The sequence below is a fragment of the Dyadobacter sp. SRI_021 genome (genome assembly GCF_057586235.1).
The window spans coordinates 692,058-749,728 of record NZ_JBYCZM010000001.1; the positions used below are offsets into that span (position 1 = coordinate 692,058).

The 57,671-nt window shown below is 49.1% G+C and carries 55 protein-coding genes, 1 tRNA gene and 1 riboswitch (2 of these 57 cut by a window edge); of the genes, 29 read left to right on the forward strand and 27 right to left on the reverse strand.

What is annotated here, in order from left to right; all coding sequences use genetic code 11:
* From AC2YIT_RS02725 to nagA, 5 genes are all read left to right on the forward strand, one after another.
* Positions 1-165, forward strand: the 3' end of a protein-coding gene (locus AC2YIT_RS02725; RefSeq protein ID WP_430842684.1) for a hypothetical protein. Its footprint begins 1,182 nt before the window's first position; 165 of the gene's 1,347 nt are visible here — the last part of the coding sequence; the start codon falls outside the window, past its left edge; it ends in the stop codon at positions 163-165.
* Positions 166-216: 51 nt separating this feature from the next.
* Positions 217-1,266, forward strand: coding sequence for an acyltransferase family protein (locus AC2YIT_RS02730; protein WP_487278152.1), 1,050 nt, complete (start codon positions 217-219; stop codon positions 1,264-1,266).
* Positions 1,267-1,356: 90 nt separating this feature from the next.
* Positions 1,357-1,653: a thioredoxin gene (gene trxA / locus AC2YIT_RS02735; RefSeq protein ID WP_090375102.1), complete on the forward strand. Its 297-nt coding sequence runs from the start codon at positions 1,357-1,359 to the stop codon at positions 1,651-1,653.
* 15 nt (positions 1,654-1,668) lie between these two features.
* Entirely contained in the window at positions 1,669-2,232 is a 564-nt protein-coding gene (locus AC2YIT_RS02740) for a pentapeptide repeat-containing protein (protein WP_487278153.1), read from the forward strand.
* A 59-nt stretch (positions 2,233-2,291) separates the two neighbouring features.
* Positions 2,292-3,401 (forward strand): N-acetylglucosamine-6-phosphate deacetylase, encoded by a 1,110-nt coding sequence (gene nagA, locus AC2YIT_RS02745; protein ID WP_487278154.1) that lies wholly within the window; start codon positions 2,292-2,294, stop codon positions 3,399-3,401.
* Between the two features lie 3 nt (positions 3,402-3,404).
* On the opposite strand, the gene AC2YIT_RS02750 is transcribed toward nagA, so the two are convergent.
* Positions 3,405-5,603, reverse strand: a complete 2,199-nt coding sequence (locus AC2YIT_RS02750) for a B12-binding domain-containing radical SAM protein (protein ID WP_487278155.1) — start codon at positions 5,601-5,603, stop codon at positions 3,405-3,407.
* Between the two features lie 93 nt (positions 5,604-5,696).
* On the opposite strand from AC2YIT_RS02750, the gene AC2YIT_RS02755 reads away from it, so the two are divergent.
* Both AC2YIT_RS02755 and AC2YIT_RS02760 read left to right on the forward strand, forming a co-directional pair.
* Entirely contained in the window at positions 5,697-6,470 is a 774-nt protein-coding gene (locus AC2YIT_RS02755) for a Fic family protein (protein ID WP_430842673.1), read from the forward strand.
* Positions 6,471-6,514: 44 nt separating this feature from the next.
* Positions 6,515-6,664: a hypothetical protein gene (locus AC2YIT_RS02760; protein WP_430842671.1), complete on the forward strand. Its 150-nt coding sequence runs from the start codon at positions 6,515-6,517 to the stop codon at positions 6,662-6,664.
* Positions 6,665-6,695: 31 nt separating this feature from the next.
* Here the strand turns inward: AC2YIT_RS02760 and AC2YIT_RS02765 are convergent, their stop codons facing one another.
* Positions 6,696-7,946 (reverse strand): serine hydrolase domain-containing protein, encoded by a 1,251-nt coding sequence (locus tag AC2YIT_RS02765; RefSeq protein ID WP_430842670.1) that lies wholly within the window; start codon positions 7,944-7,946, stop codon positions 6,696-6,698.
* Positions 7,947-8,042: 96 nt separating this feature from the next.
* Here AC2YIT_RS02765 and AC2YIT_RS02770 point away from each other — a divergent pair, with 96 nt between their 5' ends.
* Positions 8,043-9,446 (forward strand): purple acid phosphatase family protein, encoded by a 1,404-nt coding sequence (locus AC2YIT_RS02770; RefSeq protein ID WP_487278156.1) that lies wholly within the window; start codon positions 8,043-8,045, stop codon positions 9,444-9,446.
* Positions 9,447-9,557: 111 nt separating this feature from the next.
* On the opposite strand, the gene AC2YIT_RS02775 is transcribed toward AC2YIT_RS02770, so the two are convergent.
* Genes AC2YIT_RS02775 through AC2YIT_RS02785 form a run of 3 tightly spaced genes read right to left on the reverse strand, consistent with a single transcriptional unit; the run spans position 9,558 to position 15,239 of the window.
* Positions 9,558-12,542, reverse strand: a complete 2,985-nt coding sequence (locus AC2YIT_RS02775; protein ID WP_487278157.1) for a glycosyl hydrolase family 28-related protein — start codon at positions 12,540-12,542, stop codon at positions 9,558-9,560.
* A gap of 6 nt (positions 12,543-12,548) precedes the next feature.
* Positions 12,549-13,325, reverse strand: a complete 777-nt coding sequence (locus AC2YIT_RS02780; protein ID WP_487278158.1) for a ThuA domain-containing protein — start codon at positions 13,323-13,325, stop codon at positions 12,549-12,551.
* 42 nt (positions 13,326-13,367) lie between these two features.
* The gene (locus tag AC2YIT_RS02785) at positions 13,368-15,239 is read right to left on the reverse strand and encodes a CocE/NonD family hydrolase (RefSeq protein ID WP_487278159.1); all 1,872 of its coding nucleotides are present in this window, start codon (positions 15,237-15,239) and stop codon (positions 13,368-13,370) included.
* A gap of 123 nt (positions 15,240-15,362) precedes the next feature.
* Here AC2YIT_RS02785 and AC2YIT_RS02790 point away from each other — a divergent pair, with 123 nt between their 5' ends.
* The gene (locus tag AC2YIT_RS02790; RefSeq protein WP_487278160.1) at positions 15,363-16,469 is read left to right on the forward strand and encodes an MBL fold metallo-hydrolase; all 1,107 of its coding nucleotides are present in this window, start codon (positions 15,363-15,365) and stop codon (positions 16,467-16,469) included.
* Between the two features lie 71 nt (positions 16,470-16,540).
* Positions 16,541-16,729 carry a hypothetical protein gene (locus tag AC2YIT_RS02795; protein ID WP_487278161.1) on the forward strand — a complete coding sequence of 63 codons (189 nt, stop codon included), beginning with the start codon at positions 16,541-16,543 and terminating at the stop codon, positions 16,727-16,729.
* Position 16,730: 1 nt separating this feature from the next.
* Here the strand turns inward: AC2YIT_RS02795 and AC2YIT_RS02800 are convergent, their stop codons facing one another.
* From AC2YIT_RS02800 to AC2YIT_RS02820, 5 genes are all read right to left on the reverse strand, one after another.
* Positions 16,731-17,030, reverse strand: coding sequence for a HigA family addiction module antitoxin (locus tag AC2YIT_RS02800; RefSeq protein ID WP_487278162.1), 300 nt, complete (start codon positions 17,028-17,030; stop codon positions 16,731-16,733).
* Between the two features lie 13 nt (positions 17,031-17,043).
* Positions 17,044-17,451, reverse strand: coding sequence for a hypothetical protein (locus AC2YIT_RS02805; RefSeq protein ID WP_487278163.1), 408 nt, complete (start codon positions 17,449-17,451; stop codon positions 17,044-17,046).
* Positions 17,452-17,457: 6 nt separating this feature from the next.
* Complete coding sequence (locus AC2YIT_RS02810) at positions 17,458-17,643, reverse strand: type II toxin-antitoxin system HicA family toxin (protein WP_487278164.1); 186 nt, start codon at positions 17,641-17,643, stop codon at positions 17,458-17,460.
* Between the two features lie 69 nt (positions 17,644-17,712).
* Positions 17,713-18,066 (reverse strand): hypothetical protein, encoded by a 354-nt coding sequence (locus tag AC2YIT_RS02815; RefSeq protein ID WP_487278165.1) that lies wholly within the window; start codon positions 18,064-18,066, stop codon positions 17,713-17,715.
* Between the two features lie 104 nt (positions 18,067-18,170).
* Entirely contained in the window at positions 18,171-18,506 is a 336-nt protein-coding gene (locus tag AC2YIT_RS02820) for a helix-turn-helix domain-containing protein (protein WP_487278166.1), read from the reverse strand.
* Between the two features lie 213 nt (positions 18,507-18,719).
* On the opposite strand from AC2YIT_RS02820, the gene AC2YIT_RS02825 reads away from it, so the two are divergent.
* A complete protein-coding gene (locus AC2YIT_RS02825; protein WP_430842652.1) occupies positions 18,720-18,875 on the forward strand; it encodes a hypothetical protein in 156 nt (51 codons plus the stop codon).
* A gap of 69 nt (positions 18,876-18,944) precedes the next feature.
* On the opposite strand, the gene AC2YIT_RS02830 is transcribed toward AC2YIT_RS02825, so the two are convergent.
* A complete protein-coding gene (locus AC2YIT_RS02830; protein WP_487278167.1) occupies positions 18,945-21,125 on the reverse strand; it encodes a T9SS type A sorting domain-containing protein in 2,181 nt (726 codons plus the stop codon).
* Positions 21,126-21,657: 532 nt separating this feature from the next.
* A tRNA-Glu gene (locus AC2YIT_RS02835) sits at positions 21,658-21,729 on the reverse strand.
* Between the two features lie 253 nt (positions 21,730-21,982).
* On the opposite strand from AC2YIT_RS02835, the gene AC2YIT_RS02840 reads away from it, so the two are divergent.
* The gene (locus tag AC2YIT_RS02840; RefSeq protein ID WP_487278168.1) at positions 21,983-24,469 is read left to right on the forward strand and encodes a M14 family zinc carboxypeptidase; all 2,487 of its coding nucleotides are present in this window, start codon (positions 21,983-21,985) and stop codon (positions 24,467-24,469) included.
* A gap of 186 nt (positions 24,470-24,655) precedes the next feature.
* Here the strand turns inward: AC2YIT_RS02840 and aroQ are convergent, their stop codons facing one another.
* Entirely contained in the window at positions 24,656-25,072 is a 417-nt protein-coding gene (aroQ, locus tag AC2YIT_RS02845; RefSeq protein WP_487278169.1) for a type II 3-dehydroquinate dehydratase, read from the reverse strand.
* A 34-nt stretch (positions 25,073-25,106) separates the two neighbouring features.
* On the opposite strand from aroQ, the gene xerD reads away from it, so the two are divergent.
* Positions 25,107-26,003 (forward strand): site-specific tyrosine recombinase XerD, encoded by an 897-nt coding sequence (gene xerD, locus AC2YIT_RS02850; protein ID WP_430842644.1) that lies wholly within the window; start codon positions 25,107-25,109, stop codon positions 26,001-26,003.
* A 4-nt stretch (positions 26,004-26,007) separates the two neighbouring features.
* Here the strand turns inward: xerD and AC2YIT_RS02855 are convergent, their stop codons facing one another.
* Both AC2YIT_RS02855 and AC2YIT_RS02860 read right to left on the reverse strand, forming a co-directional pair.
* A complete protein-coding gene (locus AC2YIT_RS02855; protein ID WP_487278170.1) occupies positions 26,008-26,214 on the reverse strand; it encodes a hypothetical protein in 207 nt (68 codons plus the stop codon).
* Positions 26,215-26,724 (reverse strand): SixA phosphatase family protein, encoded by a 510-nt coding sequence (locus tag AC2YIT_RS02860; RefSeq protein ID WP_487278171.1) that lies wholly within the window; start codon positions 26,722-26,724, stop codon positions 26,215-26,217.
* Positions 26,725-26,924: 200 nt separating this feature from the next.
* Between AC2YIT_RS02860 and sppA the strand changes: the two genes are divergently transcribed.
* Positions 26,925-28,691 carry a signal peptide peptidase SppA gene (sppA, locus tag AC2YIT_RS02865; RefSeq protein ID WP_487278172.1) on the forward strand — a complete coding sequence of 589 codons (1,767 nt, stop codon included), beginning with the start codon at positions 26,925-26,927 and terminating at the stop codon, positions 28,689-28,691.
* A 69-nt stretch (positions 28,692-28,760) separates the two neighbouring features.
* Here sppA and AC2YIT_RS02870 read toward each other — a convergent pair whose 3' ends face one another.
* The 4 genes from AC2YIT_RS02870 to metH form a co-directional block, all read right to left on the reverse strand.
* Positions 28,761-29,687 carry a YihY/virulence factor BrkB family protein gene (locus AC2YIT_RS02870; protein WP_487278173.1) on the reverse strand — a complete coding sequence of 309 codons (927 nt, stop codon included), beginning with the start codon at positions 29,685-29,687 and terminating at the stop codon, positions 28,761-28,763.
* A 157-nt stretch (positions 29,688-29,844) separates the two neighbouring features.
* Positions 29,845-31,083 (reverse strand): NupC/NupG family nucleoside CNT transporter, encoded by a 1,239-nt coding sequence (locus AC2YIT_RS02875; RefSeq protein ID WP_430842634.1) that lies wholly within the window; start codon positions 31,081-31,083, stop codon positions 29,845-29,847.
* 95 nt (positions 31,084-31,178) lie between these two features.
* Positions 31,179-31,661: a nuclear transport factor 2 family protein gene (locus tag AC2YIT_RS02880; protein WP_487278174.1), complete on the reverse strand. Its 483-nt coding sequence runs from the start codon at positions 31,659-31,661 to the stop codon at positions 31,179-31,181.
* Positions 31,662-31,926: 265 nt separating this feature from the next.
* Positions 31,927-35,751, reverse strand: a complete 3,825-nt coding sequence (gene metH, locus AC2YIT_RS02885; protein WP_487278175.1) for a methionine synthase — start codon at positions 35,749-35,751, stop codon at positions 31,927-31,929.
* A gap of 189 nt (positions 35,752-35,940) precedes the next feature.
* Between metH and AC2YIT_RS02890 the strand changes: the two genes are divergently transcribed.
* Positions 35,941-36,417 (forward strand): Lrp/AsnC family transcriptional regulator, encoded by a 477-nt coding sequence (locus tag AC2YIT_RS02890; protein WP_106597110.1) that lies wholly within the window; start codon positions 35,941-35,943, stop codon positions 36,415-36,417.
* A gap of 75 nt (positions 36,418-36,492) precedes the next feature.
* Here AC2YIT_RS02890 and AC2YIT_RS02895 read toward each other — a convergent pair whose 3' ends face one another.
* A complete protein-coding gene (locus tag AC2YIT_RS02895) occupies positions 36,493-37,110 on the reverse strand; it encodes a PepSY-like domain-containing protein (protein ID WP_487278176.1) in 618 nt (205 codons plus the stop codon).
* Positions 37,111-37,331: 221 nt separating this feature from the next.
* Here AC2YIT_RS02895 and AC2YIT_RS02900 point away from each other — a divergent pair, with 221 nt between their 5' ends.
* The 3 genes from AC2YIT_RS02900 to AC2YIT_RS02910 all read left to right on the forward strand — a co-directional run bounded on the left by AC2YIT_RS02900 (position 37,332) and on the right by AC2YIT_RS02910 (position 40,415).
* Positions 37,332-37,946: an RNA polymerase sigma factor gene (locus AC2YIT_RS02900; protein ID WP_430842625.1), complete on the forward strand. Its 615-nt coding sequence runs from the start codon at positions 37,332-37,334 to the stop codon at positions 37,944-37,946.
* Positions 37,947-38,019: 73 nt separating this feature from the next.
* The gene (locus AC2YIT_RS02905; RefSeq protein ID WP_487278177.1) at positions 38,020-39,438 is read left to right on the forward strand and encodes a hypothetical protein; all 1,419 of its coding nucleotides are present in this window, start codon (positions 38,020-38,022) and stop codon (positions 39,436-39,438) included.
* 92 nt (positions 39,439-39,530) lie between these two features.
* Positions 39,531-40,415 carry a Ppx/GppA phosphatase family protein gene (locus AC2YIT_RS02910; protein ID WP_223403925.1) on the forward strand — a complete coding sequence of 295 codons (885 nt, stop codon included), beginning with the start codon at positions 39,531-39,533 and terminating at the stop codon, positions 40,413-40,415.
* A 39-nt stretch (positions 40,416-40,454) separates the two neighbouring features.
* Here the strand turns inward: AC2YIT_RS02910 and AC2YIT_RS02915 are convergent, their stop codons facing one another.
* The 7 genes from AC2YIT_RS02915 to AC2YIT_RS02945 all read right to left on the reverse strand — a co-directional run bounded on the left by AC2YIT_RS02915 (position 40,455) and on the right by AC2YIT_RS02945 (position 48,852).
* Positions 40,455-40,823 carry an SxtJ family membrane protein gene (locus tag AC2YIT_RS02915; RefSeq protein WP_430842621.1) on the reverse strand — a complete coding sequence of 123 codons (369 nt, stop codon included), beginning with the start codon at positions 40,821-40,823 and terminating at the stop codon, positions 40,455-40,457.
* Between the two features lie 100 nt (positions 40,824-40,923).
* Complete coding sequence (locus tag AC2YIT_RS02920) at positions 40,924-41,073, reverse strand: DUF5989 family protein (RefSeq protein WP_015812275.1); 150 nt, start codon at positions 41,071-41,073, stop codon at positions 40,924-40,926.
* A 73-nt stretch (positions 41,074-41,146) separates the two neighbouring features.
* Positions 41,147-42,268, reverse strand: coding sequence for an SGNH/GDSL hydrolase family protein (locus AC2YIT_RS02925; RefSeq protein ID WP_487278178.1), 1,122 nt, complete (start codon positions 42,266-42,268; stop codon positions 41,147-41,149).
* Positions 42,269-42,294: 26 nt separating this feature from the next.
* A complete protein-coding gene (locus tag AC2YIT_RS02930) occupies positions 42,295-44,160 on the reverse strand; it encodes a carbamoyltransferase family protein (protein ID WP_430842616.1) in 1,866 nt (621 codons plus the stop codon).
* Between the two features lie 320 nt (positions 44,161-44,480).
* A complete protein-coding gene (locus AC2YIT_RS02935; RefSeq protein WP_487278179.1) occupies positions 44,481-44,864 on the reverse strand; it encodes an acyl-CoA thioesterase in 384 nt (127 codons plus the stop codon).
* Between the two features lie 332 nt (positions 44,865-45,196).
* The gene (gene metE, locus AC2YIT_RS02940) at positions 45,197-47,518 is read right to left on the reverse strand and encodes a 5-methyltetrahydropteroyltriglutamate--homocysteine S-methyltransferase (protein ID WP_487278180.1); all 2,322 of its coding nucleotides are present in this window, start codon (positions 47,516-47,518) and stop codon (positions 45,197-45,199) included.
* 221 nt (positions 47,519-47,739) lie between these two features.
* A riboswitch (cobalamin riboswitch) is annotated at positions 47,740-47,965 on the reverse strand.
* A 155-nt stretch (positions 47,966-48,120) separates the two neighbouring features.
* On the reverse strand, positions 48,121-48,852 hold the full coding sequence (locus AC2YIT_RS02945) for a 6-phosphogluconolactonase (protein ID WP_487278181.1): 732 nt from the start codon (positions 48,850-48,852) through the stop codon (positions 48,121-48,123).
* A 147-nt stretch (positions 48,853-48,999) separates the two neighbouring features.
* Here AC2YIT_RS02945 and fumC point away from each other — a divergent pair, with 147 nt between their 5' ends.
* The 11 genes from fumC to AC2YIT_RS03000 all read left to right on the forward strand — a co-directional run.
* Complete coding sequence (gene fumC, locus AC2YIT_RS02950; protein WP_487278182.1) at positions 49,000-50,400, forward strand: class II fumarate hydratase; 1,401 nt, start codon at positions 49,000-49,002, stop codon at positions 50,398-50,400.
* Positions 50,401-50,477: 77 nt separating this feature from the next.
* Positions 50,478-50,993 (forward strand): hypothetical protein, encoded by a 516-nt coding sequence (locus AC2YIT_RS02955; protein ID WP_487278183.1) that lies wholly within the window; start codon positions 50,478-50,480, stop codon positions 50,991-50,993.
* A gap of 101 nt (positions 50,994-51,094) precedes the next feature.
* Positions 51,095-52,036, forward strand: coding sequence for a D-2-hydroxyacid dehydrogenase (locus tag AC2YIT_RS02960; RefSeq protein ID WP_487278184.1), 942 nt, complete (start codon positions 51,095-51,097; stop codon positions 52,034-52,036).
* A gap of 16 nt (positions 52,037-52,052) precedes the next feature.
* A complete protein-coding gene (locus AC2YIT_RS02965; protein ID WP_487278185.1) occupies positions 52,053-53,240 on the forward strand; it encodes a galactokinase in 1,188 nt (395 codons plus the stop codon).
* A gap of 34 nt (positions 53,241-53,274) precedes the next feature.
* Positions 53,275-54,417: an aldose epimerase family protein gene (locus tag AC2YIT_RS02970; RefSeq protein ID WP_487278186.1), complete on the forward strand. Its 1,143-nt coding sequence runs from the start codon at positions 53,275-53,277 to the stop codon at positions 54,415-54,417.
* A 138-nt stretch (positions 54,418-54,555) separates the two neighbouring features.
* Positions 54,556-54,831 carry a DUF4160 domain-containing protein gene (locus AC2YIT_RS02975; protein ID WP_487278486.1) on the forward strand — a complete coding sequence of 92 codons (276 nt, stop codon included), beginning with the start codon at positions 54,556-54,558 and terminating at the stop codon, positions 54,829-54,831.
* Positions 54,828-55,073, forward strand: coding sequence for a DUF2442 domain-containing protein (locus AC2YIT_RS02980; protein WP_430842596.1), 246 nt, complete (start codon positions 54,828-54,830; stop codon positions 55,071-55,073). Before AC2YIT_RS02975 ends, AC2YIT_RS02980 begins: the two co-directional genes overlap by 4 nt.
* Positions 55,074-55,109: 36 nt before the next feature.
* Positions 55,110-55,772, forward strand: a complete 663-nt coding sequence (locus tag AC2YIT_RS02985; protein ID WP_430842594.1) for a hypothetical protein — start codon at positions 55,110-55,112, stop codon at positions 55,770-55,772.
* 138 nt (positions 55,773-55,910) lie between these two features.
* Positions 55,911-56,534, forward strand: coding sequence for a PspC domain-containing protein (locus tag AC2YIT_RS02990; RefSeq protein WP_430842592.1), 624 nt, complete (start codon positions 55,911-55,913; stop codon positions 56,532-56,534).
* Positions 56,535-56,566: 32 nt separating this feature from the next.
* Positions 56,567-56,752, forward strand: a complete 186-nt coding sequence (locus AC2YIT_RS02995; protein ID WP_430842590.1) for a LiaI-LiaF-like domain-containing protein — start codon at positions 56,567-56,569, stop codon at positions 56,750-56,752.
* 4 nt (positions 56,753-56,756) lie between these two features.
* On the forward strand, positions 56,757-57,671 hold the 5' portion of the coding sequence (locus AC2YIT_RS03000) for a toast rack family protein (protein ID WP_487278187.1). Its footprint extends 114 nt past the window's final position; 915 of the gene's 1,029 nt are visible here — the first part of the coding sequence; the start codon lies at positions 56,757-56,759; the stop codon falls past the right edge of the window.

Consider the following 57,671-nt stretch of genomic DNA (forward strand, 5'->3'; position numbering starts at 1 on the left):
ATGATGGTGCTTCTGTTCACCGGTGGCCGTCCCTACGATATTGCATTCTGGTTTCCGTATTCGGTTATGATCCGTTTCCTGGGTATCAAATACCTGGACGCTATCCCGAGATTTAGAAAGGTTTCAAGGCCCCGCCCGCAACCCGTAAGCACCGTAACCACCTGATACGCTCCCCCGAGCCGTGGGAGCTTCTGAGAGGTTCCCTGCATTCCGCGCATGAAGAACAGAGTTGAACAACTGGATGGGTTAAGGGGCATATTCGCCGTCCTGGTCATTGCCCATCACCACAACGCATTCAAAGAGTCGATCCTTTACAACAACTTTTTCGTGATCAACGCGAGCCTGTTTGTCGACTTTTTCTTCGTGCTGAGCGGCTTCGTCATTGCACTCAACTATGTCGACCGCATTCACAGCACCGGCGACTTCCTGACTTTCCTGAAAAAGCGTTTCATCAGATTATACCCGCTACTGTTTTACACCGAAGTCGTTTTTGTAGCAGCCAACCTGCTCGGCGAGCACAGCGCCTTGAAAAATGTGGCCGGAATGGGTCTGAGTTATTATTTGTACACATCTCTCGACGCCCTGACATTCATGGGTTCCAGCACGGTGTTCGGCGGGTGGATCAGCAATAACTATCCCTCATGGTCGATTTCGGCTGAAATGATTTCCTATGTGGTATTCGGACTGGTGGTTTTGATATTACCCCGGTTTAAATACGCAGCGTTTGCGCTCATAGGACTATTGTCGGGCATTTTCATCTATTCCCGGGGCGAATACCTGCTTGCCTACGACTACGGTTATGTCCGCGGGCTTCTCTGCTTCTCGCTGGGCATATTCACACACCGGCTGTTAAGGCAAAAAACATTTCAGCTTTCTGCGTTCGAAATACCTTTCCTGCTATTCATGATCGCGGCCATGTATTTTGTACACCATTGGGAACTGAACCTGTGGAAGCTCGTTTTCCCATTCATTTTCTCGCTCGGCATCGTCATTTTTGCGAGCTCTACCGGCATCGTTACGCAAATGCTGAGCAGCAAGCCCTTCCAGTATCTGGGCAAAATCTCCTACTCTATTTACCTGAACCACGCGATCGTGCTGATATTTGTCAACATCATTTTGTTCAGGTTTTTAAAATTACCCGAAAACGAGGGAATGTTCGCGATTTCCCTGCTCAGTTCCATCGGGTTAACTATCCTGTATTCGCATTTCACCTACGAATGGGTGGAGAAACGTGTGGGTAAATTCCTGAGAGACAACTGGAATTAATGGCATGATCTTTACTCCAGCTTTTCTGTGGCTCTGACTAAACCTTTCGGGGCCGGGATGGGTTATCATTAAAGACAAAACAGTAGTGTTATGGCAACATTCTCAGAATTGATCAACAGCGATAAACCAGTTTTGGTGGATTTCTCGGCCGAATGGTGCGGCCCATGTAAAATGATGAAGCCGATCCTCGAAAAAGTAAAAGCCGATTTGGGTGACTCGGCGACGATCATTAAAGTCGATGTGGATAAAAACCAGTCGGCGGCGCAGGCGTACCGCATCCAGGGCGTTCCTACGCTGATCGTCTTCAAAAACGGCAAGCCGCTCTGGCGCCAATCGGGCGTAGTACAGGCCGATCAGCTCAAATCCGTTATCAAGCAATACATTTAATGTTTCCCTGGTTCAATGCGTAATACCCGCGGCTTCGACACGATTGAAAATAAAGATTTTAGCATTGAGCCATTGCTGGAAAGCAGCTACGAGCAGGTCCGGTTTGTGCATTGCAGCATCCCGGACCTGGCCGGCATCGACTTCATCGACTGCGTATTCGAGGAATGCAACCTGAGCAATGCATCGGTTAAGAATTGTAAGATTTCCGATATTGAATTCGTCCACTGCAAACTTACCGGCGTCAACTTTTCGGAGGCCAAAGACTTTGCATTCGCTGCCGTTTTCGAAAACTGCATTCTCGATTACGCGATCTTCGAGCGGAAAAAGCTGAACAAAACCGTTTTCAGCAACAGCAAAATCCACAATGCCGATTTTACCCAAACCGACCTATCGAAATGCAAAGTGCATAACTGCGACTTCTGGGACGCGGTTTTCGACGGTACCAACCTCGGCGGCGTCGATTTTTCAACCAGTAAAAACTTCACAATCGACCCAACAGCCAACAATATCCGCAAGGCGAAGTTTCTCTCATCGGACCTTGCAGGCCTTTTAACCAAGTTTGACATAATTATCAAATAGTGCTTTGAACCGCTCCGCGTTTTTTGTTTCTTGGGCGCTTCTAAACCAAGCCTTTGATTATGTCCACCCAGTTTTTCGCAGAGAGAGTTTTTACAGGGAAAGAAATCCTATTTAACCAGATTATCATTGCCGAAAACGGTCGTATCCGAAGCGTAGAAAGCGGTACACCCAAAACCGGCATGCCCCAGGTGACCAACCTCGCTCCCGGGCTGTTCGATAGCCATATTAACGGAGGCGAGCAGTTCTACTTCACCGAGCGCGCCGACGAGGAGACGATCGACGACATTTACCAGGCGAGCGTACGAACCGGTACCGCCTATGTACTCCCTACCCTCATTACCTCTCCGCACGACAATATCCTGAAAGGCATCGAGGCCACACGCAGCTACATGGCCAAAAATCCGGATTCCGGCGTTTTGGGAATGCATTTGGAAGGCCCGTTCCTGAATCCGATCAAACGTGGTGCGCATTTGGCGTCGTTTGTCCGCAAACCCACCAATCCAGAGCTGGAAGAGATCATCCATTACGGCAAAGACGTGATCCGCCTGATCACCATCGCCCCGGAAATGTTCACCGAAGACCAGCTGCAAATGCTGCTCGAATCGGGCATTACTGTTTCGGCGGGACATTCCAATGCTACCTACGCAGAGGCTATGACCGCATTCGACCAGGGGATTCAGCTGGTGACGCATCTGTACAATGCCATGTCGGCATTCGGCCATCGCGCTCCCGGGCTGGTAGGCGCTACTTTCGACACCGATTCCGTTTACGCACCGATCATTATCGACGGTACCCACTGCGATTTTGGTGCTGCCAGCGTGGCCTACAAAATCAAGCGCGACAAGCTCTTCCTGATTTCGGACGCATTATTTTTAGGACAAAAAGTTACCCAGTTTAAATGGGGAGAATTTGATGCAAGCCTGAAAGACGGGAAATACATCAATTCGGATGGCAACCTCGCGGGCGCTACCATTTCGCTTGGCGACGCCGTACGGAATGCCGTTGAGATCGTTGGAATACCCGCTCAGGAAGCGATAGAAATGGCAACCATTCGTCCGGCAACCGCCTTGGGTGTCCAGGACAAGATCGGTAGCATTGCACCAGGCTACCCGGCTGTTTTCACCACATTCGACGATAATCTCGAAACCTTCGAAGTGCTGCGCTGCTAGGCGCTACAACACCAGCATACCGCCATTTTTCAGCTCCTGCCAAGTGCGGGAGTTGAGAAATGCTTCAAAAGAGCCTATCCCGGCTGTTTCAAAATCGCTTTTAAACTGCTCAAAAGCATATGGCTCCCGATTAACGATCAGCAGTTTGGGAAGTATTGTGGTGAGCCACTCTCCTACTTCCACTTCGGCTTCCACGGCCCACTCCTTTTTTTTGTTATAAAAAACGAGTTCCGCTATTTCTCGCACCTTTTTAGCTCTTTTCTCTTCAAAAACAGCCATTTCCGGCAAACTTCCCGTCCAGACGATCACTGCGTTCGGCCGTGCGGCGAGTTCCCCGGGCTCGTGAATACTCTTTTCAAGGTAATTCGGCGGAATGGAAGTCGGCGGCGTTTTGAACTCAAACCATTTGGATAGCGGAAAATCGAGGCACACACCATGCATATAGTTGAAAAGCGACTTGCGCAAGCCTTCTGCAAACCGATCGTGATCGGTTCCCAGCGGATCGTCGTGTTCTAGATCATTATTGGCGAACTTACCCGTATCAGGCCCGAGCCGCATGACGTCGAATTCCTCGGGATGTAGGCCCACCGGGCTATGCGCCGTCATCGCAAACCGGTGCCAGAAGCCCGACTGCACTATACCTAACTGAAACATTTGCCGCACCATTTCCAACGAATCGATCGTTTCCTGTGCGGTTTGGGTCGGGAACCCGTACATCAGGTACGCGTGCACCATAATGCCCGCCTGCGTAAACGCATCCGCCACGCGCGCTACCTGTGCGACGGTGACGCCTTTTTTCATACGGTCGAGCAGACGATCGGAGGCCACTTCGAGACCGCCGGAAATGGCGATGCAGCCCGAGGCTTTCAGTAGCAAGCACAAGTCGTGCGTGAAATTCTTCTCGAAGCGGATATTAGTCCACCATACAACAGTTAGCTTCCGCCGGATAATTTCCAGCGCCAGGTCGCGCAACAAGGCCGGCGGCGCGGCTTCATCCACAAAATGGAAGCCATTCTGCTGCGTCTGCCCGATTATTTCTTCAATGCGGTCGCAAAGCAACGAGGCAGTCATCGGCTCGTAGCGGCGGATATAATCCAGCGAAATGTCGCAAAACGAGCACTTCCCCCAGTAACAGCCGTGTGCAAGTGTCAGCTTGTTCCAGCGGCCATCGCTCCATAAACGGTGCATAGGGTTCACGATCTCGATCACCGAGAGATAATCGTGCAAAGGTAAATCGCTGTAATCCGGCGTACCCGTTTCGCGCTGCGGGACGTCCTTTTCCTTTGCGCCATTATGGTATACCACTTTTCCATCGACCCGCGAATATACGCGTTTCAGGCTGGCCAGCTCGCGCCCGCCATCCAGGTACTCCAAAAGTGATTGCAGCGGCGCCTCACCGTCGTCGAGGCACACAAAATCGATGTAATTGAAAACTCTCGGCTCTTCGAGCGAACGCAATTCCGTATTGGGAAAGCCCCCGCCCATTACGATTTTGATATGCGGGTAATGCGTTTTCAGATACTGTCCGCATTTGAAACCACCATACAAATTACCCGGGAAGGGCACCGAAATGCATACTATATCGGGCTGGAACAACTTCACTTTTTGTTCCAGAACGTCCTTCAAAGTCTGCGAAAGCAAGGTATCCGGCGCTTCGAGTGCAGCTTCCATTTCATCGAAACTCGTTGCCGAACGGCCGAGGCGCTCGGCATACCGACTGAAACCGAAATGCGGGTCGATTGCTTCCTGGATCAGATCGCCGAGGTCTTCAAGATACAATGTGGCCAGATGCCGGGCTTTGTCATGAATGCCCATGGTACCGAATGCCCAGTCGAGGTCTTCAAGCTGCTGAAAACGGCTTGCTTCCGGCAAATAGCTGCGGTCGCAAATGCTATGGGCTAGCGTGGGATTACTGTTTTTAAGAAAGCGTATCACCGGATCGATCGTCGAAATGTACTCGTCCCGAAGCGCATAAATGCGGAAACTATTGTCCGTCAGCTCGATATCCGACGCTTCGAGCATCGCAAAAAGCTTTTTAAGCCCTTTGGACGAAAACAGTTCCAGGATCACGTCAATCCCCAGATCAGCCTGATAGGATTCCCTTTCCAAAGTGTTCAGAAACCCTTTGAGGTAAGCAGTAGCAGGATAAGGCGTGTTGAGTTGGGTAAATGGTGGGGTAACCAGGAGTGTCTTCTTTTTCACGGATGCACGTTTTCTACCATGCAAAGGTAGGGGTTTTGGATTTGAAAGAATACTGGTAACTTGGCTGGTTGCCGAACATGCGTCGTTTTGCCCATGAAGATCCTGTCCGATGCCTTACTGGAAAGTTACCGGAACCAACCCGGGATCGACATTCAAACCGCGTTACAGCAATTGGATGAAACATTTGTCAGGTCGGACTCCTTTAACTTCTATACCTCTATTGCCGTCATCACTTCTTCCAAAATCGAAGGCGAACCAATGGAGGTCGACAGTTATATCAAACACAAAATCCAGCAGATAGAATATCTGCCGGAGCTTACCCAAAAGCCCAACGATCTTTTCCAGGCCTACATTTATGCAAAAGAAAACCGTCTTACCAAAGAGCATTTCTCGCAAGCCCATCAGATACTCACCGAGCATCTTTTACCCGAACATTGGCGGGGCATTTACCGGCAAAATGCAATGGTAGTCATGGAGCACAATACCGGCCGCATTCAATTCGAAGCGGCACCCGCCCATTTGGTACAAGGGGAAATGGACAAGTTATGGGACGACATTGACAAGCTCCTGCGGTGTGATCTCTCAGTGGAAGAAACCTTCTATTATGCCTCGTTCATCCATTTGATATTTGTGTGCATCCACCCATTCAACGACGGTAACGGCCGGGCCGGGCGATTGCTAGAAAAGTGGTTTCTCTCCGATAAGCTGGGCACGATGGCGTGGTACATTCAATCGGAGCGGCATTATTACCAGCATGTCGATGCCTACTATCGAAATCTCAACAGGCTGGGCATATTTTACGAGCAGCTGGATTTCACCAAAGCCGAGCCGTTTTTGAAAATGCTGCCGAGGGCGTTGGATAATTGAAATGTGATTTCAACATTGAAACTTCCGACATTCATCGTGAACTCATGAAAACGAAAGAACGTAAAGTAAAGGAATTTGATACCGTGAAGACTTTTCGCAAAATCAAAACCAAGATTTCTAAGGAAATCAAGGATATGAATTTGGAGCAATTGCAAAAGTACTTTGAAGAGCACAGGCTCAGACCCAAGGCTTAAAGATAATTTGACTGCAAGGGCGCACGGTTAATCAATGCGGCTCCGGATGTTCCAGGTACCCATGGAAATCAACCTGCCGCATGCGCTTGCCTTTGGCCGGGTCCTTATATTTGGAAAATGCCCAAAGTACGTAGGAGGTGATGTCCTGATAAAAATCCGAGCGGATCGGAAACAGGCCGTCGCCGTTGCGTAATGCATTGGTAAACAGGACGACGGTAATATCCTCAGGGCAATGCATCCACACGCTCCTGAAACCCTTCGGATTGGCGATTCCAAGCCCAGAATACCACCAGCCGTCATGATAGCTGAATTTTCCCTCCGGCATTACGGCACTGTAACTACCCAAACCATTGTTCACAATTTCGTCTCGGATATCCTGTGTGATGACAGCATTATTGTCGGGTGAGAAAAGTGCGGCGTATAACTTCACACCCTGGTTAGCCGTAAGATAGATACCATAGCCGCCGGTAGTCGAGCTGAAATCGCCCGGATCGAAACCGTATTCTCCCGAGTACGGAAAGTCATAGCCAAATGTAGGCACGGGCAAGCCGTTTGAAAAAGGTGTTTCCACCACTACTCCCGCCTTTTCAAAAATGTTTTTCCGGATAAATTCCTCGTATCCGTTCAATGCGGAAACGGCATCATTGTTGTCATTACCCGTAAATTCCAACCCGTTGATCGCTGGTATCAATACCCTGAAAAGCCCGAAGTTGGCATTCTGGTAACAGCTCGACCCGTGGTTTTCTTTTTTAATACCATTTTCAATGAGCAATTTCAATCCATACCAGACATTCTCGGTGAATGCACCATTCCTACAACTTTCGGTCATGCCCACAATCCCGCTCGTGTGCGTGAGCAGGTCTTTGAACGTAATGAGCTCGATGTTGGGACCTTTTACCCAGGTTTCAGGCAGGTAGCCGATGATTTTATCGGTGGTTTTGATCCCCTTTTGTTTGGCCAATATCAGGAAAGCGGCCGAAGTAATAGTCTTCGTCATGCTGGCAATCTGCATCTTGGTATCCGGAGTTACAGCCTTATCCTCTTGTATTTCTGTCTTTCTGGCATAAAAACCACCAACTCCGGTACCGATCAACTGATCCTTTTTGTACACTGCAAAACTGTAACCGAACCCTTTTCCTTTCAGCGAGTCATCAAGGATTTCAACAAACTTCTTCGCCGGCTCCTCCTCGACAACCGGATCCGGGTTTTTATCCTTTTTACAGGCCAGAATAGTCGCAATGAAAAGGCAGAAGGTATAAATCAGTCGTAAATGTCGGTTCATAGTTCGCAATATTATGAAAATGTAAAATGAAGATAGCAACTAGTCCGATTGCTTTCCAAACGGGTATTATTGTGACCAAAATCGCCACAGTTCAACATGCAATCTTTCAATCATTTATACTCCAAATTCCTCCTTATGGGAATTCTACTAAGTGCCAGTTTCGCAACGGGCTATGCACAGCAAAACAAAACCTACCCACCTTCATCCTTCCCGGACCGGGTCATATTGGGTTATAAGGGAAATCCGGCTGTATCCCAGGCTGTCAACTGGCGCACAGACTCGACCGTGACAACTGCCATTGCGGCGATCCACGAAGCAGACCCCTCGCCCGACTTCCCGTCCAAGGCACGCACCGTGCAAGCGGCCACGCACCAGGTAGTGATCGACGGCAAGACGATCCATTATCACGAGGCGAATTTCGGGGATCTGAAACCCTCCACACAATATGTGTACCGCGTCGGCGACGGTAAGGCGTGGAGTGAATGGTTCCATTTCAAAACGGCGTCCGACAAGCCGGAGCCGGTTTCGTTCCTCTACTTTGGCGATGCGCAAAATGATATTCGTTCGTTATGGTCCCGGGCGGTGCGCGGAGCATTCGCGAATATGCCCAAAGCCAATCTGATGATCCACGCGGGTGACCTGATCAACAACTCCAATGCGGATTACCAATGGGGTGAATGGTTTGAGGCAGGCGGCTGGATCAACGGCATGGTACCCAACCTCGCTACGCCCGGCAACCACGAGTATTATCGCGATGAAAAGCGTAACCTCTTCGTTTCGAAACACTGGAAACCGCAGTTTGCATTGCCGGAAAACGGCCCGGAAGGCCTTTCGGAAACCGCATATTATGTCGATTACCAGGGCGTCCGCTTTATTTCACTGGATTCCCAGGCTGCGATCCTCGATTCGACCACCATGAAAAAGCAGGCTGCCTGGTTCGAGCAGGTTACCACCAATAATCCGAATCGCTGGACGATCGTAGTGCATCACCACCCCATTTATTCCACCAAAAATGGGCGCGACAACGACGAGTGGCGAAATACCATGGAGCCATTGTACAAAAAGCATAAGGTGGACATCGTGCTGCAAGGCCACGACCACACTTACGGACGAGGGCTGAACATTCCGATAGGGCAGAGCCGCAAAAAGCCCGACGGACCCATTTACGTAGTATCAGTAAGCGGTCCGAAGATGTATGACATCGGCTTGCAGAACTGGATGGACCGTGCCGCTTCGAATACGCAATTGTATCAGGCCATTACCGTTGACCAGAACAAACTTGCCTTCAAGGCATTTACCGTCAGTGGCGACTTGTACGACGCATTTGATCTGAATAAAGATAAAAACGGCGTCAATACCCTGGTGGAGCTTTCGAATACTCTAAAAATGCAGGAGCGGCTCGATCTGCCTGAGCATTACATGAAAACTTTCAAGGAAGAAGAGTTGAAAGAATATAACCAACGCTATCAGGAATATAAAAAACGCAAAGGCATTAAGTAGTCCCAAAAAGAGCCGAATCGCATTAATTGTCACGCTGAGCGTAGACGAAGCGTTACAGTAATGCGCTTCGACCACGCTCAGCGTGACGTTTTAATTATATTCGATACATTCTTATTTCAGTTTAACCGCATACAACGCATTACGACCGGTCATGAAAAGCGTATCACCTGCCACGATCACGGTGGAAGGTCTTTCCGGCGTTTCAATCATATTAATTTCCTTCCCGGAAGAATCGAATACATACACCTGTCCATCCGCAATATAAACGTTACCTTCACGGTCCACCGCAGAACTGAATTCCCCTTTTTCAGCAAATAATCGAGGCTCCATCAAATGCCCCTGCGGGCCTACTTTGAACCGAACCGTCCTTTTCAAATACTCGTCGGTACCGTACAGTACGTTTCCGGGATGTCCCTCCACCAGCGCATTCGAACGCGCCAGGTCATACACCGCCGGCACGATCGTCACACCATCCGGTGCAAGCCAGCATTCCTTGAACGGGTTGGTACTTACCTTCAAAAAATCGCCCGAATCGCGGCGACGGTTGGAAGGATTAAGTGTTTTGACAATGCCCGTCACACTTTCGATAGCTACTTTTCGAAGCAAGTGTATTGATTCTTCCGGCTGATTGGGATTAATAGCATACACCAATGTGCCAAAGCCGCTGTTACCCCAACCGCTGAAAGAGGTGCCTGCTGCATCGGGCGGATTGGGGAACGTTTCAGGTTTACCATCGATCAGGTAACCGGGTTTGGGAACATATTTGAATACCACTATCAGATTATCCTTCGTATCGACGCCCAGTGAAAGCGGCTCCCAGGGAAAGTCGGCCACAAGGCTTAATGCATTCGTGCTGGCCGACCATTTATAGATCCTCCGCGCCCGCGATTCGCTGAAATACACATTCCCCTGGCTGTCATGACAAATACCATCTGCAAACTCGAAACCCTTTGCCAGTTGCACAGCTTTCTCAACCTGTAAATCACTCACGCGGGGCTTAGGGTTATCAATTACCAGCCGGTTAAACTCCCACGGACGTACTTCTATGCCCGAATTAACATCATATAGGGGCACTGTCGACGGGTACTTGGTCTGACTATAATTATGCACATTCAAAAATTCCAGCTTGCGATTGTTCCAGGAGCGGATTGAATGCGGAAAGGGTGTATTTACGCGGATAACCCGAAACATATACAGGTTCGCAAACAGCATATTATCACACGATTCGATTTCCAGCGGCTGGCACCCCGAACTTTCCTTACTCTCCTCTTCGAGCTGCAATGCGTAAACTTTCCAGTTGGATACATTCTTAAATCGCACCTCATTCCGCACATGATGCTCTACCGACATCGCATATACGCGCCCGGGTGTAGATGTATTCGACACGTATGTGCCCGCAGATGCGAAGGTATTCGCGGTCCAGATGTTCTTAAATGTGCCACCGCCGCCATTAGTTATCCAAAGGCTCCAATACTGCGTGTCCCAATGCTGCTCATTGCCCACATGCGAGGCATTGTCCAGCCCCTCCTGCCCCGGGCGTTTCCGGGTGATGTTACCGTGGCCGCCCAGAAATTTCACATCATTCACATAGGAATTGGCATCCGCCATCCATTTCAGACCCACGGCCCGTGTATTGCTCGCTGCGGTCGAAATGCCAATGCCGGTGACGATATTGCTCCCGCCCAGCGACGACTCCACCATCGGTTTCGGCGGCCCGAAACTTCCGAATGCATGAGTGTTGTCCTGTAAAATGAATTGCGTAGAAACGGGGTTTAGGCCTATTAATACTGTCCTTTCTTTCAATTTCAAGGTTTCGGTAATGCGGTACCAGCCTTGCGGAACGTAGATCGCCCCGTACTGGTCAATGGCCGCCTGAATGGCTCTGGTATCATCCGTAACGCCGTCGCCCTTGGCGCCCAGTGTTTTGAGATTTACCCAGGTACTGACCTCAGGGAAAATTGGAATGTCCTTCGCGACAAACGCGGGTTCAGCTTTAAGCATTTCGATTTCATGTGTGGTAGTATGCACCGGCTTTGCATCGATAGCGGCCATTTGCAAGCCGTGGTTCAGGCTCTTCACCCGATACATTTCGCCTTGTCCCGCAATCTGCTTTCCGCTGACACGAAAATGGGCTAGCACCGGCACTTTTTTGCATGCTATATTCCGCAAACTGACCTGGGTATACGCATTATTTTCATTGCTGATTATCAATGCCGGCCCGCTCACGTTTTCGAAGCGACTGTCTTCTATAAACAACTTTTCATAGAAGTTGGGATTGATTTCCAAAACTGTCGGCACATTTTTCACTGTCATTCGTACGATTGTCAGCCCCGATTCCTGTGATCGTATTGCTGCTTTCCGCTGTCCTTCAAACCAGGTATCGACCATCATAAACTGCCAACCCGGCGATGGTTTGAAAGTATAAATACCATATTCTCCTCCGAAAAAGCGTACGTCTTCCATTTCATTCCCCACGTCGAACATCCCCGCCTTACCCGTACCTGCGTGAATATCCACGTGCGAAATGAAACTATGCTGCGCAAAATGTGTCCGCAAGGCCACCGCCGACGGGTTACCCGCGCCAATTCGCAAATCCACGTTCGACATGGCGCTGTAAAACGTACTGGCTCCGGCATCCGGCACTGGTTGTCCCTCCTTCGGAATAGAAGATGTGAACCAGAACATATATTTCGCATTACCTTTGTCCTGCGGGTATTCCTCCTGAAAACCCGGTGCATTGTCGGCGAGAACGATCAGCGGCCTTTTTTTTCCATAACCGATCACACGCACGGCGGTGGGAATATAAATCGTCTTACTGATCTTGTACGTGCCCTCGGGAATGAACACGATCCCAAAATTGTAATTGGTTTTCACCTCATTGATAGCGCGCTGCAATTCGTCTGAGACGTCGGTTTTCCCGTCATTGGTGATTTTGAAATTTTCAGAGGTGAAATAAACCGCGTCTTCGTCATTCAGCCGCGCCTGGTAAAACGATTTGCTTTCAGGTACCGCATTCATCTTCGGCTTTTTCTTTTGCGCAAAGCCGGTTTGCTGCACCAAAAGCATCAGTGCAAGCATTAAAATTCTATTCAGCATATCCGTCTATTTTTGCGATGCCCAGAGAATGGCGTTTTTGAAAATGGTTTTGTACACGGCACTTTCGAACAGTACCGGCGAATGGCCCATGAAAATGTACACATTCTTCGCCTTCTTCCTGGGGTTAGACCATATGACCGGGTGATCACCCATTTTGACCTTTGAATCGGGCTGATAGGTCGATTCGTCGACGCTCGCGATCACATCCACATTGGGCCGCGGGCTTTTATCATAGATATACCATTCCTCTTTTTGCACCGGAAACGATGCCAGTACGCCCTTCATGACGGGATGCTTGCCATTTTCCACTTTCACTGTCGCCGCCGCAAAATCGGCGATGTAGTTCTGATAGCGGATACCGCCCATAAAATCCGAAAACCAGGGCCAGATTTTATAGCCGTCAAATTCACCCAGCAAGGTAGCATGGTGAAAACCGATCCAGCCCCCCCTGCCTTCGTCGATATATTGTTCAAACGCCGCAATTGCCTCGGGTTTCCAGGCATAAGGCACATAATCTAACTGGATAATGAGTTGATATTGGCTCAAAAAAGTCTCGTTAACCGAATCCGTTTTATCAATATAGTCGATGCTGAAATGCTCTTTGGCAGCCAGTGAATCCAGCCATGGGCGCGCTGCTTTGGAATACGCAATGTGATGGCCGCCGGGCTCGGCCATCGCCAGAACGCGAAACCTGAGCTTGGGTTGTGCCCAGGCGACCGTCGTGCCGGTGACAAGCCACAGCACGACGCAACAAACCGGGATTTTCCGGAATACATTTTTCATTGATTTAGGATTTAGGGATTTAGGATTTAAAGACATTATTTTTCAGCGCATTACCGGCAAAGTAATGCTACTGGGGTGATCTGCATCGTGATGAATCGAAATCCGCGATTTCTGAAAATCCGATTCGGATGCTTCGAAAATATTCATGAATTTCTGCGGGTTACGGTCTACCAGCGGGAACCAGCTGCTTTGTATTTGAACCATCACGCGGTGGCCTTTTTTGAATGTATGCGCCACTTCGTTCAGCTTCACAGTTACCTTTTCGATTTTGTCTTTTACAAAAGGCTCCGGCTTCGAGAAGCTGTTCCGGAATTTCCCCCGCAGCACTTCCGCACGCACCATTTGCTGGTAACCATCCATTATTACAGGTTTGCCACCTTCTTGCGCAGCAGGTAAGGTCGAGCCGGCAGGCCAGACGTCTATTACTTTTACGATGAAATCCGCATCCGAGCCGGTCATGGAAACCATCAGATTGGCTACGATTTCACCGGTTAATGTCAAATCCTCTGTTAAAGTGTCCGTTTGGAAACTGACCACATCAGGGCGGCGCGATGCAAACCGCTGGTCTTCGGCCATGTACTCGTTGTTGCGGTGTCCGCTGATCACGTTGGTGTACGGCACTGGCTTGGCAGGGTCACTTTCATAGGTAGTCGAACTAGGCTCCGATAGCAGTTTTGCCACAGCCATTCCTCCATTTTTAGCGAAATAATAAGTCGTAGGTTGACTGTTTTTCGGCGGCCACACTTCATAGTTCCGCCATTGATTGGAGCCGGTTTCAAAAACAGTTACTTCCGACTGCTCGAATGCACCTTTTCCTTTGAGATAAAAGTTGAAAAACTTAGTCTCGATCTCCTCCTGGTAATATTTGTTCACATCGGCACCAAACTGGTATTGCGCGAAGCTTTTCCAGGCCGGCGCTGCCCAGCCTCCATGCGTCCAGGGACCCATTACCAGCCGGTTGTTATTCCCCGGACTCTGCTTTTCGATCGCCGCGTAGGTCTTTAATGCGCCGTACAAATCCTCGGCGTCAAACCAGCCCCCTACGACGAGTACCGCCGGTTTAATGTTTTTCAAATGTTTTTTGATATTTCGCGACTGCCAAAACTCGTCATACACAGGATGCGCCGTCGTCTGCCGCCAAATGCTGTTCGGATCGGCGAAATAGGGGGCCGCATTGCTCTTTTTCAATGGCCCGAAATCAAGGAAATACTTGTAAGCATCATTGTATTCCGCGTTGAAATGACTCTGGTAATTGGTGCCGTCCTTGCTTTTGGGACCGTCAAAACCGCTGTAAAAGCCAAAGTTATCCATCAGAAAGAATGCGCCGTTGTGGTAGCAATCGTCGCCGATAAACTCATCGGACATGGGTGCCTGCGGTGAAACAGCGGCCATGGCAGGGTGCGCATTCGGCAATCCCGCGGAAGAATAATAGCCAGGAAACGAAATGCCCCATTGCCCTACTTTTCCATTATTTTTAGTGTTTTTTAAAAGCCATTCGACCGTGTCGTAAGTGTCGCTCGATTCGTCCACATCTTTATTACTCTTCTTGTTTTCAATCGCCGGTGTCATCTCCCGGAAGTTGCCTTCGCTTTTGTAGCGGCCTCGCGCATCCTGGTACACAAAAATGTATTTCTCGCGCATCAAATGCACATTAGGCCCAAGCGTGCGACGGTAGTTATTCTCTCCATAGGGCCGCACCGAATACGGCGTACGCTGCATAATGATCGGGTAGGTCTGCGAATCGTCTTTGGGAGTGTAAATGGCGGTGAAGAGTTTTACCCCATCCCGCATGGTAATGTATTGCTCGGTTTTGGTGTAGTTGGCTTTGACCCAGCTCGTATCCGGGGCTGATTGCTGGGCGACGGCTACCCACGATAAAAAGCATAATAAATACAGCAATACATTTCTCTTCATGACCGTTTGGTTTTGTTTGGATTAGTAAATTCAAAAATACGTAAGAAACCGTACATTCGTCCAGTTTAAACTTTCACCACTCCTCCACATGCTATGCGTAAACGGGTCATTAAATTTTCTTTCATGATATTCTTCATCTTTCTGGCGGTGATCGCCATTGGCGTGTATGTTTTCATGCAGCAGCCATTATTCGGAAGACATCCTTCGGGCGCACGGCTCGAAAGAATCCAAAAATCGCCACACTACCGCGACGGGCAGTTTCAAAACGAGAGTTTCACCCCCGATCTCACCGAAGGCAACAGCTATTTAAAGGTTTTCACGAAGTTTTTTTTCGGCAAAAGCAAATACAATATTCCTGGCGCATTGATCCCCTCTCAAAAGACAGACCTACTGCATTTAAAACCCGAAGAGAATGTACTGGTTTGGTTCGGGCATTCGTCCTATTTCATGCAGGTCGACGGCAAAACCATCCTCGTCGACCCGGTTTTCAGCGGCAGCGCGTCGCCCCTCAAATTCACGACACCGAGCTTTAAGGGTAGTGATATCTATCAAGTGGAAGATTTGCCAGCCATCGACTACCTCTTCATTTCACACGACCACTGGGACCACCTCGACTACGAAACCATCCTGAAACTCAAAACGAAGGTTGGAAAGGTCATAACCGGCCTCGGTACGGGCGAACACCTGGAATATTGGGGTTACGACGTGGCCAACATCATCGAAAAAGACTGGAACGAAAGCGCCGACCTCGGCGATGGCTTTAAGGTGAATGTAACGCCCGGGAGGCATTTTTCCGGCCGCGATTTCAAGCGGAACCGCGCATTGTGGGTATCATTCGTTTTGCAGACGCCGACATTAAGAATCTTCATCGGCGGGGATTCGGGCTATGACAATCATTTCAAAAGGATCGGTGCCCAATTTGGCCCATTCGACCTCGCATTGCTGGAATGCGGCCAGTATAACGAAGCTTGGAAATACATCCACATGATGCCCGAAGAAACCGTCACCGCCGCCCGCGAACTCGGTGCCAAAAAGCTGATGCCCGTTCACTGGGCCAAATTCGCCCTCTCTATCCACGACTGGAACGAACCCATCCTCCGCGCCAGCACCGAAGCCCAAAAGCAAGGCATGCCGCTCGTAACCCCGCTCATCGGGCAAAAGGTAGAATTGAAAGGGAATCAAACATTTACGCAATGGTGGAAAGAAGCGCGGTTGCAGCCGGAGGGGTAGGAAAAGCGCCGGGAATTTTTGAACTTTGAGTATCTGACAACCGGGAGGTACTCCCTAAACACACTACGAAAATGACACAGGAACTGGTTGACAAAGTGCGGGCTTATGTGGCCGAGCGCAGGAAAGAGATCAATGGGTCAGGAGATCCACGTCAGGCTTCGATTGATCATTTGAAGGAGGTCGGCTATTTGGATAGGAATGGCAAGGTGACCGAGCGATATCGGGGCGGCACAACGGATGATCAGCATAAATCCGTCTAGGTCACTGCTTTGATTTATCATCGCGATTGACCTTATTCTCAGCCTCCCATAAATCATAATTCCGCTGTAAATTCAGCCACAAGTCGGCGCTTGTATTAAATGCTTCGGAAAGTTTGACTGCCATTTCTGCATTGATGGCCAACTTTTGATCTAATATGGAAGAAAGCGTTTCGCTGCTTACCGTGAGGCCGAGAGCGATTTCGGTAGTAGAATAATTCTTTCCCGTTTCTTCTCGCAATCCTTCAATAATTCCTGCCAATATTGCTCCCGGATGACTCGGGCGCATTCCTTTATTTGTCATAACAAATCGAATACTAAGCCAGAACAACTTCCCTTAACTTTTCTCCCAATTCATGGATCGCCGCTTCCAGGCGTTTGGCTTGCTGCGGTGAGGGGTATTTTGTTCCAGCAACGTAATGCCGCACCAACGAAGGGTTAATGCCTGCCCGGCGTGCTATCCCAGCGACTTTTACATCGTCGAAAACTTCGAAGAATGCGCTTAGATCGTAAACATGATCGAACTGCACATCCGAGGATTTTAATGATTTCCACTCAATGTAAGCGCTGCCTTCATTTTCTATATAATCGTCTAGCAATTCACGCAAATTCTGTTCGACCTCCTCGATTGTTGCCCCAGATGTCACAGGCAGGTAATCAGGCACATTTTCGATGCGCCCCCAAAGTTCCCCTTCGTTTTTTTCAACAATTATAGTCAGTTTCATACGATTCTATTTTAAACCCGCTGCTTTCAAAATTTTGCTCAGAGTTCCTGGTGGAATATCCTTACTTCCATGAAACGCCACAGGGATTGTGTGCGACATTTCCGGATGCTTGAAGATTCGGTGACTACCACGGCATCTCGCTTCATACCAGCCATTGCATTCAAGCAGCTTGATCAACTCCTTTGCATTCATATTAATATAGTGTGTAACAAAAACAAAGGTCGCAAAATTGCGACCTTTGTGCAAATATCAAGTACTATTTTACTTCCTCCCCAACTCCCGCTCCAACGCCGCTATCCGATCGTCCTGGTTTTGTAAGGCCTTTCGCTGCAAATCAATGTATTCATTTTTGGATAAAGTTACGGTCTCCTCAGAGGTGAGGGATTCGCTGTTAACATTACCTTCTTTCAGCATTGCCCCAGCGCCCGCTACTAACCATTCAAGGTTCACTTTTGGATATTCATTGAAAATTTTCTCCAATACTTCTACCCCAACTGTTTTCCCATTCTTGATAGGCTTCGCCAGCGCATCTTTTGAAACACCGATTTTTGCTTCAAATGCAGTTATTGAAGTACCAAGGTGGTCAATAAAAGCCTTTAAACGGTTTGAAAACATTGTTGGATAAAATTTTCTCTACCAATTCCCCTATGCTTCTCCTGAGACATTGTGTAATAAATGAAAGTCGCAAACTTGCGACCTTTTTGCAATATCAAATGCTGTTACTTCCTCCCCAACTCCCGCTCCAACACCGCTATCCGATCATCCTGGTTTTGCAAGGCCTTCCGCTGCAAATCAATGTATTCATTTTTAGTTATGGTGATAACTTCGGAATTGTTGACAAACTCAGGGTCCTTACCGCCTTGCCCCAAGAGCAACCAGTATGGATTGACATCAAACAGTTTGACAATTTCACTGATCGCTTCCGCCGTCAAACTTGCCGCGCCTTTTTCAAATCTGTGATAGGTACTTTGAGCAACACCTATCTTCTTAGCAAATTGGGTTTCACTAAGTTGCAAATGCTCGCGAAGTCTTCGAACTCTTTGATAGTCAAACATTATTAAAAAGAGTCACAATTTTTAATTCATTTTGAATTGATTTCAATTTCAAATGAATTAAATTTGGTAAAACACAATCTGTTAACCGCAAATTACACATTATGCACATCGAAACAAGTTTGACCGATCCGGCGATGATGCCGATCAAGCAGCGGCCTTTACAGCGGTTCGCGAAAGCCAAGGAAATGGCCTAAATGGCGGGAAAAACTGGCGATGAACGACCCCTTTTTCGATACCCTCACGGGCGAGGCGTACATGCGCTCGGTCGCGCAGGCGTTTTCCGACCCGAGCCGCGGGCAAGTCGACCGCATTGAGCAGGTCACGTTGGCGCTGGAAAGAATGGCCGGGATCAGATCCCATCCTATTTAAAACAGGTGCACAAAAAACGGCCGGGCTTGAACAACCCGGCCGTTTGGCATATGAATGCTATCTGATGGATCAATCAGCCTTAATAAAGCGCAGCTTCGTAGCTTCGCCGCCATGGTTGATCTTCATAAAGTAATGTCCGCCGCCCAGTTTCTTCACATTCAAGCGATGGCTGTTTTTGCCTTCCGTGATGCGAATCGATGCATTGCTCACCGGCTGGCCGGCCAGGTTGTAGATCGTTACATCCGAAGTTCCGGCCGTGCGGGATGAGAACTGAATGTTCACATAATCCTGGGCAGGGTTTGGCGCGATAACCGTGCCTGAGATAAGACCCGGATTGACCGCAACGATTTTACTTTTGGTGAAAGTACCGTCGATATCGATCTGCTTCAATTGGTAGTAGTTTGTACCCAACAGCGGATTTTCATCCAGGAAGCTGTATTTACCGATCCGCTGATCTGTAAGTGCTACTTTACCAAGTACTTCTTCGTTCGACATACGGCTGTCGAAACGCAGCACTTCAAACTCTTTTCCGTCTTGCTCTGCAACCACATTCCAGGTCAGCTCTACACCTTTCTCAACGGCTTCGCCTTCAAAATTTGAAATGTAGATGGGAAGCGGAACGTTCACACCAAATGCGATAGTTGAAGGCGTAGATTTACAGTTTCCACCCTGAATTTCGAGGGTATATGCACCGGTTGCCAATGTATTGTAGCTGATACTCGGTGTATTGCTCGTTGGCGCAACGCTGTTCTGGCGAAGAAGAACGCCGTCTTTTTTGATCTTCCAGTCGATGGCAAATACGTTATCCCCATCAAAAAGGAATTGCAGGCCGGTTTCACCAGAGGATACGATCTGCTGCAAACTAGGTCCCCGTGTACAGGCAGTGCGCGTGTCGGTTGCTGAAATACTGAAACTTTTTGTAACCACCGATGCCGCTTTACAATCCTCGGCCTTCAACTCGAAAGTATAAGTTCCATTTTGCAGATAGCTGAATTTCAGGTTGGCTGTGTTGGATGTAAGTGTACCCGTTTTACCGCTTCCGACTGCGAAATTGCTGCCGTCCAGGATTCTCCAAGAGAACACATGCAAGTTGGTACCGCCGTAGTTGATCGTCGCGCTGCTTGGCGTGATAGACGTAATGCTGGTTACCGACGGTCCGTTCTGGCAGTCGGGGATAGTTACCACAGGTTCGTTGATTGTGAATGCGCGGCTGCTTACTGCCGAAGCGCAGTTGTTTCCTTCGATTTCCAACGTATAATTACCCGGGGCCAGCGAAGAGTACGATATGTTCGTCGAAGTAGCGGTGCCGAAATCGTTTGTCGTGCCCGATCTCACTGCAGTGCCACCCGATTTGATCCGCCATTTCAGGCTGGTTACGCCGGAACCGGTAAAAGAAACCGTCAAAGCCGTTTGGCTGATGTTGCTTACGTTGCTAATGGCCGGGCCAGATGCGCAGTTATTATCAGGTAGCGGTGTAGCGGTTTTAGGCGCGTTAGGCCAAAAACAGCCTGTAACCATTGCCGTAGTCAGTACACCTCTCCATTGTGGATCGAGGTAGCTTCCATTGTTCCCGGTAACCGTCTCGGAAAGCAATCCCATGTAATAGTTGTCCTCACGGGTATCGTTCTCTCCCTGCTTGATCTTTACGCGTAACAGGCCATCTACATACTTAATAAACTGGTATGTATTACCCGTGCTTCCTACAAACACACCCAGACGGTCGCCATCCGGCATCGTGACGCCATTACAGGTAATCTGCCCGCTGCCGTTGGTACCCAGCATATTCACGGGTGCTGTGCTCGGGTCAACCGGGTTGATACAGCCGAGAATCAATGCATCATTCTCGGCACTTGGCTGGAAAGTGCCCTCTTGCAGGTGGTAAAGAATAAACAGGTTGTCCGCAATGGTCCCGGCCCAGTTGAGGTATATCCGGTTTTCCTTAAGGAGAATATTCACTGCCTTGCCATCACCTGTTCTTCCGAGGTATTCCCCGTCGGTCCAGGTACGACCACCGCACGAAACGCGGGAAGCCAAAGGTGCAGCCGTTTTGGCCGCGATGGTGAAAGATTCGTCTGCAGACTTTGCGTAAGGATTCTTGATCTCGTAAGAACCGTTCAGGTCATTTGCAATACTGCTTTCCAGATTTAAGCCGTCCACAGGCGTACCTGTGCTCCCGGCGTCGTTGTTTGGAGCCGCTGCCACCGAGCTTATCACTCCTCCCGCAAAAACAAGTTTCAGTAAAAATTTCATAGAGCGTAAAAAATAAGTGGGCGATGCGAACGAAATAATCGAATGTTATACAATTTGAAACCAGCGCTTTCGTTCGTTCCAAATATACTACAAAGACCTAGAAAAGATTTTATACTTGTAGAATAATATTGCTTACTGAATTATTGAAACGATCCGTTCGGTAAGCAACAGATCGACAAAATCGCCCCTGGTGTATTGCCAGACACAATTTTTGTGACAAGCTTCGCTAAAATTTAATGAGAAAAATAAAAGTTAAAAAAATGCAAAAATTCATAAACAACTGAGTCTAAGCGACAACTAGCTCGCTAACGGAGTGAATTAGTTGGCAGATTCAGGTCGAACGGGAAGTAGATCTTATGCGCTCCACAAGTTTTGGCATTGAGCCCAAGTTTCGAGATTGATCCGTTTTCGGACTGATCCGCCCTGATCCCTCGATCCACGAGTAATCCGAATACAAGAAAAAAAGCCAGTCAGATTATTACATCCAACTGGCTTCCAAAGTGTTAGCTGAAAGTGCTACTGCACGGTTTTGTGACCCATAGGGGAATCGAACCCCTGTTTCAACCGTGAAAGGGTCGTGTCCTAACCGCTAGACGAATGGGCCGACTGGTCTCCTACTTCGTGCGTTTTTGTTTCACTTTCTTTCACTTTTCGTTTCCCTGTTCCGAAAACGTGGTGCAAAGATGCAGGACTGGATTTTAAAAAGCAATACCTGACCGCAAATAAAAATCAATTAATTTTTAGTTAACTCATTCTCAACACCATTTAATACAAACTTTTTTTATCACTTTTCCAGTGGTTGTAATTCCGGTAACTTTTTAACTTTGGGTTTACCCACTTACGCCGTTTCACTCCCTATGACCAAACTGATCCGCTTCCTTTTCATTTTGCTTTCGATTCAAACTGCATTTGCACAAACTCAGACACCGGATCAATTCCTGGGCTTCCCGCTTGGTTCCAGATTTGCGTACCACCATCTGATCGTCGATTATTTCAAATCCGTTCAGTCCCAAAATACGGACAGGATGAAACTCGTCCAGTATGGTACCACCAACGAAGGGCGACCATTGATGCTCGCATTCGTTTCTTCGCCGGAAAACATCGCGAAACTCGAAATGATCCGCACTAATCACCTGAAAAGTATCGGCCTGCTCTCAGGCAAGGCCGATGCTGCCGTCCCTCCGATCGTTTGGCTGAGCTACAATGTGCACGGGAATGAATCAGTGTCGGCCAATACGAGCATGAAAGTGCTGTACGAACTGCTCAACAAAGGCAATGCCCTCACACAGGATTTTCTCAAAAATATGGTGATCCTCATCGACCCGTGTATTAATCCCGACGGTTACGAGCGCTACACGCAGTGGTACAACCGCGTACAGAATGTCACGCCGGACATTACGCCATTTGCACTCGAACACGACGAACCCTGGCCCGGCGGACGTTTCAACCACTATCTTTTCGATCTCAACCGCGACTGGGCCTGGCAAACGCAGAAGGAAACGCAGGAGCGCATCGCACTATACAACCAATGGATGCCGCATTTCCATGCTGATTTTCATGAAATGGGCGCTGCAAGAAGCTACTACTTCCCGCCGGCCGCTAAGCCCTACAACAAGGACGTAACGGCCTGGCAACGGCAGTTCAACGAGCTCGTGGGCGAATATTGCCGCAAGTATTTCGACAAAAACAACTGGGCATATTTCACCCGGAACGACTACGACCTCTTTTACCCCAGCTACGGCGACACCTGGCCCACCGCCAATGGCGCCATCGGCGTCACGTACGAGCAAGGCGGGGGCGGGCGGGCGGGGCTCGCGCTCGAACGTGTGAACGAACACGATACGCTTACCCTCAACAACCGTATTGCGCACCATTATGCCACCAGTCTGGCCACTTTGGAAGCCGTAATGTCACAAAAAGAGAAAGTGGTAACCGAGTTTATCCGGTTTCATCAGGACGCCGCCAATACCCCGGCAGGAAATTTCAAAACTTATGTTGTCAAAGCAGGCGGCAGTGAAAATACGCTGGCATTCAGCAAATGGCTCGACCGCCAGGGATTCAATTACGGTATCGCAAGTAAATCGTCTTCTGCCAAAGGCACGGAGCTTACTACTCTAACCGAGCAGACAGTTAAAATAGACGGTAACGACCTCCTGATCAGCGCCTATCAACCCAAATCCAATTTGTTGCGTATCCTGTTTGATCCTAAGCCGGCGCTCGAAGATTCTGTGACGTACGACGTTACCAGCTGGGGCCTCGCATATATTTTCGGGTTGAAGGCCTACGGTTTGAAAGAAAAACTGACTCCTGCTGCCATTCAGGCAGTTGCACCTGAAAATACGATTCCAGTCTCTGCACCGTATGCATATCTAGCCGGTTGGTCGAATGCCGGAGATGCCGCATTCCTGGCCGAGCTTTTGAAGGGCGGCGTGCTGGTCAAAACCTCCAATACGTCGTTTGAAATGGACAAAAACAGCTACCCGGCCGGCACATTGATCATCACCAGAAATGGCAATGAACGTATTTCGTTTGATAACCTGGTCACGTCGCTTGCCAACAAACACGGCGTGAAGCTCACGCCTGTCAAAACCGGCTTCGTGAGCACAGGTCCCGATTTCGGAAATGACAATGTCGTTGCGCTCAAAGCGCCGAAGGTGGTCGCCATTGCTGGCGAAGGCGTTTCTGCAACCGCATTTGGCGCCGTCTGGCATTATTTCGAACAGCAGATCAAATACCCGGTAACGATTGTCAATGCTGCTAAACTAGCCGCCCTGCCCTGGAACGAAATCGACGTCCTGATCCTGCCGGATGGCCGCTATGGCGACATCATCCAGGACAAGCAACTCGAAGCGCTTCAAAGCTGGATTAAAAACGGGGGCAAACTGATAGCTATGGAGCATGCGACCGATGCGTTCGTCAATAAAATGGGCTTTGGTTTAACCAAGAAATCCTCAGAAAAAAGAAAGGATGACGGTACTTTCAAAAAATACGGCGAACAGCAGCGTGAAGACGCGAGCGACTCCTCGCCGGGCAGTATGTTCCAGATCACGATGGATCGCACTCACCCACTTGCTTTCGGATGCGGCGATGCCTATTTCACGATCGTCCGCGACGCCTACGAGCGTGACTACCTCAGAGACGGCTGGAATGTGGGCTATTTAAAAGAGGATAATTACAAAGCCGGATTTGTCGGCACCAAAATGGCCGGCAAGCTGAAAAATACGCTCATTATCGGGTCACAGGAAATGGGTCGCGGCCAGGTGATCTACCTAATGGACGACCCGGTTTTCCGTGCGATGTTGGAGAAGGGCAAAGTGCTGTTCGGCAATGCGGTGTTTAGGTAATTTTGAATGAGTAAATGAGTAAATGAGTAAATGAGTGAATGATTGAATGATTGAATAAATAGTCAAGTATTGTCAGATGTGGCCAGGTATTGTTTTGAATATCTAATCAATTTAATCAGACAACTCCTGACCACGAATGACTTCCTGACTAATTCCATTCACTCATTCAGTCATTCACTCATTCAATCATTGAAAATACCGCACCGCCAACTCATATCCTCTAAGCCCCAAGCCCGCTATAATGCCTTTACAACGCGACGTCAGATAACTGTGGTGGCGGAACGACTCCCGTGCGTGGATATTTGAAATATGCACCTCAACGGCCGGCGTGGGAACGGACGACAGCGCATCCGCGAGGGCGATGGAAGTATGCGTATAACCGCCTGCATTGATTACGATCCCATCAAATGAGAAACCTACTTCATGTATTTTATCGATCAGCGCACCCTCGTGGTTCGATTGGAAATAATGCAGCTCCACATCAGAAAAAACCGCTTTCAATGTTTCAAAATAATCGTCGAATGACTGATTTCCGTATACACCAGGCTCTCTTTTGCCCAAAAGATTCAGGTTCGGGCCGTTCAGGATCAATATCTTTTTCATTTGCTTTGTAGCATTCATAAATTCTTTTTTCGCTATGTGGCAAAGCTACATCAAACATTTTAAAAATTATCTCCGCCTCGAACGCTCCCTTTCCGGCAACTCGGTAGAAGCGTACGTGCGGGATGTTGAAAAGCTGGAAGAGTTTCTGGAACTGAGTAAAATCGACCTTGCACCTGCCCGCGTACAGGAAGAACACCTTTCGGCATTCCTTAAATACATTGCCGAGCTTGGGCTCGCCGCGCATTCGCAGGCACGCATGCTCTCGGGAATCAAAGCATTTTTCAAATATCTGTTGCTGGAAAACGAGATCACGGAAGACCCGACCGAACTGCTCGAATCCCCCCGCCTGCCACGTAAACTGCCCGATGTGCTTTCCTATGAAGAGATTGAGACCATGCTCAACGCGATCGACCATTCTACGCCCGAAGGCACACGGAACCGCGCAATTATGGAGGTATTGTATAGTTCGGGATTACGCGTTTCGGAGCTCACGGACCTCCAACTGACCAACTGCCATTTCGATATCGGCTTCCTGCGCGTTATCGGAAAAGGCGACAAAATGCGGCTGGTGCCCATTGGCCGGGAGGCCATTAAATACACGCAAATCTACCTCGACCACGTACGGGGCGATATTGCGCCTCAAAAAGGCAGCGAAGACATTGTGTTTCTGAACCGCCGCGGCGGCCAGCTTTCACGGGTGATGATTTTCCTGATGATCAAAGATACCGCGGAAAAGGCCGGGATCGATAAAAACGTGAGCCCGCATACGTTCCGGCATTCGTTCGCGACGCACCTCATCGAAGGAGGAGCGAGCTTGCGTGCCGTGCAGGAAATGCTGGGGCACGAGTCGATTACCACTACCGAGATTTACACCCACCTCGACCGGGATTACCTCCGACAGATCATTACCGAGTTTCACCCCAGAAGCTGAGCGGCTAGTCTTCGACTTCTTTCAGCAGCGAATCCAGTTTCAGAGAATCGGAGTCGGGTGTGGCACCCGGTAATGCCCGTTTCAGCTGCTTGGGTTTATTCCATGGCGCTGTGGTACGGCTCGACATATCGTATGAAATGTAGGCAAACAGCGCTACGAATGCGATAAAGACGAAAATGAATATTTTCCTGTTACGATTTGGCTGTTCCATTTACTCTTCCTCTTCTCTTACCTGCTTGGGCGTCTTATAAAGCATCAGATCACCGGTTTTGGCAGATATTTCTTCCCATTTCTGATTTTTAAACTCAATAAACGCGGCACTTCCCTTCTTCATGGAACCGATACTCGCTCCAGACAGGTATTCCGCGAAATAGGTAATGTCGGGATTGTGACCGAATAACATCAGCGTCGAGTACTGTTCTGAAGTACTGTTCACTGCTTGCAAGTATGCCCTGGGGCCTCCGTCGTAGATCCCTTCCTGTTTCTGGATCTCGTCAACAGACACTTTGAACTGCCCTGCGATGATCTCGGCCGTCTTGAATGCGCGTGACGCCGGGCTCGATACAAAAACATCGGGCTTCACCCCTTCCTGAACCAGCCATTTCCCCATCGCAAGCGACTCCGACAAACCCTTACTGTTCAGATTTCTGTCAAAGTCCTTGATTCTGAAACTCTGGTCTTCTGCGGTCGCGTGCCGGACTAAAATGAGGGTCTTTTTCATGTGCTGGTTTTTTCTCCAAAAGTAAATAATCTGCTTTTGTAAAACTGCCGGTTCAGGCCGAAAAATTGGAACGGTTATTTTCAACCACTTAATATGGATAAACTACCTTTTGACATTATTTCATCCACAAACCGCGACAATTAATATGTAATTTTGTTCCTTGATCAACTTATAGAGAAGAAATCCATTTGCAATAGATTATGTTACAGTTCCTTAAATATGTCCTGGCTACTTTCGTGGGCATTATCCTCTTCGTGTTCCTCTCCTTTGTGATCCTGGGCAGCATCGGTGCGATGTTCTCTTCGGACGAAAAAGTGACGATTTCAGAAAAATCCGTACTCAAACTCGATCTGAACCAGCCCATCAGGGAAGTAGGTGTCGACAACCCGTTGTCGGAATTTGGGCTCCCCTTCACCGGAGAAGAAACCGTGGTGGGATTAAAGGACATCCTCGAAGCATTGAAAAGCGCTCAGAACGATGACAAAATCAAAGGAATTTACCTGAAAACAGAAGGTCCCGAAGCCGGTTGGGCGACATTGGAGGAAATCCGGAACCAGCTTTTGGAATTCAAAAAATCGAAGAAATTCATCGTAACCTACGGCGAAAGCTATTCGGAAAAAGGTTACTACATCGCTTCCGTAGCCGACAAGATCTACCTCAACCCGGCGGGCGGCATTGAATGGAACGGACTCTCGGCGGAATACAGTTTCTTCAAAGGCACATTTGATAAGCTTGAAATCAAGCCATTGGTATTCAGGGTAGGCGAATTCAAAAGTGCCATTGAAATGTTCTCGCGGCAGGATATGAGCGAGGCGAGCAAAAAACAGTCTATTGAACTGATTGGCGCCATTAATAACAACTTCCTGAAAAACATTTCGGCCTCCCGAGGCGTCCCGGCGGATCAGCTCAAAAACCTCGCCGATTCCCTGGCCGTCGAAAACCCGAAATCTGCATTGAAATACAAATTTGTTACCCACCTTGGCTACCAGGATGAGCTGGAAACGGCGTTGAAGAAGGAATTGAAAGTCGATGCGGATAAACCTATTTCGTACCTCGGCGTGAGCAAGTACCTCGACGGCGCCAGTACACCGGAGAAAGGTGATTTCAACAAACGTATCGGCGTATTGGTAGCCGAGGGTGAAATTACCAGCGGCGACGGTGGTGATGAGAATATCGGCTCCGACAAGTTCATCAAAGAACTGAAAGAAATCCGCGAAAACGACAAAATCAAAGCGGTTGTGATCCGCATTAACTCGCCTGGCGGCAGCGCATTGGCTTCGGACGTCATGTGGCGCGAGATTCAGATTACGGCTAAAAAGAAACCGGTCATTGCATCGATGTCCGACGTCGCCGCTTCCGGCGGTTACTATATGGCCATGGGTTGCGATACCATTGTGGCCCAGCCTAATACGATTACCGGGTCCATCGGTATTTTCGGGTTGATCTTCAATGTAACCGACTTTATGAACAACAAGCTTGGTATTACCTTCGATGGCGTCGGTACCAGCCCGCATGCCGACTGGCCGACCGCTACCCGCGAAATGACCGAGTTCGAAAAGTCGATGATTCAGAAAAGCGTGAATGAAGGCTACGAAACATTCACACGCAAAGCAGCCGAAGGCCGTAAGATGCCGGTTGAAAAGCTGAAAAGCCTCGCACAGGGCCGGGTATGGTCGGGTGTAGAGGCGAAACAGAATGGCCTTGTAGACGTGTTGGGCGGTGTGGACGATGCGATCAAAATTGCCGCGAAAGCTGCCAAACTGAACGAAGGTGACTACCGTGTACGCTACTATCCTGAGAAAAAACGCCCATTGGACGAAATGATCGACAAGTTCCTGGGCAGCAATGAGGAAAAAGCGACGAACAAGGCATTAGGAGACCTCGCTCCGTATGTTAAAATGTATCAAAAACTGATGAATATGGGCGGTATGCAAACCCGCATGCCCTTCGAACTGGTGATCCGCTAAACTGTGCCGTTTTATATTATCTGGCCTCCCTCGGCCCGCATTAAATGTGGGCCGAGGGAGGCCAACCTTTTAGTCTGTGATCTTGACTCCTGTTTTTCGATCCAATTCCTGTCGTACGATTAGCACCGCATGTTTGTTAGGCGCGATTGCCACGCCATCGAGCCGCGCGTAAACCTTCGTAAACTCTGCCCCGAAATAGAGTATGATCGACGAGTAGTAAATCCAGGTCAGGAGGATCACGATCGATGCAGATGTGCCATAAGCCGCTCCGAGGTCGGATTGCCCGAGGTAAAAACTAATGACGAATTTCCCGATCAGGAATAAAACGGCCGTAAATGCAGCCCCGACGAGGCATTCCTTCCAACGCAGGTCTCCATCCGGCAACACTTTGAATATCACGGTAAACAGCGCTGTAATAATCGAAAGCACCAATGCGAGGTTAACGATATAAAAAACGACTACCGACGCTTCCGAAAACAACGCTTCCAACCGCGAACTCAACAGGTCTACCAGCGCGCTGGCTCCCAAAGATACCACCAGCAAAAAACCCAGCGTGAGGATTAACGAAAAAGAAATCAGCCTGTTCTTCAGGTATTGCAGCCAGCCCTTTTTCGGCTTAGCCTTAATGGCCCATATAAAGTTGATCGAATCCTGCATCTCGGCAAACACCCCGGTAGCACCCACCAGCAATGTGCCGATACCTATCGCAGCTGCCAATCCCGATTTGTTCGACAGTTCAGCATTTTTCAGGATTTCCTGCAACTGCGAAGCAGCCGAAGCGCCTACCAACCCGCTGATTTGCCCAAACAACTCGCCCTGTATCGCATCTCTTCCGAAAAAGATACTGAACACCGAAATAATAACGAGCAACATTGGTGCCAGGGAAAATATGGTGTAATACGAAAGTGCAGCACTCAGCTTCATACCATTGTCGTTGAGGAATTCATTGAAGCTGTCTTGGAGCAACGACCAGAAGAGTTTGATACGTTTCATCATATAATGCGTTGGTATGGTTCTTCGAATGCAGATAGCTTGCTGGTAAAAACTATTATGCCACGGGGCCTGTAACCTTTTTATGAAGTTCCGCTAAAAGCAGAAAAGAGCAACCAAGGTGCTCTTTCCACATTCAATCAATATTACTTTACAATCAAGTCTACAAAAGCAATCCGGCAAGGGTAGCGGACATATAAGACGCCAGCGTGCCGGAAATCAACGCCTTAAAACCCAGTCGCGCTAAGTCTGCCCGCCGCGAAGGTGCCAGCTCACCGATCCCTCCCACCTGGATGGCAATGGAGCTGAAATTGGCGAAGCCGCACAGTGCGAAACTGGTAATCACAATAGTCTTATGGTCGAGCGTGTCTCTCAATTTCACCATATCAAGGTAAGCTACAAATTCGTTGATCACCATTTTGGTGCCCATCAACGAGCCGGCTGCCTCTATATCCTTGGCCGGGACGCCCATTGCCCATGCAAAAACAGAGAATATTTTACCCAGGATAAAGTTGAAACTCAATTGTGGAAATGCAAAAATGCCGCCAATATAGCCCAGTAAATAATCTAGCAATGCAACAAGCGCAATAAAGCCGATCAACATGGCAATCACATTGAAACCTACTTTGAGACCTTCTCCCGCTCCCGCGGCAATCGCATCTAGCAGATTGGCATGCGTTTTCTGGATTTCCAGCTTTACCATCCCCTTCGTGTCCGACTTATCGGTTTCAGGAAATACAATTTTTGAAATAACCAATGCACCCGGGGCAGCCATCAAGCTGGCGGCAATCAGATAAGGTGCCGGTACTCCTAGTGAAATGTACACAGCCATTACGCCACCGGCAATACAGGCGAAACTTCCGGTCATGGAGGCCATGAGCTCGGAGTTGGTCATGTTTTTCAGATAGGGTTTGATCATAATCTGCGCTTCAACCTGCCCTACAAACGTACTCGCTACGTTCGAGAGCGCTTCGGCACCGCTCACGCCCATGAGCCAGTACACCGCCCGCGCGATGACCGACACGACGCGCTGCATAATGCCCAAATGGTAGAGCATATTCACCAGCACAGCCACAAAAATAATCGTCGGAATAACCTTGAAGAAAAAAACGAAGTCGTTGCCGGGGCCAAATGCACGTTGCATCAGATCTGGCCGCACCAATGTACCGAAAACGAAATCGGCACCTTTATCGGAGAAGGAGAGCAACTTCTGGACCTTTTCACCCAGCCACTGAAAGATTCGCTGGCCAATGTCGGTACGGAGGATAAAGACTGCGAGCCCGAATTGCAGGCCCAGGCCAACGGCGACTGTGCGGTAATTAATGGCCTTTCTGTTGTTCGACATCGCAAATGCAATGCCCAGGATCAATACGATACCCAACAATCCTGTAAATCTCTCCATGCGTAGTTTGTTGTCACTTTTTAACCAAAGGTGCAAAATAACAACAAATTAGTCGCATGGTCGCAACTAACTCAAAATATCAGGAAGAGAGGCAATTATTTAGAAGTTTTGTCTGATTTTACATCAGTTGGAAGAGAGTCGGCCTGGCGGTGTGCGATTTTCCAGACATTATTTTCTTTCCGGAACAGGATTGTGACATGTAAATCAGCCTTGCGCCCATCGGCGAACCGGTAATGTTCTTTTTGAATGAGGTAACCTTGCGCACTGCCTTCCTGGCTCGCGACCTTTTCATAAGTGTAGGTCACGTCTTTTGCAGGAATCGATCCGGTATTGTTCAAACTTGCTTCCACCGCCTTCCATCCTTTTGAATCCAGGTTTTCGGCACCTCCGAATAGGGTAACGTCATCGTGGTGCGACCATAACGACTTAATGAATGCCGGATTACCTTTCGCCATTTCAAGATTGGCCTTGTGAAGGTCGGCGATTGCAGCGTCCAGAGAGGGCGCTACAACAGCCTTGGGTGATTGTTTACTCTCGTAACCCGCCGTAATAATTGGCAAAGTGTTTTCTCTTGTCATGCTCCTGTATTTAAAGGACGATGCCAGCAGGATTAGAAGAATGAAAACTGAGATATTTCTTTTCATGGCTAACAAACTATTAAGTTCTCACTTAAGTCATGCAAATATCAGACGGTTAACTACAAAAAAATAGCGTATAAATACCTGATTACGACACGGCATACCACCTAATTACGCCCTTTTGTAAAAATTAGTATGTTTTGGGCACAAAAAAAGAGAATAGTAGGCTACTATTCTCTTTTTGCATTTTTTTAATAATACTATCTTAATATGCGAGCACCGGCGAAAGCCATTTCTCGATTTCCTCTACCGGCATGTTTTTGCGCCGCGCATAATCCTCGACCTGATCCTTATGAATCTTGCCGACTGGGAAATAACGGCTCTCCGGATGCGAGAAATACCAGCCGCTCACACTGCTTGCAGGGTACATCGCGAAACTCTCGGTAAGCGTGATGCCAAGTTCCTCCGCCCCAAGCAGGTCGAATAAATGGCGTTTTTCGGTATGGTCCGGGCAAGCAGGATAACCTGGCGCCGGGCGGATGCCGATATATTCTTCTTTAATCAATTCTTCATTGGTGAAGTTTTCCGCTTTGGCATAACCCCACAACTCTTTGCGCACTTTCTCATGCATTAGCTCGGCCAATGCTTCCACCAGACGGTCGGCCAATGCCTTGATCATGATGCTGTTGTAATCATCGTGATCCTTTTCATACTTTTCCAGCAATGCTTCGATACCTACACCGGCTGTCACCGCAAAACCGCCGATATAGTCGGTATGGCCCGATTCGAGCGGCGCTACGAAGTCCGACAAGCAGTAGTTCGGCAAGTTAGCCGCTTTCTGGCTTTGCTGACGCAAATGGTGCAGTACCACAGCCGTATCCGCTACCAGCTCACCGGCATTCAGGTTTTCGACACCTTGCTGACTGATTTTATATTCAATATGCTGGTGCGAGCCATGACGTTCACAAGGCACTTCCTTCGTTTCCTCCTCGAAATGATGCAGCACAATATCGTCCTCGATTGAGTTGGCAGGCCAGAAACCTACCACCGCACGTGCTTTCAGAGATTTATCCCGAATGATTTCGCCCAACAGCACTGCAGCGTCTTCGTAAAGCTTCATGGCTTCCTTACCTACGACTGCATCATCGAAGATCTTCGGGTATTTCCCGTGCAACTGCCAGGTCTGGAAGAACGGCGTCCAGTCGATGTATTTGGCAATATCGGCCAGATCGTAATCATCGTACACACGTGTGCCCAGGAACTGCGGTTTCACGGCCTGGAAGTTGCTCCAATCGATTTTGGCTTTGTTATCTCTCGCCTTACCAATGGTTACGTGCGCCTTTTCGCCACCACGCTTCGAATGATCATCGCGCAGTTTTGCATATTCGGCCTTAATATCCGCCAACACTTCGGCCTGGCTTTGCTCGCTCTGGATCAGTTTTCCGGCCACAGGTACCGAGCGCGACGCATCGAGGACGTGGATTACCGGTCCTGAGTAGTTTGGATCGATCTTCACAGCTGTGTGAATGCGCGAGGTAGTGGCACCGCCGATCAGAAGCGGCATTTTCATACTGCGGCGCTCCATTTCTTTCGCTACGCCCACCATTTCGTCCAGCGACGGCGTGATAAGGCCAGAGAGGCCGATGATGTCTACATTATGCTCCTGTGCAGCGGCCAGGATCTTGTCTGTCGGCACCATTACACCGAGGTCGATGATCTCGTAATTGTTACAGCCGAGCACCACGCCTACAATGTTTTTACCAATATCGTGCACATCTCCTTTTACGGTAGCAAGCAGGATTTTACCCGCCGAAGAACCGCCTTCCTGCTTTTCAGCCTCAATAAATGGCTGCAAATAGGCCACGGCTTTCTTCATCACTCGCGCCGATTTCACGACCTGCGGCAGGAACATTTTACCTTCACCAAACAAGTCGCCAACGACGCTCATACCATCCATCAACGGTCCCTCGATCACTTCGAGCGGACGATCGAACAGCAGGCGGCATTCTTCAATATCTTCGTCAACATAATCGGCAATACCTTTTACTAATGCGTGCGAAATGCGTTCCTTCACGGGAAGTTGTCTCCATGAAAGGTCGGGACCGGTTTGTGTTTTGCCCTTATCCTTTACGGTTTCCGCATAACTTACCAAACGTTCAGTGGCGTCGGGACGACGATTAAGCAACACATCCTCAACCAGTTCCAGAACATCTTTCGGAATTTCATCATAAATACCGATCTGACCGGCATTCACAATACCCATATCCATTCCTGCCTTGATCGCATGGTAAAGGAATGCGGTGTGAATCGCCTCGCGTACCGGCTCATTTCCACGGAAACTGAAAGACACGTTGGAGACACCACCCGAAACTTTCGCATGCGGAAGGTTTTCCTTTATCCATTTCACACTGTTGATAAAATCGACAGCGTAGTTATTATGTTCTTCCATTCCCGTCGCGACGGTCAGGATGTTCGGGTCAAAAATGATGTCCTCTGCCGGGAAACCGACTTCATCCACCAGAATGCGGTAAGCGCGTTCACAGATTTCAATGCGGCGCTCATAGTTATCAGCCTGTCCTTTTTCGTCAAAAGCCATCACCACAGCAGCCGCACCATAGCGAAGTACCGTCCGCGCCGATTCCTTGAACTTCTCCTCACCCTCTTTCAGAGAAATCGAGTTCACGATGGATTTTCCCTGCACACATTTCAAACCGGATTCAATCACCTCCCATTTCGAAGAGTCGATCATCAGAGGCACCTTGGAAATATCGGGCTCGGATGCGATCAGGTTCACAAATGTCTTCATCGCCTCCACACCATCGATCATCCCTTCATCGAGGTTAATGTCGATCACTTGCGCGCCGCTTTCCACCTGCTCGCGCGCGATGGTCAGCGCCTCGTCGTATTTGCCTTCGCGGATCAGGCGGGCGAATTTCTTCGAACCGGTCACGTTACAGCGCTCGCCGATATTCACGAAATTGGTCAGCGCATTGATTTTCACTGGTTCCAGGCCCGAAAGTTTCATCACTGTTTCAGAAGCCGGCAATGGCCGCGGGCTGTGTTTCCCGGCAATATCCGCGATTACGCGAATGTGGTCAGGCGTCGTTCCGCAGCAGCCGCCGATGATATTGACCAGGTTATCCCTCAAAAACCCGTCAATAATCTCGCCCATTTGCTCCGGCGTCTGGTCGTACTCACCCATTTCGTTCGGCAAGCCCGCATTCGGGTGTGCAGAGGTGTAAAATGGCGACTCTTTGGCCATGATCTGCACGTAAGGACGCATCAAATCCGCTCCTAATGCACAGTTCAAACCCACTGATAGTAATGGCAAATGCGATACTGACGTCAGGAATGCCTCGGTAGTTTGTCCCGAAAGGGTACGTCCCGAAGCATCGGTGATCGTTCCCGAAATCATAATCGGCAGCGCCTGCCCCGGCTCTATCCGCCACGATTCCAAATGCTCGACTTTCCCAACTTTCGCGTCCACAAAGAACTGGTCGATCGCGAAAAGCGCAGCCTTTGCATTGAGAGTATCAAAAATCGTTTCCACGAGCAGCACATCGCAGCCGCCGTCGGTGAGGCCTTTTACCTGCTCGTAATAGGCTTCCACCAGTTGGTCGAAGCTGATCGCGCGGAAACCGGGGTTGTTCACGTCCGGCGAAAGCGATGCGGTACGGTTGGTCGGGCCTATTGAACCTGCCACAAAACGGGGCTTGTGCGGTTCCCGCGCTGTAAATTCATCTGCTACTTCACGTGCCAGCCGAGCCGACTCGTAGTTGAGCTCGTACACGATTTCCTCCATGCCGTAGTCGGCCATGGCGATGGTCGTGCCTGAAAATGTATTGGTTTCGGCAATGTCTGCCCCGGCCGCGAAATAGGCGGCGTGAATTTCTTTGATAATGTCCGGACGCGTCAGTGAAAGCAGATCATTGTTGCCCTTCACATCGTGCGGCCAGTCTGCAAACCGTTCTCCCCGGTAGTCGTGATCCTGCAATTTGTACCGCTGGATCATCGTACCCATAGCGCCATCCAGTACCAGAATGCGGTTTTTAAGAATTTCGCGGATATCTGCTTTTTGAGTTGCTACCATAAGTGTTTTAAATGTATGATTATCATTTCGCCGGAAAAGCATAGAGCTTCTGAACTGACAAATTTAAGCCAATAGATGTTTTGTTCAATAAAATCAAAAAATTCAGATTAAAAGTCTGGTAACTTGATTTAACTTAAATTATTTATCTATATTCGAAGCCTTCTAGGAGTGAATAAAGATATTCTATCTATGCATAATCTGGACGATATTGACGCCAAAATCCTGCATTTGCTGCAACAGGACGCTACTTTGAAAACACGCGAGCTCTCGGAAAAGTTGAACCTCTCCTACACGCCCGTGTACGAACGCGTGCGAAGACTGGAAAAGGAAGGGATTATCAAAAAGTACGTCGCGTTGGTTGACCGTGAGAAGGTAGGCAAGAAACTGATGGCCTTCTGCAACATTGCATTGAAGGAGCATTCAAAAGTAATGGGTGAAAAATTTGTGAAAGCCGTTTCGGCGATGGGCGAGGTAATGGAGTGCTTCAATATCTCGGGCGACTATGATTTTTTGCTGAAAGTGGTCGTGGATGATATGTCGCAGTATCAGCAGTTCTTAATGCAAAAACTGGGTTCGCTGGAAAACATCGGCAGCACCCACAGCTTGTTTGTCATGGGGGAAATTAAAAACTCGTCGGCGCTGGAAATGCTGCCGTCCAAAAAATAAATACGGCACCGGAAAATCCAGCACCGTATTCCAACTCACCCCTAACAAAATATTTTGACGATCGGTAATGATCGGTTAATGTCTCTTATGTCCGCGCCCGAAAGCCGGTTTTTCCAGTTCCTTATTGAATGATCCGTCCACATTGAACAGCAGGATTTTCACTTTACTGTCGACGAGAATACCCACATAGTATTCGCCGGCATCGTTGGTTGCCGCCAGCTTGATCTCGGCTCCTGTGTAATTGGAAGTAATGTAGGACGTAACGGTAGCCGGCAATGCACTTACTTCGATTTTCGTGAGTTTCGCTTTCTTCACGTGCTGTTTCAGCTCCGCTTTAAATGTTCCGTCCGCATCGAAAAGCAGGCCTTTTACCGAGCCATCGGCAAGGGTAATAGCCACTACGATTTTTCCTGATAGATCTTTTGCAGCGTATTTGATCTCCGAACCGGCATAGGCACTGTCAATGTAGGCCGTCACCGCCGCGGGCAAATCGGCCGTTGCAACTTCCGTAAGTTTTCCTTTACATCTGCCCAACGTCACCGAGTCCGATTCCACAGCAAGCCTTGCGGCCGATTCAACCACACTTTCGAAATCGCTCGCCTCGGTTTCAGGGCCCAACGGCTCGCTATTTTTCTGACAGCCTGTGAACCAGATGCCTGCCAGTATCACCAGTAAAAGAGAAACTTTTTTCATGATATACCCACGGGTTTTTGTGAAAGTATCAAACTGTTTTCTGCCTTTACGCCCCCTCCAATGCCCGTGTTGCATGGCTGACGCAATTTTTTGTGATTTTTTTCAAAGGCATTTCTATTTCCGAAGCAGCAAAACTTTTCGTAATTTTTTGCAACAGAATACAGGCCAGGGACGTATTCGAATGTGAGAAATTCTATCCCTGACAATTTGATACCCTGACTTTGCTTTTTAGAAGAAAAATATCTTTTAACGAAAACGACTTTGAGTCGGTGGTAGCGGCATGTATTGCCGGGGATAACCAGGCACAGAGGTATTTGTATAAACAGTTCTTCGGCTATTCAAAAAGCATTTGCCTGCGGTATACATCGTCTGCGGAAGAGGCGGAAGAGGTTTTAAATGAAGGTTTTTTAAAAGTATTTAACAATCTGGGAAAGTACGACGCCAACCATCCTTTCAAGGCATGGTTGCGTACAATCATGGTGAACACGGCGATCAGCTACTACCGTAAGCACAAGAAGCACACGGAGGATGTTATCGCCCTGGAAGACGCCCCTTATCCCAAATTCGATGAAGATGTAATAGGCCAGATCACTGCTGAGGAAATACTGGAACTGATCCAACAGATCAAACCGGTTTATAAGAATGTATTTTTGTTATACGTGGTGGATGGCTACAATCATCGAGAGATAGCAGACCTGCTGCAAATCAACGAGGCAACGGTAAGATCGCATTATGTGCGTGCCCGGGCTCGTTTGCAGCATTTGATCAAACAATATTACCCACATCTCTTCCCAAGTGATTGGGCTGTCAAGTCATTCAGAGGCAATGAAAACTAATAGATTTGAAAATACTATACGCCGAAAATTAGAAAGTATTGAGCCGGACTTTCAAGAGCAGGACTGGGTCCGTATGCAAAATTACATGCAGACGCACACGCCCCCGTCCTTCCTGCAACAATACGGTTCATGGATCGGGTACGCCGCCGCCGCATCAGTGACGTCGGTGATGGCATATATGTACGTCAACCAGCTCTCGCAGAATGATCATCTGGTACGGGACGTAAAAAATCTCCAGAGCCAGATCGAGCTGATCCGTAACCAGCCTGCGCAGGCAGCGAAGGCCGATACGGTTTACGTGCTGCAAACCACACCGGATGGACAGAGCCTTCAAGCTACATTGCAGCCGCGCGATTACAGTCAGATTCCGGCACAAAACAGCGTGCAACAGGATGGGCAACAAAGGCTGGCTGATGCCGGGTCGCTGCACCCGAATGCCTTGCAAGATCCGGAAACTGTTGAAATCGATCATAATTCGGTAACTTCCACTGGTTCCGAGCCTAACATTACACATCAGCCTCGCGAAAAAGCTGCGGAACCGCTGGTAGCGACCGTGCCCTCCAACGAAACGGCTGTCGCAGAATCGAATATGCCGAGTAATGCAAATACGGTAAATCCACAGGGTAATCAACTACCGAAAGCACCTTCAAACTCAGCCGGCGGCAGGACTTTCGGTGATGAATTCAGCATTGCGGCTATCAATACTCCGGTGGAAATGCATACCGGCATGTCGTCCCAACGGAAAATGCATTATGAACTAACCAGCAGGCTCTCCGCACGTCAGGTACAAAAAGCCCTGGTTACCAATAACATGCAGATCGCCAAAGTGCCAGCGAATGCAAAAAAGGCCGACCAGGTTGCGCAGACGGAAAGTATCATTCCAAAATTGCCTTTGAAAACGCCTTACCGCTTTGGTGCCGGGTACCAGATCGAAGGCAATGGCCAGGGTAAGACGGTACTTGGAGAGGTGATTATCAAAAAGAAATTCTCGATCGCGGCGGGCATTACCTGGCTGAAAGTAAAACCAGCGGAATTCTTCACGGAAACAGTTTTCAGAGCCAAGGCCCGTTCGGATTTCAAGGAAACACACCCGGGACAGGTGCCGCTCATTTTTGAATTGTATAATATCAAAATTGACCAGAATGTGGTTCAAATTCCGCTTACGCTGGCGTTCCGCAATACGATAAAAGACGATTGGGCCTACTATGCGAGCCTGGGTACGAACTTCAAGGTGTCTTCCAAAGAAACTATTTCGTATGACTGCCGCGGACCTAAAAACGAGTTTTTTAGCCAGAGCTTCACCAAAAAAGGCGACGTGTCCCCTATCACTTCGATGAACTTCGCGGTAGGAATCGAGAAATCATGGCACCCGATTGTGGTGCAGGCCGAAGGCTACTGGGTCAATTATTTCAGACCGCTTTCACCGCTCAGGCAAAGTGCCGGACCAGGAGTAAAAGTAAAGCTACTATATCAGATAGGCCGTCAAATGTAGCTTTTGCACATGAAGTTTCGCGGGCAGGGTATTGAAACTTGTCCGCGAAATTCTATTTTTGGCCTTTATTAACTCCCCTACTAGACGAGCTTTTGAAATTCGCAGCCATAGATATCGGTTCCAATGGTGCCCGCATGCAGATCTCATCCGTCTTGCATGACGAAGGCATTTCCCGTTTCAAGAAAGTCGAATATGTCCGGTTCCCGCTTCGCCTCGGACATGACGTTTTTACACAAGGGCGCATTACCCCGCAAAGTGAAGACCGCATGATGAAGCTCATGCTGGCTTACCAGTTGCTGATGGAACTTCACGAGGTCGATGACTTTATGGCCTGCTCTACATCGGCCATGCGCGAAGCAGCCAACGGGCAGGAAGTCCGTGACCACATCGAGAACCGCACCGGCATCCATATCCAGATCATCGACGGACAGAAAGAAGCCGAACTGGTCAACAACGTGGTGGTGCAATCGCTCGGCGACGGCCAATATATCCACATTGATGTGGGCGGTGGCAGTACCGAGCTGAACCTGTACCAGGACAGGCAGAAGATTAAGGCCAAGTCCTTCAAACTGGGTTCTGTGCGCCTTCTGGAAGGAAAAGAATCCAAAAATGCCTGGTTGAAAATCAAGGAATGGATCAACCAGAATGTCGATTACAGCCAGCCTATTCAAGCGGTGGGCACGGGTGGTAATATCAATAAACTCTTCGATCTTTCTTCCAAACTCACCGAAAGCTCCACCAGTCTCGAAGAAATCCAGCGGATGCGCGATTATATTGATCAGTTCTCCCTCGCGGACCGTATTAACAAACTGCAACTCAACCCCGACCGCGCGGACGTAATCGTACCGGCGGGCGACATCTATACTTCCGCTATGCGCTGGGCAGGCGCAGACGTCATTCACGTACCCGACCTGGGCCTGAAAGACGGTATGCTCCAACTGCTCTACGAACGCGCATGCCGCAAAAAAAAGGCCTGATACCAGGCCTTTTTACATTGTAATATTTACGCTCCAGCATTACCAGACCTGCTCCAGATCCTTCGCCGAGTATTTGTGGTTTCTTTCCGTAAACACGGTATCGGTGTCCTCTTTCTTCAAATGAAGCGGGTTTTTCTTGGTCAACTTGGCAATGATCGCCACGGGGAATAATACGACGAAGAATACCAGCGACAAAAGGATTTTACCATTAATAGCTCCAAGAACTTCCGCGATCTTATACCAGCCTCTCACCACCAGGTCACCAAAAACCGGGATAGCCAGACTGCAAACACCGATTACGGCGGCTGCGATCAGGAAATAGGGATATTGCGATTTAAAAATAAAGTATAGCACCACAAGCCCGGTGACGATCACCAGCTGCGCTTTGACTTTTTCTGATTCACTCATTTTAATAAAGTAGTATGTTATTGGCAGCAATGCGTTGTGCATTGCTGCCAGGCGAAGTTTCAGACAAGAACGGTATTGATCTGCGTTGTGCTGAAAGAAATCAGAACAAAGTGTAGATGAAAGGCGCAACAGCCGAACCGCCACCAATCACGATAAGCACACCAATCAGAAGCAGAACGATGATTACAGGAGCAAGCCACCACTTCTTACGCTCCTTCATAAATGCGAATAAATCTGTTAAAAAATCCATCTTATATAGTGTTTAAAAATTCAAATTTAGAACTTAATTACTTTTTTGCCACTTCTAACCCGTTAATTCTGAGTTATCGTTTGCCGATTGCCTGGTAAAGCCTCTCGGCTATCAGCTGGTTGAGCGCCGCACTGCCGTGGCCGTCGTTCTTCCCTACAACGCGCTCTTTTTCCGGAATTTTTACCACACCGTCGTTAATCCCCACTACGGTCACATTGTTCGCTTTCAGATAATCTTCCACCGGCTTGGTGTAGCCTGCACTTTTATCGACCTGAAACAGGAAAGGAATAAAAACGGCGTACATCTGGGCTTTGGTACTATCGCGATAAGCAAGCATTCCCGAAAGGTCCCTCAAATGCGCATTTAGCACCGTGGTATCCGTGTATGCGGTTTGTACAAACTTCTCAAAAGTGCTGAAACCGGTATGCGGCAATTGCCAGTAAATGAAATTCGGCAGATAAAAGCGCTTTACAATCGTCGCCATCGGGCCTTTGAGATCGGCATAAGGTTCGGCACCGGTGAGGGTGAGACCTTTTTCGCGACCTACCTTCTCGATATCATTAGGGAAATATTCCAGAATGATAATATCGGGTTTTACAGGAAAATCCTGCAATCGGTTCACCTCGTCACGCGTGTCAGCGCCCGACATTCCGAGGTTGTAAATTGTGTATTTGTCTGTTCCAAGTTTGGCTTCGAGCATATTCGAAAAACGCTCGTTGACATCTTTCAAACCGTGTCCTGCTGCAAATGAGTCCCCGATAACAAGGACTTTCTTTTTTCCGGGTTCATTCTGAATCTCCTTGTCGTGGTAACCCAGCGCATTCACCGGATGCCAGTATTTTTCCCACCATATCTGCGACGCTTTCGAAAGCACGCCTTCATGGCTCTGCGGAATGTACATAAACACGATTTCAAGGAAAATCAACACGACGACCAGTGGGGTGATGATCGTTACGATATTGGCTACCAGCCCTTTGGCTTTGCTTTTCACCACACCATAATAGAAAATGCGCAGGATCTCGATGATCAGCAGAAACCAGAATGCAAATTTGGCCAGACGTACATGCCAGCTGTCGCTCTGAGGGTATCCCGGATAATCGAACTTGATGTGAAATTTGTCCGGGTAGAACAGGAACATAAACAGCAATCCCAGGAACAGGATGCGGATGATGCTGGTAACAATTTTAGATGCCATCAGTTTGGGTGCTCAATGAAAATGGATTAGTCAAGAACGAATTCTTCCTTCCAGTTATCTTTTTCCAGCCATTCGGGCTGCTGCTTTTTGTCAAAAATATAGTTCCCTACTACGAGGTAATCCATTTCCGTCCGCATGAAGCAGCGATATGCGTCATTCGGCGTGCAAACGATCGGCTCCCCGCGAACGTTGAAACTCGTATTCACGATCACGGCATAGCCCGTCAATGACTTAAACGAGTCGATCAGCTCGTAGTAACGCGGGTTAGTTTCCTTGTGTACTGTTTGAATACGTGCCGAGTAGTCGATGTGGGTGATCGAAGGCAGATCGGAACGCTCGAAGTAGAGTTTTTCGCGGAGATCCAGCGAGCCATAATTTGCCGGTACCGGTTTCCTGCGGCTTTCCGCAACCGGATGCACGAGTAGCATATAAGGCGAAATACCGTCGTAATCGAAATAGTCCTGGCAATCCTCTGCCAGTACCGAGGGCGCAAAAGGCCGGAACGATTCACGGTACTTGATCTTCAAGTTCAGTTTTTTCTGCATTTCGGCATTCCGGGGATCGCCCAAAATGCTTCGGCCCCCCAATGCACGCGGCCCGAACTCCATCCGGCCCTGCACCCAGCCTACCACATTCCCTTCCGACAATAGCCTTGCCGCTTCCTGTGTCAGGTCTTTAAAATTCTCGTAATGGGTATAAACCGCCTTGTATTTCTTAGCCGTAAGTGCCACATCGAGATCAGAGAACGTTGGTCCGAGGTAAGACCCGCGCATAGCGTCGGCCTTCCAGGTAATCTTTCTGTCCTGACCAAAATAGATATGATATGCAGCTTGTGCCGCACCCAGCGCACCTCCCGCGTCGCCGGCAGCCGGCTGAATGAAGATGTCTTTAAAAACATTCGCCTTTTGCAGTTTGCCGTTTGATACACAATTCAATGCAACGCCGCCGGCCATACAAAGGTAATCGGCACCGGTCAGACGTTTGGCTTCTTTGGCCATTCTCACCACCGCTTCTTCGGTGATATTCTGGATCGCGAGGCCGAGGTTACAATGCACCGCTTCGAGCGCATCTTCCGGTCGGCGGGTTTTGAACCCGAACAATGCCTCCCATTTGTGCTCATTCACCATTTTCAGGCCGGTAGCATAATCGAAATAGTCTTGGTTGAGCCAAACCGAGCCGTCTTCTTTCAGATCGATAAGTTCTTTGAGGATAATGTCTTCGTAGCGCTTAATATCCGGCGACGACGGGTCACCGTACGGCGCGAGGCCCATCAGCTTGTATTCTCCCGAGTTCACACGGAAGCCCAGGAAGTAAGTAAATGCGGAATAAAGCAACCCGAGCGAATGCGGGAAGCGCAGCTCTTTGAGAATGCTGATATCTTTTCCTTCACCCAGGCAGATCGACGCTGTCGCCCATTCACCTACACCATCAATCGTCAGGATAGCCGATTTTTCGTAAGGCGAAGGGTAATATGCGCTGGCAGCGTGCGAGAGGTGGTGCTCGGGAAAGAGCATTTTCACCTTTTTCTTCTTTTTATCGTAGCCTAATTTTTCCAGCTCTTCATTGATGAGCCGTTTCAGGAACATCTTTTCCTTGATCCACACTGGCATCGCGGTCAAAAACGACCGCACGCCTTTGGGCGCAAATGCGTAGTAAGTTTCGAGGAGCCTTTCAAATTTGAGTAAGGGCTTGTCATAAAAAACGATTGCATCAAGCTCGTTAATGGACAAACCACCGTATTCAAGACAAAATGCTACTGCATTGGAGGGAAAACCGGGGTCGTGCTTCTTGCGTGTAAAACGCTCTTCCTGTGCTGCGGCAACAATTTCGCCATTATCTATAAGAGCCGCGGCCGAATCATGATAGAAAGCCGAGATACCTAAAATTTTCATTAACGCGTGATTAGAATAATGTGTACAGTCTGGTGCTAAACCGTTCAAAAGGCGTGCAAGATAAGCATTTTGAACAAGGCTGCAACTTGGCGCCGTCGGCTAATTACACGTATAATGTTATTAAACGGTTCGGAATCAAGCAAATAAACAGTCCGGATAACGAAATGATAACAGCTTACATTACCGGCGAGCATTTAAATGATTAATTATGAACCATTTCGAATGCGTGATTGGTCCGCGGCACAATTCGGTGCCGTATGATAAATTCTACAATTTCGTCCTCGAATCTCCGCCCGCCCGGATCGCCTAACGCGGTTATATTACAGAATTTTGGTAGGCTTATGATTCTCATCGAGCGCCACGAATGTGAAGATCCCGGTCACGGCCTTCTCCCGACTTACCTCGTACATCTTCTCCACAAAAATATCGACGCGCACCTTCATGCTGGTATTTCCAACATTCTCGACGCGCCCTACCAGCTCGATAATGGTCCCTGCGGGAATGGGGTGCGTAAAATCAATACGGTCGGACGATACCGTCACACAACGCAACCTTGAGAACCGTGTGGCAGCGATAAATGCAACCTCGTCCATCATCGACAGCGCCGTGCCGCCGAAAAGGGTATCGTAATGATTGGTGTTATTAGGGAAAACGGTTTTAAAAACACGGGTTTCCGAAGCGGAAATTCTATCTTCTAATGTCAAAATATAACGGTTTACTGGTGTCGTAACGGGAATGAAGTTCGGCGTATTTGTAGTCAGGGATGGTCAGGTGTTGTCATGAGTAGTCAAGTGTTGTCTAGAATGGTTAAGTGGTGTCATGAATAGTCAAGAATTGTCAAGAATGGTTAGGTGGTGTCATAAGTAGTCAAGGGTAGTCAAGTGCTGTCAGGGGCGATCACATCTCTCTATTTCTGACCATATCTGACTACACATGACAACAAATGACTACACACGATCATACCTAACAACACTTGACTACTCATGACTATACATGACCATACCTGACAACAAATGAGTATAAACGACCGCCGTCGCTATCCTGTAACCGCGACCGATTCGCGCAGCAAGTTAGCCGCAGAAATCATGTTACGCAAAGCGGCTTCGGTTTCCGGCCATTTGCGGGTCTTCAATCCGCAGTCGGGGTTCACCCACAAATTCCGCGCCGGAATTACCTTCAATGCCTTTTCGAGCAAAAGGATCATCTCGTCCACCGTCGGTACGCGGGGCGAGTGGATGTCGTACACGCCGGGACCAATCTCGTTCGGGTAATTGAACTGTGCGAACGCGTCGAGCAGCTCCATTTGCGAGCGCGATGTTTCGATCGTGATCACGTCGGCATCCATGGCAGCAATGGAATCGATAATATCGTTAAACTCCGAGTAGCACATGTGCGTGTGGATCTGCGTCTGATCGGCTACTCCCGCGGCGCTCAGGCGGAATGCGTCCACCGCCCATTTCAGATAGTTTTGCCAGGCATGTTTCCGCAATGGCAGGCCTTCGCGGATCGCCGGTTCGTCGATTTGAATCACTTTAATACCTGCCTTTTCCAAATCCACTACTTCGTCGCGTATGGCGAGCGCAATCTGGAATGTGGTATCCTTCCTCGGCTGGTCATCCCGCACAAACGACCATTGCAGGATCGTTACCGGGCCGGTGAGCATGCCTTTGACCAGCTTTTCGGAGTTAGCTTGTGCAAATGCGGACCATTTCACCGTCATAGGCTGTTCTCTTTCCACATCGCCATAAATGATCGGCGGCTTCACACACCGGCTGCCGTAGCTCTGCACCCAACCATTTTGGGTAAATACAAAACCTGAAAGCTGCTCGCCGAAATACTCCACCATATCGTTCCGCTCGAATTCGCCGTGTACCAGCACATCGATCCCAAGCTCCTCCTGCCAGCGCAGCGAATCCACGATTTCCGCCCGAATGCGGGTTTCATACTCGTCCGCCGTCAATGCACCTTTTTTGAACTGCGCCCGGAGCTGCCTTACCTCATCCGTCTGCGGAAACGAGCCGATGGTTGTCGACGGGAACAATGGCAATTTCAGCTTTTCCAACTGAATGGCCTGCCGGGTACCAAATGCATTCTGCCGGTCGAAATCCCCTTCGCGCACTTCGCTAACCCGTGCTTTAACGGCCGGCTTGTGGATCAATACGGAAGTAAGGCGGCTTTCAATCGCCTTTTGATTGTCCAGAAATGCGCTATCATTCGCATAGTCTGCCGCTGCAAGCCTTGCCAATGTAGTCACCTCATTCAGTTTCTGTTTTGCAAACGCCAGCCAGTTTTTAATCTCCGCTGTCAGTACTGCCTCATTCTTCTCCAAATCCAGATCATAAGGACTATGCAGCAACGACGACGACGGTGCCACCAAAATCCGCTCGTCTCCCAGGACATTTACAGCTGTTTGAATCCATTCTAACGATTTTTGATAATCGTTTTTCCAGATATTCCGGCCGTCGACAACGCCCAGCGAGAGCTTTTTGGTGGAAGAGACAAATGCTTCGTCGGCAAGGATCTGTGGTAACGTCTCCGCACCGCGTGTCAGGTCTAAATGCAATGCATCCACCGGTAATGCAGTCGCAATTGCCAGATTATCGTCTAGCGGCCCGAAATAGGTTGTTACCAGAATGCGCAGCTTCGGAAGCGCCTCTCTGATCTGATTGTAAGCGCTTAGAAATGCGAGCTTTTCCTTTTCATTCAAATCCAATACTAATGCCGGCTCATCGAGCTGCACCCATTCGGCACCTCTTGCAGCAAGTTCTTTTAATATGGATATATAAACAGGTAAAAGGCTGTCCAGTAGGTCAATGCGATCGAAGCCACTTTCCTTTTCTTTACCCAAAAGCAAATAGGTAACCGGCCCCAGCAGTACCGGTTTGGTATGAATGCCTTTTTGCAATGCATCTTCAAATTCCAGCAAAACCTTCTCCGAATACCGCTTGAATTTCTGGTCCTTCACAAACTCGGGAACGAGGTAGTGGTAGTTGGTATCAAACCATTTCGTCATCTCCATCGCATTGATATCCAGCCCGTTCTTCTGGTAACCGCGGGCCATTGCGAAATAGAGGTCGAGCTCTTTGTTCGATTTCCCGTCGACCAACTGGTGGTAACGCTCGGGAATGGCGCCTACCATCAGCGAGGTATCGAGAACATGGTCGTAAAGCGAAAAATCATTGGAAGGAATGAGGCCGATGCCTGCAATCTGCTGCGTTTCCCAGTTCTGGTGGCGGATCTTCCGGGCGACTTTCTGCAATGCATCGCGATCGATCGTTCCTCCCCAGAATTGTTCGTTGGCTTTTTTGAGCTCGCGGAGGCTTCCCACGCGCGGGTAGCCAAGGTTGTGTGACAACATACTTTTTGTGTTTAAAGAGTTAATAAAACCCTGTGAAAACACCCTCCCATCCCGACAAAACGCCTGTTGCGGACGGTCGCCGGTACTTCATTCCATCGCGGCAACACGTAGCTACCCTGCGAAACGAACAGATACAGTTTCCCCAAAACAGCCGGGTAGCCTGTGATACTGCAATAAAATGTGGTAAATCAATGCTTGACTACTCCCCACCCGTGAGGGAAAAGCCATTGAGGATGACGGCAAGTCTCCTGGCTTGTATCATTTTTACCGCCCTTCTCGCGCGCCGGGGCGCTGCAATGGGACGCGAGGGTAAAAATTGGCCCTGAATGCTCAGAGCGGATACTTACAGTAGCACGACTGCCCGTGAATTGCACACGGTTCCTTTTTTGTTTTGCTATGTTTTGGCTGAGGGATCCAAAAGCAAAAACCATCACCCCGATTGACGGGCGTTCACAAAGAACTGCGTCAAATTTAGGCGGAAGGCGCATTCGGCCGTAAATGGTCGGCCAATTTCAGTGAAGTGAGTAGAAATTAGCCTTTCGGCAGGATAAAATATCTTATTTGGAGTAAAATAAATGGCGATAAAAGTGATTTCGTATTAGCTAAAAAATCGTCCCGGCCGCATCCGCATCCAGTATAAACTCTGCATTCAAATGATTCTGCAAAACCGTCGCCGGGAAATCCTTTGAAACGGGGAATGCGAGGGCGCGCTGGATTATGGGGGCTTTCGCACGGCTAGAAGCAAGGAGGATCGCAGCGCGTGCTTCGAGAATGTGCCGGATACCGACGGTAATCCCCCGAGTGAGCGTCGTGGGCTGTTTGAAATACTTCTGACCTACTTCAACGGTGACCGTATCAAGCTCAGAAATATGGGCGTAAGTATCCCAGGAGGTACCTGGCTCGTTGAGGGCGAGGTGGCCGTTCATGCCTACGCCCAATATAATAAGGTCGAGACCACCCAGGCTTTCCACGACTTTGTTGATGCGGTCGCATTCGGCTTGCGGATCGAAGGCCTTGCCGTCGAAAAAGACAATCTGGTCGGGACGGAGGCCGACGGGTTTCAGAAAATCGCGGTCGAGGAGGTCACGACAACTGCCGTCGTCGCCGGAACCAAGGCCTATCCATTCGTCGAGGCCGATGAAAATGCATTGGGAGAAATCGACGCGGCCATTCTGGTTGGCCGCTACCAACGCATCGAACATTCCCTTGGGGCTACTGCCGGATGGGAAGCAAATAACCGACGTAGGTTTGTGGTTTATGAGGTCGATCACGCGCTCAGCCGCGGCGGAACTCATAAGCGCGTAGTCGGGATAAACGCTGATTTTGGGTGTCATGAAAAGTGGGGTTCAGGTTCTCGGTGTGTCAATCTAAACATTCTTTTTTCAGAGCTGAACATTTATCCATAAAAAACTCCAGAAACTGCAAGTCCAGGCCTAACTTTACCGCACATTGTTCAATTACATTATCATTCTACTTCAAAAATGGAATACCGTATAGAAAAAGACACGATGGGCGAAGTGCAGGTCCCTGCGCATGTATACTGGGGCGCCCAGACGCAACGCTCGATCCAGAACTTTCCTATCGCACAGGATATCAATAAAATGCCGAAGGAGATTATCAAGGCCTTCGCATACCTGAAAAAAGCTGCCGCTATCACCAACTTCGAAGCCGGCATACTTCCTCAGGAAAAAAGCGAGCTCATCGGCAAAGTTTGCGACGAGATCCTTACCGGCCAGCTCGACGACCAGTTTCCGCTGGTGGTGTGGCAAACCGGTTCCGGAACGCAGTCGAACATGAACTGCAACGAGGTGATCGCCTACCGCGGGCACGTACTGCAAGGCGGTGATTTGGCTGACAAAACGAAGTTTTTGCACCCGAATGACGATGTCAACAAGTCTCAATCGTCAAACGACACCTACCCTACCGCAATGCACATTGCGGCCTACAAAATCCTGGTGGACGTAACGATCCCGGGCATTACCAGGCTGCGTGACACGCTGAAAGCGAAATCCGAAGCATTTAAGAATGTAGTTAAAATCGGTCGTACGCACTTTATGGACGCTACACCGCTAACTCTGGGCCAGGAATTTTCGGGCTACGTTTCGCAGCTCGACCATGGTTTGAGAGCTATTAACAACACATTGGCGCACCTTTCGGAACTCGCATTGGGTGGTACCGCGGTAGGAACGGGGATTAACACGCCTCCGGGCTACTCCGAAAACGTAGCGCGTCACATCGCAGCATTGACAGGCCTGCCATTTGTTACTGCTGAAAACAAATTTGAGGCATTAGCGGCACACGACGCGATCGTAGAAGCGCACGGTGCATTGAAAACCGTTGCTGTAAGCCTGATGAAGATCGGGAATGATATTCGTATGCTGTCGTCGGGCCCGCGTTCGGGTATCGGCGAGATACATATTCCTGATAATGAACCAGGAAGCTCTATTATGCCGGGTAAAGTAAACCCAACCCAATGCGAAGCCATGACCATGGTGGCAGCACAAGTTATGGGTAACGACGTGGCGATCAGCATCGGTGGTTCCAATGGGCATTTCGAGCTGAACGTTTTCAAACCATTGATGGCTTACAACTTCCTGCATTCTGCCCGTTTGATTGGCGATGTGTGTGTTTCGTTCAACGATAACTGCGCGGTGGGTATCGAGCCTTTGCATGAGAATATCAAGAAGCACGTGAACAACTCGCTGATGCTGGTAACTGCTCTGAATACTAAAATCGGGTATTACAAGGCCGCCGAAATCGCGCAGACCGCTCATAAAAACGGCTCTACACTGAAAGAAACGGCCGTGGCATTGGGTTACCTCACGCCGGAAGAGTTCGACGCATGGGTAAAACCGGAAGACATGGTGGGCGAGATCAAGTAATTGGACCGACCCCAAAAGTAATGTCTGCGAATGCCCTGCCGAAATGTGGGGCATTTGCATTTAGACCTTTCAAAATCATGAATATCAAAGAAGAATTGCTGGCCGACCCTTACCAGTCGAAGCGGAAAGCAACGGAAGTGGCCAGGTACGCCTGTACTTCAGAAGATGCATTCAGGCACCTGATGCATTGCTTCGAATCCGACGAGTACCGCCTCGCGCAACGCGCCGCATACAGCGTGAGCATCGCCACGCGCGAGCGCCCGGAGCTCATCCGCCCGTACATAGGCGTGCTCGTGAGTCAGCTAAAACGCTCCGATATTCATGACGCCGTGATCCGCAACAGTGCGCGCATTTTGCAGGATATCAGCATTCCCGATGAATTTCACGGCGAGCTGATGGACGCGGCGTTCAGCATTATCGCGAACCGTCAGCTAGCCATTGCGATCCGCACGTTTTGTCTCACCATCCTGTTTAACCTATCCAAAATTTATCCGGAGATCCAGAAAGAACTGCGGGTATTCCTGGAAGAATCGGTTGAATACGAGCCTGCGGCGTTCCAGTCGAGGGCCCGAAAAATCCTGAAAAAGATCTGAAAATGCCCTCATCGTGGAGGATAGAGGCCTATTTCACCGTCTGATAAGCAGATATTACAGGTAAATCATTTTACCTTGCTTCTTTAAAACAAAAACAATAGATGATCATATACTGCCACGCCATACTCGACGGCTCGCTTAATGCTAAATTGAGCGAAGCCCTTACCCCGCAGCATCAGATCCATTTCCGCACCGAATCGGCCAGCAATGAGGAGCTTAAATCCTGGTTTGCCAGCGCCGATTACATCCTCGGCAACCCGCCGGTAGCCTGGTTCGGAAACATTCCTGCCAATCTGAAATTCTGGCAACTCGATTCCGCCGGGTTCGATCAATACGCGTCTGTGGCCGTTCCCGATCACGTCAAAACGGCGAATATGGGCGACTGGTTCGCACGCCCGTGCGCCGAGTCGATCGTAGGCGGTGTGCTGGCATTGTACCGCGGTATCGATAAGCTGACGCTCTTGAAACAGAAAACAGAATGGATCGGAACGCCGCTCCGCGCCGAGTTGAAGATTTTGTATAAACAGACCGTGATCGTTCTTGGCGCCGGGACGATTGGGCAATCGGTGAACGCCATTTTGAAAGGGTTAGGTTGCACCACGCATTTAATGGCACGGACCTCGCAGGAGGCCGATATCCGTAGCAAGGAAGATCTTTTCAATGCGCTACCGCACGCCGACGTGGTAATTAATACTTTGCCCGGAACCGCGCAGCATTTTGTGAATGCGGAGTTCATTTCGGCCATGAAAGACCAGAGCATTTACGCAAGCGTGGGACGTGGCAGCACGACCGATGAGAATGCACTGATCGATGCATTGAAGTCAGGCAAACTGGACGGCGCCGTACTCGACGTGACGGAGATCGAACCACTCCCTGCCGACAGTCCGCTTTGGCAAATGGACAATGTGATCCTGACCCAGCATACCGGCGGCGGGCACAAAAATGAGCATATGGGGAAAGTAGATTTATTTTTGAATAACATTTTTGCAATACAAAGCGGCACCGCAATCGCCAATGAAATAACCCTTGTAAAAGGATATTAAACCGACCGAAACTGAAATGCTACTGACAGAAACCGATATCGCAGAAGGTATCCAGGATAAATATTTTTTGAAATTCGGGACAGCCACGCGCGAAACCGTGCGCGTGTTCCGCTCACCAGGCCGCATTAACCTCATCGGCGAGCATACCGATTATAACAATGGCTTCGTACTCCCCGCAAGTGTGGATAAGGCCGTATATTTCGTGATCGCCCCACGCGAGGATGAGCAGGTGATCCTCTACGCCGCAGACCTCGACCAGACTTATTCGTTTTCATTGGACGACCTTTCCAAGCCGGAAAAGTCGTGGCCGCATTACCAGATCGGTATTGTGGAGCAAATTCAGAAGAAGGGCTTGAAAATCGGCGGTTTTCAGGCCGCATTCGGCGGTAATGTACCGGTAGGTGCCGGACTCTCGTCATCGGCGGCGTTGGAATGCTGCCTTTTGTTTGCGTTGAATGAAATCTACGGGCTGAACCTCGACCGTTTCAGCATTGTGAAAATGTCTCAGAAAGCGGAGAATGAGTATGTAGGTGTCCAGTGCGGCATTATGGACCAGTTTGCTTCTGCATTTGGCAAGGAGGAGTCGGTGATCCGCCTCGACTGCCGCTCGCTCGAATACGAGTACTTCCCGTTCCCGATGGACGATTACCTGATCGTGCTTTGCGATACGATGGTGAAACACTCTTTAGCCAGCTCGGAATACAATACCCGCCGGCAGGAATGCGAAAAGGCAACCGCCATTTTGCAGCAATATGATCCGAAAGTACTGAGCCTGCGCGACGCGACACCCGCATTGGTGGAAGCACATAAAGAGGAAATGGGTGACGTGGTGTACCGCCGTGCCAAATTCATGACCGAAGAAATCCAGCGCGTGCAGGATGCCTGCGATCTGCTCGTACAAGGCAATCTGCCCGATTTTGGCAAAAAAATGTATGCTACCCACTTCGGGCTCCAAAATGAATATGAGGTAAGCTGCCCTGAGCTTGACTTCCTGGTGGCTCAGACATTGGACGACGACACCGTACTCGGCGCTCGGATGATGGGCGGCGGTTTCGGAGGTTGTACCATTAATCTGGTGAAAAAAGAGAGTGTTGATGCTTTTGAAGCCAAAATGAAGCAAGCCTATTTTGAAAAATACAAAATCGACCTGCCCTGCTATCGTGTGAAAATCACCGATGGCACGGAGGAAGTTGCCCTCGGATAATCTGACCATTTACGCAAACTCTTAACCTTTGACCATGAGAAGAATCCCTTTTTTACTCACTGCGCTGGTTGGCCTTGCCATTTTCAGTTGCTCAAAAACCAAGAATGAAGAAAAAATGATCAGTACTATTTCCAAAGAGGCTTTCGGCCAGCTCCCCGACGGCCAGCAGGCTGACCTGTACACACTGACCAACGCCAACGGTATGACCGTCAACATCACCAACTACGGCGGGATCATCACCAAACTCACCGCGCCGGACAAAAACGGTCAATGGGCGGATGTGGTGCTGGGCTTCGACTCGCTTGCACCTTACCTGAACGGGCACCCGTTCTTCGGTGCATTGGTGGGCCGTTACGGCAACCGTATCGCGAAGGGTAAATTCAAATTGAATGGTCAGGAATACTCTCTGGCGATCAACAATGGTCCGAATGCATTGCACGGAGGGACAAAAGGCTTCGATAAGGTGATCTGGAAAGCGACCGAAATCAAGCAGGATTCAGTGGTAGGTTTACAACTGGAATATACCAGCAAGGATATGGAAGAAGGCTACCCCGGTAACCTGACCGTGAAAGTGGTTTACACGCTCGACAACGAGAATGCATTGACGATCGACTACACGGCGACCACCGACAAACCGACCGTCGTGAACCTGACCAACCACTCGTATTTCAACCTAACCGGCCTGAAACGCGACATTCTCGACCACGAAGTGACCATCGCATCGGATAGCATCGTTCCAGTAGACACCACCCTCATCCCGACCGGCAAACTCCGCGCTGTGGAAGGCACACCATTTGATTTCCGCAAGGCTACCAAAGTGGGTGCAGGCATTGATAAAATCGAAGACGAGCAGATCAAAGCCGGCGGCGGCTACGACCACTGCTGGGTGTTGAAACGCAGCGGCGACGGCCTGGAAAAATTTGCTACCGTCAAAGATCCTGAAAGCGGCCGTGTGATGGAAGTTTACACCACCGAACCAGGCGTTCAGTTCTACACCGGCAACTTCCTCGACGGCAAACTGACCGGCAAAGGCGCCACCTATTCAAAACGTTTCGGCCTCTGCCTCGAAACCGAGCATTACCCTGACTCCCCGAACCAGCCTCAGTTCCCGACCACGACGCTAAATCCGGGTGAGACTTATAAAACTACTACGAAGTATAAGTTTTCGGCGCAGTAATATTCACCAACCGCTTGATATGACGGGCATTGCCGGCTGCTCATTGCCGGCAATGTCCGTTATTTTTATGTTCCGTTTTGGCTAGATTTGGATACACTTATCACACAGACTATGCCAAAAATTATCGAATATTTCGGAATGATATTTTACTTTTATTCTAATGAGCACTTACCTATCCACATACACGTTTCCTACAATCAGTATGAGAGTATTTTCGAAATATTCTTTGAGGACGGAGCTTTAAAGGAAGTGTTGTTACGGAAATCGAGCGGACAGGAACCTCTTCCGACAGCTCAGCTTAAAGAAGCGCAAAAAGTGGTCGAGCATTATGCGCAAGACATTGTGAATAAATGGACTGATTTCTTTGTTCTCAAAAAGAAAGTCAAGAGTTTAAAGATTACCAGAAGGTTATGACAAAGATCGTTGGCGCGGAATATTTGGCAGATTACAAAATCCGGATCAGCTTTTCTGACTTGACTCAGCAGATTGTCGACTTCGGCCCCTTTTTAACGGATCATCCACATCCGCAATACGACAAGTACAAAAATCCAGTTCATTTCAAGAAATTCAAGATTGAACGGGGTAATATCGTCTGGGGGAAAGACTGGGACCTCATCTTCCCCATTGATCAACTGCATTCGGGAAAGATTGACTGACTTTTACCGGTTTTACCTAATTTTGCGGTATCACTTTTGATCAACCGGACGACGATCCGCATTTGCACATTCACAATGCTTACTAAAACCGTAAAAATCAGCAATGTTACCAACCTCTCCGACGCGCGCTATTGTGCGGGTATGGGCGTTGAAATGCTTGGTTTTTCCATTGACGAAGATTCTCCCAATTACATTTCTCCTAAAAAATTCGAGGATATCTGCTCCTGGCTCGCGGGCGTGACGCTCGTCGCCGAGACTTCCAAAACCGATCCGGAAGCGATCGTAAGCGCGCTGAACGACTATCCCGTGCACGCCGTGCAAGTGAATGACCCGGGCTTGCTTAATTACCTCCGTACCGAACTGGGCTTGCCGCTGATGTTGCGGGTAAGCGTCGATCTCTTCGAGGCTGGCGAAATTGTTCCTATTCTGAGCCGCTACGAAGGCGAAGTGACCCATTTCTTGTTAGAAAGCGACAATGAAGCGGAACTGTCCGAGTCCTGGATGCAGGTCTTAGGTACAGTCGAGGCGGATTATCCTGTATTGGTAGGCTTTGGGCTCGATAACGAGTTTACGGTGAGCGCGCTTACCGAACTGCTTCCGAACATCGGTATTGCACTGCGCGGCAGCGACGAAATCCGTCCGGGGTATAAGGATTTTGGCTCAATGATGGACATTCTTGAAGCGCTCGAAGAGCAATAAGGCCGTTTTTCATCCATTTAAAACACATTCTCACTAAAAACATCCGCTTAACACGCCCTTTCGCCGATAATAATTTTCCGGTTTACAGTATCTTGCATTACCTACTACCTTTGATTACAAATAAATACTAAACTAATCATGGAAAAGAAATTGCATCGCATACCTGACCAGGCTGTTTTCGGAGGAGTTTGTGCGGGAATCGCTCAGTATCTGCAAATTGACGTCGTAATCGTCCGCGTGATCTTCGTCGTCATGGCGCTGCCGATACTGCCTCCCGGATTTGGAATGACCGGACTGCTTTATATTATCCTATGGGCGGTACTGCCAACCGGCCCCGCCGGAGAAGTGTACACCACTCACACGGCATTCGGTTCGGAACCTTCCAAACCATCCGATCCGCTGGCGGACAAAAAGAGGTCTGATCAGACGATGATGATACTGGGCGGCGTGCTGATCTTTTTCGGTGGATTAATGCTGGTAGACGACCTGCCGTTCTGGTTCTCGTTTAAAAAATACTTCTGGCCTATCGTACTGATTGCCGTAGGTGCATTCCTTATCCTCCGCCAGCGCGATAAAGAGGCTGAAAACAAATCGACTGTATATCCTACAACACCTCCGCCGGTTGAACCGGTAGATCCCGGTCCCGATCCACAGCCTTACACGCCGTTTTCTCCAAGCTCTTCGCCGGAAACGCATTTTCCGGAAGATCCTGAATTGAAAAAGCCTGACAATGGTGACGATGATGTCATCAAAGTCAACTAACCTTCCTGAATCGTACCATAAACCATAAAGCCATGAATTTCAAAAACATTTTCTGGGGTGTAATGCTCATTGTCATCGGGTCGCTGTTCCTGGTGGAAGAGCTCACCGCTTTCGACTTCGGCCGTTTCTTCTGGCCCATTATTCTGATCGTGACCGGCGGATTGCTGCTGTTGCGCAACTACCTGAATACCGACAGTACTAACCGATCAAACATATAAGATCATGAAAAACTCACGTGGCATTGTTTGGGGCGGCTTACTGATCATTTTCGGGGTGATCTGGCTGCTCCGAAGCATGAATTTACTGAATATCGATTGGGACCTGGTATTACCTTACTGGCCGGTACTGCTGATTATCGCCGGCGCCATTCTGATAGCGGCCGGCCGGGAACGCGGGTCGGGCGGTATTGTGGCATTGCTTATTACACTGGCCGTTTTCGGAGGTGTGGTGAACAAAACGCACCAGGCGTTTGATGACCATGACAACAACTGGCATTTCGGTTGGGACGATGACGACGACGATCATGAATACGGCTACCACCACGACGACGATAATGACGACGACGGGGACGAAAAAGACGAAGATTACCGCAGAGAGCATTGGAAAGAAGGCGACCGGCCCATCAACGGCACGTACAATTACGAAATGGAAGACTTTATCCAGAAAGCCAATTTCAACCTGGAAGGCGGCGCAGGCTCCTTTTCGCTGAATGGTAATACCGCCAAGTTGTTCGAAGCGGCCACTACCAGTACAGTTGTTGGTTTCCGGTCCAATACATCGGTAAACAAGCTGAACAACTCCGCTTCGGTTACCTTAAAAATGGAAGAAGGCAATGTGAAGATCAAAAACGGGGAAATATCGAATCGAGCCAAAATTCAGCTGAACGAAAAACCAGTCTGGAATATCGACCTGGGTATCGGTGCCGGAAAAGGTGACTTCGATTTCAGTAATTACAAAGTCGAAAAACTGAAAGTAAGCACCGGCGTGGCTGATATGGACATCCGCCTGGGCGACAAAATGCCTGCTGCCAGTGTTGATATCGAGGCGGGGGTAGCATCGGTGACACTCGAAATCCCTGAATCCGTCGGCTGCGAAATGCGTATGGACGGGGCTCTGAATGCCAAAAACATGGACGGA

Coding starts and splice junctions, on each gene's coding strand:
- nagA (WP_487278154.1), top strand. CDS start 2,292: ATGTCCACCCAGTTTTTCGCAGAGAGAGTTTTTACAGGGAAAGAAATC.
- AC2YIT_RS02875 (WP_430842634.1), bottom strand. CDS start 31,083: ATGGAGAGATTTACAGGATTGTTGGGTATCGTATTGATCCTGGGCATT.
- AC2YIT_RS02740 (WP_487278153.1), top strand. CDS start 1,669: ATGCGTAATACCCGCGGCTTCGACACGATTGAAAATAAAGATTTTAGC.
- AC2YIT_RS02825 (WP_430842652.1), top strand. CDS start 18,720: ATGAACGACCCCTTTTTCGATACCCTCACGGGCGAGGCGTACATGCGC.
- AC2YIT_RS02920 (WP_015812275.1), bottom strand. CDS start 41,073: ATGGATTTTTTAACAGATTTATTCGCATTTATGAAGGAGCGTAAGAAG.
- AC2YIT_RS02780 (WP_487278158.1), bottom strand. CDS start 13,325: ATGAAAAATGTATTCCGGAAAATCCCGGTTTGTTGCGTCGTGCTGTGG.
- AC2YIT_RS02995 (WP_430842590.1), top strand. CDS start 56,567: ATGAATTTCAAAAACATTTTCTGGGGTGTAATGCTCATTGTCATCGGG.
- AC2YIT_RS02830 (WP_487278167.1), bottom strand. CDS start 21,125: ATGAAATTTTTACTGAAACTTGTTTTTGCGGGAGGAGTGATAAGCTCG.
- AC2YIT_RS02965 (WP_487278185.1), top strand. CDS start 52,053: ATGCTACTGACAGAAACCGATATCGCAGAAGGTATCCAGGATAAATAT.
- AC2YIT_RS02980 (WP_430842596.1), top strand. CDS start 54,828: ATGACAAAGATCGTTGGCGCGGAATATTTGGCAGATTACAAAATCCGG.
- AC2YIT_RS02840 (WP_487278168.1), top strand. CDS start 21,983: ATGACCAAACTGATCCGCTTCCTTTTCATTTTGCTTTCGATTCAAACT.
- AC2YIT_RS02760 (WP_430842671.1), top strand. CDS start 6,515: ATGAAAACGAAAGAACGTAAAGTAAAGGAATTTGATACCGTGAAGACT.
- AC2YIT_RS02770 (WP_487278156.1), top strand. CDS start 8,043: ATGCAATCTTTCAATCATTTATACTCCAAATTCCTCCTTATGGGAATT.
- metH (WP_487278175.1), bottom strand. CDS start 35,751: ATGGTAGCAACTCAAAAAGCAGATATCCGCGAAATTCTTAAAAACCGC.
- trxA (WP_090375102.1), top strand. CDS start 1,357: ATGGCAACATTCTCAGAATTGATCAACAGCGATAAACCAGTTTTGGTG.
- AC2YIT_RS02815 (WP_487278165.1), bottom strand. CDS start 18,066: ATGTTTTCAAACCGTTTAAAGGCTTTTATTGACCACCTTGGTACTTCA.
- fumC (WP_487278182.1), top strand. CDS start 49,000: ATGGAATACCGTATAGAAAAAGACACGATGGGCGAAGTGCAGGTCCCT.
- AC2YIT_RS02775 (WP_487278157.1), bottom strand. CDS start 12,542: ATGCTGAATAGAATTTTAATGCTTGCACTGATGCTTTTGGTGCAGCAA.
- AC2YIT_RS02860 (WP_487278171.1), bottom strand. CDS start 26,724: ATGAAAAAGACCCTCATTTTAGTCCGGCACGCGACCGCAGAAGACCAG.
- AC2YIT_RS02955 (WP_487278183.1), top strand. CDS start 50,478: ATGAATATCAAAGAAGAATTGCTGGCCGACCCTTACCAGTCGAAGCGG.
- AC2YIT_RS02800 (WP_487278162.1), bottom strand. CDS start 17,030: ATGACAAATAAAGGAATGCGCCCGAGTCATCCGGGAGCAATATTGGCA.
- AC2YIT_RS02810 (WP_487278164.1), bottom strand. CDS start 17,643: ATGAATGCAAAGGAGTTGATCAAGCTGCTTGAATGCAATGGCTGGTAT.
- AC2YIT_RS02870 (WP_487278173.1), bottom strand. CDS start 29,687: ATGATGAAACGTATCAAACTCTTCTGGTCGTTGCTCCAAGACAGCTTC.
- AC2YIT_RS02895 (WP_487278176.1), bottom strand. CDS start 37,110: ATGAAAAAAGTTTCTCTTTTACTGGTGATACTGGCAGGCATCTGGTTC.
- AC2YIT_RS02990 (WP_430842592.1), top strand. CDS start 55,911: ATGGAAAAGAAATTGCATCGCATACCTGACCAGGCTGTTTTCGGAGGA.
- metE (WP_487278180.1), bottom strand. CDS start 47,518: ATGTTGTCACACAACCTTGGCTACCCGCGCGTGGGAAGCCTCCGCGAG.
- AC2YIT_RS02890 (WP_106597110.1), top strand. CDS start 35,941: ATGCATAATCTGGACGATATTGACGCCAAAATCCTGCATTTGCTGCAA.
- AC2YIT_RS02915 (WP_430842621.1), bottom strand. CDS start 40,823: ATGAGTGAATCAGAAAAAGTCAAAGCGCAGCTGGTGATCGTCACCGGG.
- AC2YIT_RS02945 (WP_487278181.1), bottom strand. CDS start 48,852: ATGACACCCAAAATCAGCGTTTATCCCGACTACGCGCTTATGAGTTCC.
- sppA (WP_487278172.1), top strand. CDS start 26,925: ATGTTACAGTTCCTTAAATATGTCCTGGCTACTTTCGTGGGCATTATC.
- AC2YIT_RS02755 (WP_430842673.1), top strand. CDS start 5,697: ATGAAGATCCTGTCCGATGCCTTACTGGAAAGTTACCGGAACCAACCC.
- AC2YIT_RS02855 (WP_487278170.1), bottom strand. CDS start 26,214: ATGGAACAGCCAAATCGTAACAGGAAAATATTCATTTTCGTCTTTATC.
- AC2YIT_RS02925 (WP_487278178.1), bottom strand. CDS start 42,268: ATGGCATCTAAAATTGTTACCAGCATCATCCGCATCCTGTTCCTGGGA.
- xerD (WP_430842644.1), top strand. CDS start 25,107: ATGTGGCAAAGCTACATCAAACATTTTAAAAATTATCTCCGCCTCGAA.
- AC2YIT_RS02975 (WP_487278486.1), top strand. CDS start 54,556: ATGATATTTTACTTTTATTCTAATGAGCACTTACCTATCCACATACAC.
- AC2YIT_RS02820 (WP_487278166.1), bottom strand. CDS start 18,506: ATGTTTGACTATCAAAGAGTTCGAAGACTTCGCGAGCATTTGCAACTT.
- AC2YIT_RS02765 (WP_430842670.1), bottom strand. CDS start 7,946: ATGAACCGACATTTACGACTGATTTATACCTTCTGCCTTTTCATTGCG.
- AC2YIT_RS02730 (WP_487278152.1), top strand. CDS start 217: ATGAAGAACAGAGTTGAACAACTGGATGGGTTAAGGGGCATATTCGCC.
- AC2YIT_RS02930 (WP_430842616.1), bottom strand. CDS start 44,160: ATGAAAATTTTAGGTATCTCGGCTTTCTATCATGATTCGGCCGCGGCT.
- AC2YIT_RS02905 (WP_487278177.1), top strand. CDS start 38,020: ATGCAAAATTACATGCAGACGCACACGCCCCCGTCCTTCCTGCAACAA.
- AC2YIT_RS02880 (WP_487278174.1), bottom strand. CDS start 31,661: ATGACAAGAGAAAACACTTTGCCAATTATTACGGCGGGTTACGAGAGT.
- AC2YIT_RS02805 (WP_487278163.1), bottom strand. CDS start 17,451: ATGAAACTGACTATAATTGTTGAAAAAAACGAAGGGGAACTTTGGGGG.
- aroQ (WP_487278169.1), bottom strand. CDS start 25,072: ATGAAAAAGATATTGATCCTGAACGGCCCGAACCTGAATCTTTTGGGC.
- AC2YIT_RS02785 (WP_487278159.1), bottom strand. CDS start 15,239: ATGAAGAGAAATGTATTGCTGTATTTATTATGCTTTTTATCGTGGGTA.
- AC2YIT_RS02795 (WP_487278161.1), top strand. CDS start 16,541: ATGACACAGGAACTGGTTGACAAAGTGCGGGCTTATGTGGCCGAGCGC.
- AC2YIT_RS02970 (WP_487278186.1), top strand. CDS start 53,275: ATGAGAAGAATCCCTTTTTTACTCACTGCGCTGGTTGGCCTTGCCATT.
- AC2YIT_RS02960 (WP_487278184.1), top strand. CDS start 51,095: ATGATCATATACTGCCACGCCATACTCGACGGCTCGCTTAATGCTAAA.
- AC2YIT_RS02790 (WP_487278160.1), top strand. CDS start 15,363: ATGATATTCTTCATCTTTCTGGCGGTGATCGCCATTGGCGTGTATGTT.